This is a genomic window from Luteimonas sp. MC1782 (assembly GCF_014164605.1).
Lineage (GTDB): Bacteria > Pseudomonadota > Gammaproteobacteria > Xanthomonadales > Xanthomonadaceae > Luteimonas.
The window spans coordinates 57,034-111,626 of sequence record NZ_JACJFT010000001.1 but is presented as its reverse complement, the minus strand read 5'-3'; the positions used below and the strand labels follow the sequence as shown (position 1 = coordinate 111,626).

At 70.1% G+C, this 54,593-nt stretch carries 56 protein-coding genes, 9 tRNA genes and 1 other RNA gene (2 of these 66 only partly in view); 21 read left to right on the top strand and 45 right to left on the bottom strand.

The features are described 5' to 3' along the window. Positions 1-395: the 3' end of a 3-hydroxyacyl-CoA dehydrogenase NAD-binding domain-containing protein gene (locus tag H5368_RS00590; RefSeq protein WP_182820482.1), read on the top strand. It extends 1,660 nt beyond the left edge of the window; only the last 395 of its 2,055 coding nucleotides appear in the window; its start codon lies beyond the left edge, outside the window; its stop codon occupies positions 393-395. A 15-nt stretch (positions 396-410) separates the two neighbouring features. Here the strand turns inward: H5368_RS00590 and H5368_RS00585 are convergent, their stop codons facing one another. From H5368_RS00585 to H5368_RS00525, 13 genes are all read right to left on the bottom strand, one after another. Next, positions 411-2,111 carry a hypothetical protein gene (locus H5368_RS00585; protein WP_182820481.1) on the bottom strand — a complete coding sequence of 567 codons (1,701 nt, stop codon included), beginning with the start codon at positions 2,109-2,111 and terminating at the stop codon, positions 411-413. Positions 2,112-2,244: 133 nt separating this feature from the next. After that, on the bottom strand, positions 2,245-2,601 hold the full coding sequence (locus tag H5368_RS00580) for a PilZ domain-containing protein (protein WP_182820480.1): 357 nt from the start codon (positions 2,599-2,601) through the stop codon (positions 2,245-2,247). Then, positions 2,598-3,644, bottom strand: coding sequence for a DNA polymerase III subunit delta' (locus tag H5368_RS00575; RefSeq protein ID WP_182820479.1), 1,047 nt, complete (start codon positions 3,642-3,644; stop codon positions 2,598-2,600). The genes H5368_RS00580 and H5368_RS00575 overlap by 4 nt, the downstream gene beginning before the upstream one ends. Continuing rightward, positions 3,641-4,282, bottom strand: a complete 642-nt coding sequence (gene tmk / locus H5368_RS00570; RefSeq protein ID WP_255486264.1) for a dTMP kinase — start codon at positions 4,280-4,282, stop codon at positions 3,641-3,643. The genes H5368_RS00575 and tmk overlap by 4 nt, the downstream gene beginning before the upstream one ends. Beyond that, the gene (gene mltG / locus H5368_RS00565) at positions 4,279-5,334 is read right to left on the bottom strand and encodes an endolytic transglycosylase MltG (protein ID WP_182820478.1); all 1,056 of its coding nucleotides are present in this window, start codon (positions 5,332-5,334) and stop codon (positions 4,279-4,281) included. Before mltG ends, tmk begins: the two co-directional genes overlap by 4 nt. A 36-nt stretch (positions 5,335-5,370) precedes the next feature. Next, positions 5,371-6,747: an aminodeoxychorismate synthase component I gene (locus H5368_RS00560; protein ID WP_182820477.1), complete on the bottom strand. Its 1,377-nt coding sequence runs from the start codon at positions 6,745-6,747 to the stop codon at positions 5,371-5,373. Between the two features lie 40 nt (positions 6,748-6,787). Continuing rightward, positions 6,788-8,023: a beta-ketoacyl-ACP synthase II gene (gene fabF / locus H5368_RS00555; protein ID WP_182820476.1), complete on the bottom strand. Its 1,236-nt coding sequence runs from the start codon at positions 8,021-8,023 to the stop codon at positions 6,788-6,790. A gap of 110 nt (positions 8,024-8,133) precedes the next feature. Continuing rightward, positions 8,134-8,373, bottom strand: a complete 240-nt coding sequence (gene acpP / locus H5368_RS00550) for an acyl carrier protein (RefSeq protein WP_182820475.1) — start codon at positions 8,371-8,373, stop codon at positions 8,134-8,136. 70 nt (positions 8,374-8,443) lie between these two features. Then, the gene (gene fabG, locus H5368_RS00545; protein WP_182820474.1) at positions 8,444-9,187 is read right to left on the bottom strand and encodes a 3-oxoacyl-ACP reductase FabG; all 744 of its coding nucleotides are present in this window, start codon (positions 9,185-9,187) and stop codon (positions 8,444-8,446) included. A 137-nt stretch (positions 9,188-9,324) separates the two neighbouring features. Continuing rightward, complete coding sequence (gene fabD, locus H5368_RS00540) at positions 9,325-10,275, bottom strand: ACP S-malonyltransferase (RefSeq protein ID WP_182820473.1); 951 nt, start codon at positions 10,273-10,275, stop codon at positions 9,325-9,327. A gap of 221 nt (positions 10,276-10,496) precedes the next feature. Next, entirely contained in the window at positions 10,497-11,507 is a 1,011-nt protein-coding gene (locus H5368_RS00535) for a beta-ketoacyl-ACP synthase III (RefSeq protein WP_182820472.1), read from the bottom strand. A 107-nt stretch (positions 11,508-11,614) separates the two neighbouring features. After that, the gene (gene rpmF, locus H5368_RS00530; RefSeq protein ID WP_182820471.1) at positions 11,615-11,809 is read right to left on the bottom strand and encodes a 50S ribosomal protein L32; all 195 of its coding nucleotides are present in this window, start codon (positions 11,807-11,809) and stop codon (positions 11,615-11,617) included. Positions 11,810-11,836: 27 nt separating this feature from the next. Continuing rightward, positions 11,837-12,364: a YceD family protein gene (locus tag H5368_RS00525; RefSeq protein WP_182820470.1), complete on the bottom strand. Its 528-nt coding sequence runs from the start codon at positions 12,362-12,364 to the stop codon at positions 11,837-11,839. Between the two features lie 134 nt (positions 12,365-12,498). On the opposite strand from H5368_RS00525, the gene H5368_RS00520 reads away from it, so the two are divergent. Both H5368_RS00520 and H5368_RS00515 read left to right on the top strand, forming a co-directional pair. Beyond that, positions 12,499-12,861: a hypothetical protein gene (locus H5368_RS00520; protein ID WP_182820469.1), complete on the top strand. Its 363-nt coding sequence runs from the start codon at positions 12,499-12,501 to the stop codon at positions 12,859-12,861. Between the two features lies 1 nt (position 12,862). Beyond that, positions 12,863-13,441, top strand: coding sequence for a Maf family nucleotide pyrophosphatase (locus H5368_RS00515; RefSeq protein WP_182820468.1), 579 nt, complete (start codon positions 12,863-12,865; stop codon positions 13,439-13,441). A 39-nt stretch (positions 13,442-13,480) separates the two neighbouring features. Here H5368_RS00515 and H5368_RS00510 read toward each other — a convergent pair whose 3' ends face one another. Beyond that, entirely contained in the window at positions 13,481-15,337 is a 1,857-nt protein-coding gene (locus tag H5368_RS00510) for a glycosyltransferase family 39 protein (RefSeq protein WP_182820467.1), read from the bottom strand. Positions 15,338-15,410: 73 nt separating this feature from the next. Here H5368_RS00510 and H5368_RS00505 point away from each other — a divergent pair, with 73 nt between their 5' ends. The 4 genes from H5368_RS00505 to H5368_RS00490 are packed head-to-tail and all read left to right on the top strand — an operon-like array spanning position 15,411 to position 19,789. Then, positions 15,411-16,337 carry an AAA family ATPase gene (locus H5368_RS00505; RefSeq protein ID WP_182820466.1) on the top strand — a complete coding sequence of 309 codons (927 nt, stop codon included), beginning with the start codon at positions 15,411-15,413 and terminating at the stop codon, positions 16,335-16,337. Between the two features lie 2 nt (positions 16,338-16,339). Continuing rightward, complete coding sequence (locus H5368_RS00500) at positions 16,340-17,323, top strand: DUF58 domain-containing protein (protein ID WP_182820465.1); 984 nt, start codon at positions 16,340-16,342, stop codon at positions 17,321-17,323. Beyond that, positions 17,316-19,262 (top strand): DUF3488 and transglutaminase-like domain-containing protein, encoded by a 1,947-nt coding sequence (locus H5368_RS00495; RefSeq protein WP_255486262.1) that lies wholly within the window; start codon positions 17,316-17,318, stop codon positions 19,260-19,262. The genes H5368_RS00500 and H5368_RS00495 overlap by 8 nt, the downstream gene beginning before the upstream one ends. Before the next feature lie 38 nt (positions 19,263-19,300). Continuing rightward, positions 19,301-19,789 carry a Slp family lipoprotein gene (locus H5368_RS00490; protein WP_182820463.1) on the top strand — a complete coding sequence of 163 codons (489 nt, stop codon included), beginning with the start codon at positions 19,301-19,303 and terminating at the stop codon, positions 19,787-19,789. 27 nt (positions 19,790-19,816) lie between these two features. On the opposite strand, the gene H5368_RS00485 is transcribed toward H5368_RS00490, so the two are convergent. From H5368_RS00485 to dnaX, 4 genes are all read right to left on the bottom strand, one after another. Continuing rightward, positions 19,817-20,164, bottom strand: coding sequence for a histidine triad nucleotide-binding protein (locus H5368_RS00485; RefSeq protein WP_182820462.1), 348 nt, complete (start codon positions 20,162-20,164; stop codon positions 19,817-19,819). 63 nt (positions 20,165-20,227) lie between these two features. Further along, positions 20,228-20,824, bottom strand: coding sequence for a recombination mediator RecR (recR, locus tag H5368_RS00480; RefSeq protein ID WP_182820461.1), 597 nt, complete (start codon positions 20,822-20,824; stop codon positions 20,228-20,230). 34 nt (positions 20,825-20,858) lie between these two features. Beyond that, positions 20,859-21,179 (bottom strand): YbaB/EbfC family nucleoid-associated protein, encoded by a 321-nt coding sequence (locus tag H5368_RS00475; protein WP_182820460.1) that lies wholly within the window; start codon positions 21,177-21,179, stop codon positions 20,859-20,861. A gap of 1 nt (position 21,180) precedes the next feature. Beyond that, positions 21,181-22,977 carry a DNA polymerase III subunit gamma/tau gene (gene dnaX / locus H5368_RS00470; protein ID WP_182820459.1) on the bottom strand — a complete coding sequence of 599 codons (1,797 nt, stop codon included), beginning with the start codon at positions 22,975-22,977 and terminating at the stop codon, positions 21,181-21,183. A gap of 143 nt (positions 22,978-23,120) precedes the next feature. Here dnaX and H5368_RS00465 point away from each other — a divergent pair. Both H5368_RS00465 and ffs read left to right on the top strand, forming a co-directional pair. Next, a tRNA-Ser gene (locus tag H5368_RS00465) sits at positions 23,121-23,213 on the top strand. A 52-nt stretch (positions 23,214-23,265) separates the two neighbouring features. Continuing rightward, positions 23,266-23,362, top strand: an RNA gene (gene ffs, locus H5368_RS00460) — signal recognition particle sRNA small type. Between the two features lie 8 nt (positions 23,363-23,370). Here the strand turns inward: ffs and H5368_RS00455 are convergent. From H5368_RS00455 to H5368_RS00430, 6 genes are read right to left on the bottom strand one after another with little or no spacing between them, the layout of a single operon-like run. Beyond that, positions 23,371-23,799 (bottom strand): molybdenum cofactor biosynthesis protein MoaE, encoded by a 429-nt coding sequence (locus tag H5368_RS00455; RefSeq protein WP_182820458.1) that lies wholly within the window; start codon positions 23,797-23,799, stop codon positions 23,371-23,373. Next, positions 23,796-24,041, bottom strand: coding sequence for a MoaD/ThiS family protein (locus H5368_RS00450; protein WP_182823618.1), 246 nt, complete (start codon positions 24,039-24,041; stop codon positions 23,796-23,798). Before H5368_RS00450 ends, H5368_RS00455 begins: the two co-directional genes overlap by 4 nt. Next, on the bottom strand, positions 24,038-24,544 hold the full coding sequence (moaC, locus tag H5368_RS00445; protein ID WP_182820457.1) for a cyclic pyranopterin monophosphate synthase MoaC: 507 nt from the start codon (positions 24,542-24,544) through the stop codon (positions 24,038-24,040). The genes H5368_RS00450 and moaC overlap by 4 nt, the downstream gene beginning before the upstream one ends. Before the next feature lies 1 nt (position 24,545). Then, a complete protein-coding gene (gene moaA / locus H5368_RS00440) occupies positions 24,546-25,541 on the bottom strand; it encodes a GTP 3',8-cyclase MoaA (RefSeq protein ID WP_182823616.1) in 996 nt (331 codons plus the stop codon). Between the two features lie 35 nt (positions 25,542-25,576). Continuing rightward, positions 25,577-26,335: an MBL fold metallo-hydrolase gene (locus tag H5368_RS00435; RefSeq protein ID WP_182820456.1), complete on the bottom strand. Its 759-nt coding sequence runs from the start codon at positions 26,333-26,335 to the stop codon at positions 25,577-25,579. Next, complete coding sequence (locus H5368_RS00430) at positions 26,335-27,096, bottom strand: 3-deoxy-D-manno-octulosonic acid kinase (protein WP_182820455.1); 762 nt, start codon at positions 27,094-27,096, stop codon at positions 26,335-26,337. Before H5368_RS00430 ends, H5368_RS00435 begins: the two co-directional genes overlap by 1 nt. Before the next feature lie 18 nt (positions 27,097-27,114). Here H5368_RS00430 and H5368_RS00425 point away from each other — a divergent pair, with 18 nt between their 5' ends. Further along, positions 27,115-28,191 (top strand): glycosyltransferase family 9 protein, encoded by a 1,077-nt coding sequence (locus H5368_RS00425; protein WP_220486454.1) that lies wholly within the window; start codon positions 27,115-27,117, stop codon positions 28,189-28,191. On the opposite strand, the gene H5368_RS00420 is transcribed toward H5368_RS00425, so the two are convergent. Further along, positions 28,167-28,574 carry a DUF6165 family protein gene (locus H5368_RS00420; protein ID WP_182820454.1) on the bottom strand — a complete coding sequence of 136 codons (408 nt, stop codon included), beginning with the start codon at positions 28,572-28,574 and terminating at the stop codon, positions 28,167-28,169. The genes H5368_RS00425 and H5368_RS00420 overlap by 25 nt on opposite strands. 105 nt (positions 28,575-28,679) lie before the next feature. On the opposite strand from H5368_RS00420, the gene H5368_RS00415 reads away from it, so the two are divergent. Beyond that, positions 28,680-28,770: transfer RNA gene (locus tag H5368_RS00415), tRNA-Ser, on the top strand. 182 nt (positions 28,771-28,952) lie between these two features. Then, the gene (locus H5368_RS00410; protein WP_182820453.1) at positions 28,953-29,657 is read left to right on the top strand and encodes a protein phosphatase 2C domain-containing protein; all 705 of its coding nucleotides are present in this window, start codon (positions 28,953-28,955) and stop codon (positions 29,655-29,657) included. 15 nt (positions 29,658-29,672) lie between these two features. Here the strand turns inward: H5368_RS00410 and dnaQ are convergent, their stop codons facing one another. The 3 genes from dnaQ to H5368_RS00395 form a co-directional block, all read right to left on the bottom strand. Beyond that, positions 29,673-30,404: a DNA polymerase III subunit epsilon gene (dnaQ, locus tag H5368_RS00405; protein WP_182820452.1), complete on the bottom strand. Its 732-nt coding sequence runs from the start codon at positions 30,402-30,404 to the stop codon at positions 29,673-29,675. A gap of 90 nt (positions 30,405-30,494) precedes the next feature. Continuing rightward, complete coding sequence (gene rnhA / locus H5368_RS00400; RefSeq protein WP_182820451.1) at positions 30,495-30,953, bottom strand: ribonuclease HI; 459 nt, start codon at positions 30,951-30,953, stop codon at positions 30,495-30,497. Beyond that, positions 30,950-31,603 (bottom strand): hypothetical protein, encoded by a 654-nt coding sequence (locus H5368_RS00395; RefSeq protein ID WP_182820450.1) that lies wholly within the window; start codon positions 31,601-31,603, stop codon positions 30,950-30,952. The genes rnhA and H5368_RS00395 overlap by 4 nt, the downstream gene beginning before the upstream one ends. 43 nt (positions 31,604-31,646) lie before the next feature. Between H5368_RS00395 and gloB the strand changes: the two genes are divergently transcribed. From gloB to H5368_RS00380, 3 genes are read left to right on the top strand one after another with little or no spacing between them, the layout of a single operon-like run. Continuing rightward, positions 31,647-32,414: a hydroxyacylglutathione hydrolase gene (gene gloB, locus H5368_RS00390; protein WP_182823612.1), complete on the top strand. Its 768-nt coding sequence runs from the start codon at positions 31,647-31,649 to the stop codon at positions 32,412-32,414. Then, positions 32,411-33,373, top strand: a complete 963-nt coding sequence (locus tag H5368_RS00385) for a lytic transglycosylase domain-containing protein (RefSeq protein ID WP_182820449.1) — start codon at positions 32,411-32,413, stop codon at positions 33,371-33,373. The genes gloB and H5368_RS00385 overlap by 4 nt, the downstream gene beginning before the upstream one ends. A 33-nt stretch (positions 33,374-33,406) precedes the next feature. After that, a complete protein-coding gene (locus H5368_RS00380; protein WP_182820448.1) occupies positions 33,407-34,210 on the top strand; it encodes an enoyl-ACP reductase in 804 nt (267 codons plus the stop codon). Between the two features lie 78 nt (positions 34,211-34,288). On the opposite strand, the gene H5368_RS00375 is transcribed toward H5368_RS00380, so the two are convergent. The 13 genes from H5368_RS00375 to H5368_RS00315 all read right to left on the bottom strand — a co-directional run bounded on the left by H5368_RS00375 (position 34,289) and on the right by H5368_RS00315 (position 43,941). Next, positions 34,289-36,268: a peptidyl-prolyl cis-trans isomerase gene (locus tag H5368_RS00375; RefSeq protein WP_182820447.1), complete on the bottom strand. Its 1,980-nt coding sequence runs from the start codon at positions 36,266-36,268 to the stop codon at positions 34,289-34,291. 122 nt (positions 36,269-36,390) lie between these two features. Next, a tRNA-Asp gene (locus H5368_RS00370) sits at positions 36,391-36,467 on the bottom strand. A 32-nt stretch (positions 36,468-36,499) separates the two neighbouring features. After that, positions 36,500-36,574: transfer RNA gene (locus tag H5368_RS00365), tRNA-Val, on the bottom strand. An 11-nt stretch (positions 36,575-36,585) separates the two neighbouring features. Continuing rightward, positions 36,586-36,912, bottom strand: coding sequence for an HU family DNA-binding protein (locus H5368_RS00360; protein ID WP_182820446.1), 327 nt, complete (start codon positions 36,910-36,912; stop codon positions 36,586-36,588). 152 nt (positions 36,913-37,064) lie between these two features. Then, the gene (lon, locus tag H5368_RS00355) at positions 37,065-39,491 is read right to left on the bottom strand and encodes an endopeptidase La (protein WP_182820445.1); all 2,427 of its coding nucleotides are present in this window, start codon (positions 39,489-39,491) and stop codon (positions 37,065-37,067) included. Positions 39,492-39,736: 245 nt separating this feature from the next. Beyond that, a complete protein-coding gene (clpX, locus tag H5368_RS00350) occupies positions 39,737-41,026 on the bottom strand; it encodes an ATP-dependent Clp protease ATP-binding subunit ClpX (protein ID WP_182820444.1) in 1,290 nt (429 codons plus the stop codon). A gap of 124 nt (positions 41,027-41,150) precedes the next feature. After that, positions 41,151-41,777, bottom strand: a complete 627-nt coding sequence (clpP, locus tag H5368_RS00345; protein WP_182820443.1) for an ATP-dependent Clp endopeptidase proteolytic subunit ClpP — start codon at positions 41,775-41,777, stop codon at positions 41,151-41,153. A 25-nt stretch (positions 41,778-41,802) separates the two neighbouring features. Next, positions 41,803-43,098 carry a trigger factor gene (gene tig / locus H5368_RS00340; protein WP_182820442.1) on the bottom strand — a complete coding sequence of 432 codons (1,296 nt, stop codon included), beginning with the start codon at positions 43,096-43,098 and terminating at the stop codon, positions 41,803-41,805. 156 nt (positions 43,099-43,254) lie between these two features. Further along, positions 43,255-43,339, bottom strand: a tRNA-Leu gene (locus H5368_RS00335). 67 nt (positions 43,340-43,406) lie between these two features. Further along, a tRNA-Lys gene (locus H5368_RS00330) sits at positions 43,407-43,482 on the bottom strand. A 61-nt stretch (positions 43,483-43,543) separates the two neighbouring features. Continuing rightward, a tRNA-His gene (locus tag H5368_RS00325) sits at positions 43,544-43,620 on the bottom strand. A 121-nt stretch (positions 43,621-43,741) separates the two neighbouring features. Continuing rightward, positions 43,742-43,817: transfer RNA gene (locus H5368_RS00320), tRNA-Arg, on the bottom strand. Between the two features lie 47 nt (positions 43,818-43,864). Beyond that, positions 43,865-43,941 (bottom strand) — tRNA-Pro (locus H5368_RS00315). A 169-nt stretch (positions 43,942-44,110) separates the two neighbouring features. Here H5368_RS00315 and H5368_RS00310 point away from each other — a divergent pair. After that, positions 44,111-44,872 carry a Bax inhibitor-1/YccA family protein gene (locus H5368_RS00310; RefSeq protein ID WP_182820441.1) on the top strand — a complete coding sequence of 254 codons (762 nt, stop codon included), beginning with the start codon at positions 44,111-44,113 and terminating at the stop codon, positions 44,870-44,872. 56 nt (positions 44,873-44,928) lie between these two features. Here the strand turns inward: H5368_RS00310 and H5368_RS00305 are convergent, their stop codons facing one another. The 4 genes from H5368_RS00305 to grxC all read right to left on the bottom strand — a co-directional run bounded on the left by H5368_RS00305 (position 44,929) and on the right by grxC (position 48,210). Continuing rightward, positions 44,929-46,260 carry a Na+/H+ antiporter NhaC family protein gene (locus tag H5368_RS00305; protein WP_182820440.1) on the bottom strand — a complete coding sequence of 444 codons (1,332 nt, stop codon included), beginning with the start codon at positions 46,258-46,260 and terminating at the stop codon, positions 44,929-44,931. A gap of 136 nt (positions 46,261-46,396) precedes the next feature. After that, positions 46,397-47,407, bottom strand: coding sequence for an isocitrate dehydrogenase (locus H5368_RS00300; RefSeq protein WP_182820439.1), 1,011 nt, complete (start codon positions 47,405-47,407; stop codon positions 46,397-46,399). Between the two features lie 135 nt (positions 47,408-47,542). Beyond that, positions 47,543-47,935 (bottom strand): carboxymuconolactone decarboxylase family protein, encoded by a 393-nt coding sequence (locus H5368_RS00295; RefSeq protein WP_182820438.1) that lies wholly within the window; start codon positions 47,933-47,935, stop codon positions 47,543-47,545. Then, positions 47,932-48,210 (bottom strand): glutaredoxin 3, encoded by a 279-nt coding sequence (gene grxC / locus H5368_RS00290; protein WP_182820437.1) that lies wholly within the window; start codon positions 48,208-48,210, stop codon positions 47,932-47,934. The genes H5368_RS00295 and grxC overlap by 4 nt, the downstream gene beginning before the upstream one ends. 215 nt (positions 48,211-48,425) lie before the next feature. Here grxC and H5368_RS00285 point away from each other — a divergent pair, with 215 nt between their 5' ends. From H5368_RS00285 to H5368_RS00265, 5 genes are all read left to right on the top strand, one after another. After that, the gene (locus H5368_RS00285) at positions 48,426-50,009 is read left to right on the top strand and encodes a M48 family metalloprotease (protein WP_182820436.1); all 1,584 of its coding nucleotides are present in this window, start codon (positions 48,426-48,428) and stop codon (positions 50,007-50,009) included. Positions 50,010-50,099: 90 nt separating this feature from the next. Beyond that, complete coding sequence (gene phoB / locus H5368_RS00280; protein ID WP_182820435.1) at positions 50,100-50,789, top strand: phosphate regulon transcriptional regulator PhoB; 690 nt, start codon at positions 50,100-50,102, stop codon at positions 50,787-50,789. A gap of 9 nt (positions 50,790-50,798) precedes the next feature. Next, positions 50,799-52,151 (top strand): phosphate regulon sensor histidine kinase PhoR, encoded by a 1,353-nt coding sequence (phoR, locus tag H5368_RS00275; RefSeq protein WP_182820434.1) that lies wholly within the window; start codon positions 50,799-50,801, stop codon positions 52,149-52,151. Beyond that, entirely contained in the window at positions 52,135-54,306 is a 2,172-nt protein-coding gene (gene ppk1 / locus H5368_RS00270; protein WP_182820433.1) for a polyphosphate kinase 1, read from the top strand. Before phoR ends, ppk1 begins: the two co-directional genes overlap by 17 nt. Beyond that, a protein-coding gene (locus tag H5368_RS00265) for a Ppx/GppA phosphatase family protein (RefSeq protein ID WP_182820432.1) crosses the window boundary here: on the top strand, positions 54,306-54,593 show its start. 1,248 nt of this gene lie beyond the right edge of the window; the window shows 288 of its 1,536 coding nt (coding positions 1-288); its start codon is at positions 54,306-54,308; its stop codon lies beyond the right edge, outside the window. The genes ppk1 and H5368_RS00265 overlap by 1 nt, the downstream gene beginning before the upstream one ends.

Genomic DNA, 54,593 nt, shown 5'->3' with positions numbered 1-54,593 from the left:
TGCCGATCCCCGCCTCGCTGTCGACGCCACCCGAGGCCGGCAAGCGCGGCAAGAAGGACGGCCAGGGCCTGTACACCTGGGCCGAAGGCAAGGCGAAGAAGCCCGAGGTACCGAAGGACTACCAGGCCCCGACCGACCTCGAGGATCGCCTGATCCTGCCGCTCATCAACGAGGCGGTCGCCGCGCTGCACGACGGCGTGGTCGCCGACGCCGACCTGCTCGACGCCGGCGTGATCTTCGGGACCGGATTCGCGCCGTTCCGCGGCGGCCCGATCCAGTACGTGCGCGAGACCGGCGTCGCTGTGGTGCTCGCCCGGCTCAAGGCGCTGCAGGCGGTCCATGGCGATCGTTTCGCGCCGCGCCCGGGATGGGATGCTGCGGTGTTGCGGAGCTGAAGGACGCCTCAGCCCTTACATCCGCGACGCTGTCAGCTCGACATCCGCGTTCTGCCAGGCCGCCGCGAACCGGCGCCGGACATCGGCCGCCTCGCGCGTCTTGCGCTGCGCGTCCAGGCTCTTGGCCAGGCCGAACAGCGACCAGCCATTGCCCGGATTGCGGTGCAGTTCCTCGCGATACACCTTCTCGGCATCCGCCGCGCGCCCGGCATCGAGCAGCACCGCGCCCAGCGTGTGGCGCACCGGCGCATGCCAGCCCGGTGGTTCGTCGTAGGGAATGCCGTCCTCGATCTTCGCGCCCTCGCGCAGCGCCGCGATTGCGGTGCCATGGTCGCCACGCGACGCGGCGATCTCGGCGCTGAGCACGCGCTCGGCGATGCGGGCCGAATGCGCGAGCGGATAACGATCCCACACCATCAAGGTTTCCATCTCCGGGTCCGCGGCAAGCGGTCGCAGTGCGGCGAGATGGCGGTCGGCATCGGCTGGCCGTGACTGCCGCACCGCTGCCATGCCCTGCGCGTAGTGCCAGATCGCGGTGACGTAGGGCAGGTCCGGGGCCGGGTTGGGCGCGGCGGCGATCTCGTCCCAGCGGCCGAAGCGCACGCGCTCGAACCACGGCGTCATCCAGTAGTGCTGCAGGCCGGCGAAGCCCGGCTGGCGCATCAGCTCCGGCAGCTCGGTGCGTTCCGACGTATGGCGCGCGGCCTCGCCGGCCAGCTTGCTGCTGCCTTCCATGCTCGCGGCGAACCACAGGAAATGGTGGTTGTGCGGCACGTAGCCGAGCGGGTAGACACCCTTCACGTTGCCGCGGCAGATCGCGAGGTACGCGTCATCGGCTTCGATGGCGCGCTGGTTGGCGAGCACCGCGTCGTGCCAGCGGCCGACGCGCGCATAGATGTGCGCGGGCATGTGCACAAGGTGTCCCGAACCCGGGATAAGTTGGCGCAGGCGGTCGGCGGCCACGACGCCGCGCTGCGGATCGGCGGATGCCTCCACCGCATGCACGTACAGGTGCAGCGCGCCGGCGTGTTCGGGGTCGCGCGCGATCACCGATTCCAGCGTCTGCACCACCTCGGCGGTATGGCCCTTGGGCCGCAGTTCCTGGTCGTAGTAGTCCCATGGTTGCAGGTCCATGAGCGACTCGGCATGCAGCACCGCGGCATCGAGGTCATCCGGGCGCTGCTTCACCAGCGTGCCTGTGGCCTTGGCATAGGCCTCATCCAGCGGGCGGCGATTCTCGGGCGGCTGCGCGGCGTAGCGCGCCGCCAGCGCCTCGATGAATGCCTGCTCGCGCGCGGTCGCACTGGGCCCCAGTTCACGCGCGCGCTGCAGCCGGCTCCACGCGTCGGCATTGTCGGCCGGGTCCATGGCAGCGTTGACGTGCGGTCCGAGCACCAGCGAAGCGCCCCACCAGCACATCGCGCACGCCGGGTCGAGTTCGGTGGCCTTGAGGAAGGCGCGCTCCGCGGCGTCATGGTTGAAGCCGTATGTCAGCGCCAGGCCCTGGTCGAACCAGCGCTGCACCTCCGGATGCGTGCTGCTGACCGGGAAGCTGTAGTCGCCCAGTCCCTCCAACAGCACCGCGCCCACCATCGCCATTTCCGGGGGAGACGACCGCGGCGCATCCGCCGTGGAGGCGTGCTGGCCGCAGCCGGCACAGGCGAGGGCCAGCGCCGCTACGGCGCACGACAGGGAAACGGAGATTCGACGGTCCACGGGAGGCCTCCAGCAACGGACGACACTCACGGGACAACGCGGTGCGAAATAGCGGGCGGACAGGCCGCGCAAAGAAAAACTCGCTTTCTTCGCGCCTTCGCGCCTTCGCGAGAAAAAAGCTGTCGAAACCACCCTACATCGTGTGCGTAGGCTTTTCCGCATTCAGCGTACCGGCGAGCAGGGTCTCGATGCGACCCTTCACGTTCTCCCCCTCGGCGGTGTCGGCGAACTGCACCCCGATGCCGGCGGTGCGGTTGCCCTGCGCGCCCGGCGGCGTGACCCAGACCACCTTGCCGGCGGCCGGCAGGCGTTCGCTGGATTCAGGAAGCGTCAGCAGCACGAACACCTCGTCGCCGAGGAAGTAGCGCCGCGTGGTGGGCACGAAGATCCCGCCGTGCTTCAGGTAAGGCATGTAGGCCGCATACAGCTGCGCCTTGTCCTTGACCGCGAGGGACAGGATGCCCTGCCGCGCACCACCGGTTGCACTCATTTCGCCACTCCCCTTGCCGTGTCGCCACCCGCCGCACTGCGCCAGGACAGCAGCAGCTCGGCGACCGCGAGGTCCGCGCGCACCGTGGTGCGCAGCAGGTCCCTGGTGCGGTTGGCGGCATCGAACCAGGCCGCCAGCTTCCGGATTCGCAGCGGATCGGTCAAGCCGGCCGCTTCCGCGACCGCGATGTCCGCCGCATGCCGCAGGCGCTTGTCGGCATCGTCATCGCCGGTCCAGGCCTTGGCCACCTCGAGCGCCGACGCGTCATTGCGCGCGACCCGGCCGAGCTCGGCGGCCACCGCCCTGCGCAGCGCCATGCCACCGTCGCGCAGCCAGGCATCGGCAAGACCGGGATGGCCGCGTGCCGCTGCGAGCGCTTCGACCGCAGCGGCGGCGGGATGGCCCTGCGCCTGCAACCATGTCGCGGCCTCGTCAGCGGGCGGCAGGCGGAACTCGAGGCGCTGGCAGCGGCTGCGGATCGTCGCCGGCAGGCGCGCGGGATTGTCGGTGATGAGCCAGAGGTAGCGCCCTGGCACGGGCTCCTCAAGCGTCTTCAGCAGCGCGTTGGCGGCCGCCTCGTTCATGGCGTCGGCCGGTTCGATGATCGCGACCTTGGCGCTGCCGTACTGCGGTGTCGTCGACAGGCGCTCGGAGAGTTCACGCACCTGGTCGACCGAGATCTGCGTCAGCTGCCGTTGCGGCGACGGCGTGAAGCGCCACGCATAGCCGACGAACACCGCATCGGGATGCGCGGGATGGCCGAACGGATGCGCGAGCGCCTTGTCGGGACGCTCCTCAAGCGGATCCTTCTGGCTGCGCGACAGGTACAGCCGGCACGCGCGGCAGGCGCCACAGGGGCGCAGGCCGGTGTCGGGCGCCAGGCACAGCACGCGCTGCGCCAGCTGCTCGGCGACGCGCCGCTTGCCCAACCGCGCCGGGCCGCAGAACAGCAGCGCGTGCCCCATGCGCCCGGCATCGATCGCGCCCGCGGCGTGGTCGTGCACGCGCTGCTGCCAGGGCGCCATGGCGTCGGTCGGCATCATGCGCCGCCTCGCCATTCGCGCAGGCGCGCGACAGCATCTGCCGCCACGGTGCCTGCAGCGCGCGAAGCGTCGATGACGCGAAATCGCACCGGATCGCCCGCGGCGCGTGCCAGGAACGCGGCGCGCACGCGCTCGAAGAACTCGTCGCGCTCGCGCTCGATGCGGTCCGGCTGCGGGTCGCGGCCGCGGGTGCGGGCGCGCCCCTGGGCGACGTCCAGATCGAGCAGCAAGGTCAGGCCCGGACGCAGGCCGACTACGCCGCGCTCGAGCGTTTCGATGAGCGCGGGATCGAGCCCGCGGCCGCCGCCCTGGTAGGCGAAGCTGGAATCGGTGAAGCGGTCGCACAGCACCCAGGCGCCGCGTGCGAGCGCCGGGTTGATGACCTCGCGCACGTGCTGCGCGCGCGCCGCGAACATCAGCAGCAGCTCGGTCTCGGCCGCCGGTGGCTCGTGCCCGGGCGACAGCAGCAGATCGCGGATCATCTCGGCCAGCGGCGTGCCGCCGGGTTCGCGGGTCACCAGCACCTCGTCGCCGCGCGCGGCCAGTTCGGCCTGCAGCGCAGCCAGCACCGTGGTCTTGCCCGCGCCCTCCCCGCCCTCCAGCGAGACCAGCCGCGGATGCATCGGCACCGCGTTCATCGCGGCGCGTGCTGCTGGCGGTAGCGGCGCACGTACTCGCGCACCGCCGTGTTGTGCGCGTCCAGCGACGGCGAGAAGACATGCCGGCCGCTGCCATCGCCAACGGCGACGAAGTAGAGGTCATCGCCCTCGGCGGGCTGCGTGGCGGCGCGCAGCGCATCGCGCCCGGCCATCGCGATCGGCGTCGGCGGCAGGCCGTCGCGGGTATAGGTGTTGTACGGCGTATCGGCGAGCAGGTCGGCGCGGCGGATGTTGCCCGCATAGTTGCTGCCCATGCCGTAGATCACCGTGGGATCGGTCTGCAGTCGCATGCCGATGCGCAGGCGGCGGGTGAACACGCCGGCGATGCGCGCGCGCTCTTCGGCGATGCCGGTTTCCTTCTCCACGATCGACGCCAGCACCAGTGCTTCGTCCTTCGACGAGATCGGCAGGTCGGGGGCGCGTGCTTCCCAGGCGGCGTCAAGCGCGCTGTCGAGGTCGGCTGCCGCGCGCCTCAGCAGGTCGAGGTCGGTGTCGCCGGTGGTGTAGGCGTAGGTCTCGGGCAGGAAGCGGCCTTCCGGGTGCACGCCGTCGCGTCCCAGCGCCGCCATCAGCGCGGCATCGTCGAGCTCGTGCAGCGTCTGCACCAGCGGCGTGGCGCGCGCCAGCGCCGCGCGCAGCTCGCGGATGTTCCATCCTTCGACAATGGTCACGCGGTGGTGCACCACCTTGCCGTCGCGCATCCGCAGCAGCAGCTGCGAGGGCGTGATGCCCGGTTCCAGTGCGTACTCGCCGACCTGGATGCGGTCGCCGGCACCCAGCTGGCGGGCAAGCAGCCGCCACTCGATGTCGCTGCCCGCGGCCTTGCCCTGCCCGCGCAGGCGGGTGACCACCCGGCGCAGGGAATCGCCGCGCTCGACCACCAGGCTGTCGCCGTCCTCGACACCCGGCAACGGCGCCGACGCGAAGCTCGTGTAGTGGGTCCAGCCCCAGTACGCCGCGCCGCCGATCACCAGCGCGGACAGCAGGAACAGGGCCAGTGCGATGCGCTTCAGCGCCGACCAGGCACTCATGCGGCGGGACCCGCGGGGATGATGGCAAGCATGGCCTCAGGATACCTTGCCGACTGCATCGCCGGTCAGGCCAAGCGCCTGCAGCATGCCGCGCGCCTTGGCGCGGGTTTCGTCGAGTTCATGCGCCGGATCCGAATCGGCCACGATGCCGGCGCCGGTGCGGAAACGCAGCTGGGCGCCCGCGACTTCGGCGCTGCGGATCAGGATGTTGAGGTCGAGGTCGCCGTCGCGGTTCAACCAGCCCATCGCGCCGGTGTACGCACCGCGGCCGACACCCTCGAGTTCCGCGATCACCTGCATGCAGCGTACCTTGGGCGCCCCGGTGATCGTGCCGCCGGGGAACACCGCGCGCAGCACAGCGCCGGGCGTTGCATCCGCACGCAGCCGGCCACGCACGTTGCTGACGATGTGGTGCACGTGCGCATAGCTTTCCACCACCATCAGCTCGTCGACTTCGACGCTGCCCGCCTGGCAGACGCGGCCGAGGTCGTTGCGTTCGAGGTCCACCAGCATCACGTGCTCGGCGCGCTCCTTGGCGTGCCCGACCAGCTCGCGGATGCGTCCCGCGTCGTCGTCACCGGCCAGCCGCGGCCGGGTGCCGGCGATCGGGCGCGTCTCCACGACGTCACCGCGTACCGACACCAGGCGCTCGGGCGAGGCACTGACCACCGCACCGGCATCGCCCAGGTCGAACAGGCCGGCGAACGGCGCGGGATTGGCGAGGCGCAGGCGCTGGTACAGCGCCGCGGGCTCGAGCGGGGCGTCGAAGCGCACGTCCCAGCCGCGCGACAGGTTGACCTGGAACACGTCGCCGGCACGGATGTAGTCGAGCGCACGCGCGACGCCGTGGAGATAGGTTTCCCCCAGATCTTCTTCGCAGGCGATCACGCCCGGCCATCCGGGCGGCGGCGGCGCGGCGGCGGACATCGCGTCGGCGACAATCGCCTCGAGCAGCGCCTCGTACCCGCGCTCGGCCACCGCCACCACCTCGCCGCTGGCGCGGTCGCGCAGGACCGCGCCAGGACAGCGGCAGGCGACCGCAACCGGCAGCATGCCTTCCGCGGCGGGCAGCGACAGCACGGGTTCGACTTCCGCCGCCAGCTCGTAGCCCAGCAGCAGTGCCCAGCCGCCGCGGAACGGCCACAGCGGCTCTTCGCGCGGCAGGCGCAGCGCCTGCCAGTCGGCATCGAGTGCGGCAAGGAAATTCGCGCCCGCGACACTGCCGTCCTCGCGCACGCTGCGGCCGTCACGCCCCAGGCTGATGCGGGCGCCGTCGGAGGCGAGCAGCATGTCCCAGCGCCCCTGCGCAGTGCCGGAGGCGACCGACTCAAGCAACAGCGGGAAACGCGCGGGCGCGCGCCGCTGCAGCGCCAGCAGGTCGACGCCGGATGGCAGGGAGCGGATGGTCAGCATGCAGGCAGGCCGCTGCCGCCGCGGAGGCGGCGGCGATGCGTCAGATGCGGCGGAAGACCAGGCTGCCGTTGGTGCCGCCGAAGCCGAAGGAGTTGGACATGGCAATGTCCACCTGCTGCTGGCGCGCGGTATGCGGCACGTAGTCGAGGTCACAGCCCGGCGAGGGATTGTGGAGGTTGATGGTCGGCGGAATGACCCCCGTGTGCAGGGCCATCGCCGAGAACACCGCCTCCACGCCACCGGCCGCACCGAGCAGGTGCCCGGTCATCGACTTGGTGGAGCTCACCATGACCTTGCGTGCGTGCCCGCCGAGCACGCTCTTGATGCCCATGGTCTCCGCCAGGTCGCCGGCCGGGGTGGAGGTGCCGTGGGCGTTGATGTAGCCGAGCGCGGACGGATCGATGCCCGCGTCGCTGATCGCCGCACGCATGCAACGCGCGCCGCCGCTGCCGCTCTCGCTGGGCGCAGTCATGTGGTACGCGTCGCCGCTCATGCCGAAGCCGGCAAGTTCGGCATAGATCCGCGCGCCGCGGGCCTTGGCCCGTTCGTATTCCTCGATCACCAGGATGCCGGCGCCGTCGCCCATGACGAAGCCGTCGCGGCCCTCGTCCCAGGGGCGGGACGCCGCGGCGGGATCGTCGTTGCGGGTGGACAGCGCCTTCATCGCGCAGAAGCCGCCGAGCGACGTCGGCGTGGTGGCGTACTCGGCGCCGCCGGCGATCATCACGTCGGCATCGCCGTACTGGATCATGCGCATCGCCAGGCCGATGTTGTGCGTCGCCGTGGTGCAGGCGGTGACGGCGGCGATGTTGGGGCCCTGCGCGCCGGTCATGATCGAAACCTGGCCGGCGATCATGTTGATGATGGTGCTCGGCACGTAGAACGGCGAGATCTTGCGCGCGCCGCCCTCGGCGTACTTGAGCGTGGTTTCCTCGATGCCCTTGAGCCCGCCGATGCCGGCGCCGATGGCCACGCCGATGCGCTCGGGATCGGCCGCCACGTCGAGCCCCGCGTCGGCGATCGCCATCAGCGCCGCGGCCACGCCGTAGTGCACGAACGGGTCCATCTTCTTGACGTCCTTGGGCGCGATCCACTGCGTCGGGTCGAAGCCCCTGACCTCGCCGGCGATGCGCGTGGCGAAGCCCGACGCGTCGAAGTTGGTGATCGGGCCGATGCCCGAACGCCCGTCAACGATGCCCTGCCAGGACGAGGCCAGGTCATTGCCCAGCGGCGACAGGATGCCGAGGCCGGAGATGACGACGCGACGCTTGGACATGTGGACTCCTGGACGGTTGCGCGCGCCGCCAACCGGCGCGCCGAAAACGCCCGAGGCCGCATCAGCGGCCCCGGGTTGTCACGCTGCGGCCAAGGGCCGCACTGGACGCATCAGGCCTTGACGTGGGCCTTGATGTAATCGATGGCCTGCTGCACCGAAGTGATCTTCTCGGCTTCCTCGTCCGGGATCTCGCACTCGAACTCTTCTTCGAGGGCCATCACCAGCTCGACGGTGTCGAGGGAGTCGGCTCCAAGGTCGTCGACGAAGGAGGCGCTGGTGCTGACCTCGTCTTCCTTGACGCCCAGTTGTTCGACGACGATTTTCTTGACGCGTTCTTCGATGCTGCTCATGGGTATTCGGCTCCGGTGGAGGCAGTTGCGGTGGATAGTGTAAGGGAAACGGGTGGGACGTTGCGCGGTGTCACGGCATGTACATGCCGCCATTGACGTGCAGGGTTTCGCCGGTGATATAGCTTGCGCCCGGCCCGGCCAGGAATGCGACCGCACGGGCGATATCGGCCGCCTCGCCCAGGCGACCCAGTGCGATCTGGCCGACCAGGGCTTCCTTGGACGCTTCAGGCAGGTCGCGGGTCATGTCGGTGGCGATGAAGCCCGGCGCGACCACGTTCACGGTCACGCCGCGGCTGCCGATCTCCTTCGCCAGCGACTTGCTGAACGCGATCACCCCGGCCTTGGCGGCGGCGTAGTTGGCCTGCCCGGCGTTGCCGGTCACCCCGACCACCGAGGCGATGTTGATGATGCGGCCGCGGCGCGCCTTCATCATCGCGCGCATCACGGCTTTCGAGGCGCGGTAGACGCTGGTGAGGTTGGTGTCGAGGATGGCCTGCCAGTCCTCGTCCTTCATGCGCATCAGCAGGTTGTCGCGGGTGATGCCGGCATTGTTCACCAGGATCGAGATCGCGCCGACCTCCTTGGCGATCGAATCGACCAGCGCCTCGATGTCACCCGGAACCGACACGTCCAGCACGCGGCCTTGGCCGCCTTGCTCCGCCAAGCGCGCGGCGATCGCCTGCGCGCCCGCCTCGCTGGTCGCGGTGCCGACGACCGTGGCGCCCATGGCGGCCAGCTGGTCGGCGATCGCCGCGCCGATGCCGCGGCTCGCGCCGGTCACCAGCGCGACCTCGCCCTTCAATTCCTGTGTCATACGTCGTTGCCTGTATCAGTAAGAGCGTTTTTTGCCACGGATTGACGCGAATGAACGCGGATCAAGCATTCGCAGACAAGACACGGCTTCGTCTTTGCCCTATCCGCGTTCATCCGCGCAGATCCGTGGCAAAGGAATCAGCTTTTCTTCCATTCCGCCAAGGCGGCATCAAAGTCGTCCGGGGTACCGAGCGCGCGCGCGTCCAGTGACTTGTCGATGCGCCTGGCCAGTCCGGTGAGGACCTTGCCGGGGCCGCATTCGCCGACGCGGGTGACGCCGCGGCCGGCCAGCGCCTGGACGCAGGAGGTCCATTGCACCGGCAGGTACAGCTGGCGCACCAGCGCGTCGCGGATCGCCTGCACGCCGTCATGCACCTCGGCGTCGACGTTCTGCACCACGGGCAATGCCGGGGCGCTCCACGCCAGTCCGGACATGGCTTCGGACAGGCGGTTGGCGGCTTCGCGCATCAGCGGCGTATGCGACGGCACGCTGACGGCCAGCTTCACCACCTTGCGCACGCCCTTGGCCGCAAGCAGTTCCAGCGCGCGGTCCACCGCGGCCGCATGCCCGCCGATGACGATCTGCCCCGGCGAGTTGAAGTTGGCCGGCACCACCACGCCGGCCTCGCCTGAAGCCTCGACGCAGGTGTCCTGCACCAGCGCGTCGTCGGCACCGATCACGGCCGCCATCGCGCCGGTGCCGGCGGGTGCCGCGTCCTGCATCAACTGGCCACGCAGGCGCACGAGCTTCGCGCCGTCCGCCAGCGACAGCGCGCCCGCGGCGACCAGCGCGGCGTATTCGCCCAGGCTGTGGCCGGCAAGCAGCGTCGGCGCTTCGCCACCCTGCGCCTGCCACGCGCGCCACACGGCGATACCCGCCGCCAGCAGCGCGGGCTGGGTGAATTCCGTGTGGTTGAGCGAGCTGTCGTCGGCATCCTGCGCCAGCGCCCAGAGATCGACGCCGGCGCCGTCCGAAGCTTCGGCAAACGCGTCGCGCACCACGGTGCCGCGCGCGGCGAGGCCGGCGAGCATGCCGGGGGCCTGTGAGCCCTGTCCTGGAAACACGAAAGCAAGCTGGGATGCGGTCAAGCGTACGGTCCGATTCAAAAGCCGGGGGATGATAAGCGTGAACGCCCCGGTCCGTCTGTACCCGCCCGTACTGACCCGGCTGCGCGACCGCCATCCCTCACCTGCCTGGTCCGGATCCGCGTCATCCGCCTAATCCGTGGCACAAGAAGCTCTTTCCAGGCACGCAAGAACGGAAAGGGCCGCGAAGATCGCGGCCCTGGCCTCGCGGGATGTGGCGCGGCTCAGTAGCGCAGCAGCGCCGAGCCCCAGGTGAATCCGCCGCCAAAGGCTTCCAGCAGCACCAGTTGGCCGCGCTGCACCCTGCCGGAGCGCACCGCCTCGTCCAGTGCCAGCGGCACCGAGCCCGAGGACGTGTTGCCGTGTCTGTCGACGGTGACGATCACCCGCTCCATCGGCATGTCCAGCCGCTTGGCCGTGGCTTCGATGATGCGCAGGTTGGCCTGGTGCGGGATCAGCCAGTCGATGTCATGGCGGTCGACCCCATTGGCCTCGAGGGTTTCTTCGACGATCGCGTCCAGCGCCTTGACCGCGGCCTTGAACACCTCGCTGCCCGCCATGTTGATGCGCAAGCCGGCGTTCTTCTCGTTTTCCTTGAAGCCCACGGACACGCCCACCGGGTTCCAGAGCAGCTCCTTCTTGCCGCCGTCGGCGTGCAGGTGGGTACTGAGGATGCCGGTCTCGGCATCGGCCTTGAGCACCACCGCGCCGGCGCCGTCGCCGAACAGCACGCAGGTGGTGCGCTCGCTCCAGTCGACCATGCGGGTAAGGGTTTCGGCACCGATCACAAGCGCGGTCTTCGCGGCGCCGGAGGTGATGAACTTCTCGGCCACGCTCAGCGCATAGACGAACCCCGAGCAGGCCGCGTTGACGTCGAACGCCGGGCAGCCGTTGGCACCCAGGCGGTGCTGCACAAGGCAGGCGGTGGACGGGAAGATGATGTCCGGCGTGGTGGTGCCGAGGATGATCAGGTCGAGTTCGGAAGCGTCGACGCCGGCGGCTTCCATCGCACGCACGGCCGCGTGGTAGGCGAGGTCGCCGGTGGTCTCGCCCTCGGCGGCGATATGCCGCTGGCGGATGCCGGTGCGGCTGGCGATCCACTCATCACTGGTATCGACGAACTCGGCCAGGTCGGCGTTGGTCAGCACCTTGGCCGGCAGGTAGCTGCCGGTACCCGCGATGCGCGCGTAGATGCGCGGCGCGGGCGCCGTCGCGGGAATTGCGGACTCGCTCATCTGGTGGATCGACCTCGTTGGTTCCAGCGCCGGCAATGCCGGCGGATCGCGCGGCGCGGGGCGCACGCGCGATGGGCCTGCCCGACGCAGCGCGACGGGCGGAGAGGTCAATCCTCGTCGGCGATCTTGACCTTCGGCTGCACGACCTGGCGCCCGCGGTAGAAACCGTCCGGGGTGACATGGTGGCGCAGGTGGGTCTCGCCCGACGTCGGGTCGGTGGACAGCTGCTTGGCGCTCAGCGCGTCATGCGCACGGCGCATGCCACGGCGGGAGGGGGAAACGCGGGACTTCTGTACGGCCATGGGTGTGCTCCAAACGAAACCGGGTTGTCAATTCTTTTTCAGGTCAGCCAACGCCGCGAACGGGTTGGCACTTTGTTCTTCATCTTCCGAGACCGGCCAGTCGCGCTCGACGCTTTCCGAACCGGGTGCCATTGGCACCACCGGCACGGCCAGGATCAGCTCGTCCTCGACCAGCTCCGCGGGGCGCACGAGACCGTCGTCGGCCACCAGCAGGGCTTCGTACCCCTCCGGCAACGCGGCTTCGGCAGCCTCGCTCTCGCTCTCGTCATCGCTCGCACGCAGCAGGCCAAGCCGCTGCACCAGCGACACCGGGAACAGGAACCGCTGCAGGGTGCGCTGGCAAAGCAGCGGCAACTCCGCGTCGATCCTCAATTCCACGAAAGGCACCTGCAACTCGTCACGATCGAAGCCGAGGCTGAAGGAAACGTCCCCTTCGGCATCGACCAGCGTGTCGGCCAACCGCGCAAGCGCGGACAGCGGCAGGCGGCCAGCAAACTCGCGCCGGGCCGCGACCATGCGCCAAGCGTCCAATACCTCGGGCACGTCTGCAGACATAAGCCGGAGAATGTTAGGCCTCGGTCCCTGCCCTGTCAAACCGCGGATCGCGGCCAGATCCGCGCGTACGGGGGCGATTTGCCCGCGCCGGGCCGCAACGGGCAGACTGCGGGCCCACCACCGAGGGCTCCCGCGTGTCCCTGACGCCGCTGCTGATTGTACTCGCGTCACTGGCCGCGGGCCTGTGGCTGCTGCTGCGCCAGGCCGGCATCGGCCGGCGCCGCCGCGCCATGACCGGTGTCCTCGACGCCGCCGACGCCCTGGAATCGCGCCTGCGCACCGCGCGCGCCGAATTCGAGGCGGTCGCCGGCGACGCCGTCGATCCGGTGCGCGCCGCCATGCAGGAAATGCTGCGCCAGCGCCTGTGGCTGCAGCAACACGGCGCACGCGCCTCGCTGGCCGAGTTGGCCACCGTGCGCGACTCCATCGACACCGCGCGCAGCCGCATCGAGCGGGAGCTGTCGCGGATCGAGCGCGCGCGCGCGCCGCTGCACTGACATGCCCGCGCCTGCCGTCGTGCTCGCGTCCACTTCACCGTATCGCCGCGAACTGCTGGCGCGGCTGCGGCTGCCCTTCGAATCCGTCCGCCCCGAGGTCGACGAGACGCCACGCCCCGGCGAATCGCCCGCCCTCCTGGCCATGCGCCTGGCCTGCGCCAAGGCCGCGGCGGTCGCTGCGACGCATCCGGATGCGTGCGTGGTCGGCTCCGACCAGGTGGCCGAGCTTGACGGCCGGCCCATCGGCAAGGCCGGCGGGCGCGACGCCGCGATCGCCCAGCTGCTCGGGATGGCGTCGCGCGAAGTCGTCTTCCATACCGCCGTGGCCGTGGCGGCAGGCGGCGCCGTGCATGCCGAGAGCGATACCACGCGCGTGCGCCTGCGCGCGCTCGACATCGCCGCGATCACGCGCTATGTCGATGCCGAGCAGCCCTGGGACTGCGCCGGCAGCTTCAAGTGCGAGGGCTACGGCATCACGCTGTTCGAAGCCATCGACAGCACCGATCCGACGGCGCTGGTCGGCCTGCCGCTGATTGCGACCGCGCGCCTGTTGCGCGCGGCCGGCTGCATCCTGCCCTGAGCGTGGCGGCGGCCGCGGCGCGGTGGCGCGCGCGGCACCTCAGTCGCTGTTCCCCACCACGATGCGCTGTTCGGGCCAGTCCTCGACACTGCCGTCCTTGCCATGCAGGCGCAGGCCGAGCCAGTGTGCGCCCTGCAGGCCCGGCGGCAGCATCACATCGGCCTGGAAACCGACGGCCGGATGCGCGACATCGGTGGAGATCGACCAGTAGCCGGCGACATGCGGCCGCTCCAGCCCGTATTGCGCGGTCGCCACCACCGTGCCGTCGAGCGTGACCTCGACGCGGTCGATGCCCACGCCGTCCTTGAACGCCCATCCCGCCACCGCGACGTGGTCGTCGACGCGGGCATCGGATGCCGGGCTGTCGAGCCAGGCCATCGCCGGCAGCGTGCAGCCGCCTTCGGGCATGGCCTCGGCACGTGGGCCGAGCGCGAACAGCAGGAACCGCGTGCGCCCGTGGTCGACGTTGACCACGCGCGGCGGCGGCAGCGGCCCGAAGCGCCGGCACAGCGCGTGGTAGCGCAGCAGCAGGTGCTTGTATTCCACTTCGCTCGCGGCCACGACCAGCAGCACCGGATCCACGCCGCGATCGACCGCCCCGCTCGCCTCCAGGCCCCACAACCGCAGCTGGGGCGCGCGCCCGTGGTCGCGGTTGACCGGATGTTCCAGCACTTCGATGCGCGGATTGTCGAGCGCGAAGCCGAGTTCCGCGCCGACCTTGAAGTTGTCGGCGACCAGTCGCGTCCCCGCCGGCATGGCGGCGCGTTGCTCGCGCACCGCCACGGCCAGCTCGTTCCAGCCGGCGAAGTTCGACGGATACCACTTCAGCGTGGCGGTCTGCGCGCGCAGCGCCGGCATCGAGACCAGCACGTAATAGCCGAGCACCGCGACCAGGCCGCACGCGGCCACCACCCAGGTCGCCACGCGCAGCCATGGCCGCCAGCGCGCCAGGGCCGCCGGCAGCAGCGGCAGCAACGCGAGCAGCCCCGGCAGCGGCCAATGGAAGCTGACGCGCTCGGTATCGGCGAAGAATCCCAGCACGAAGAACCCGATCACCAGCAACAGCCCGCACAGGGCAAGGAAGCGCACCGGCTCGCTGTCGTCACGCGAGTAGCGCACGCCGGCGAGCAGCAGTGCGATGAACAGCAGCGGCGTGGCCAGCAGCGACTGGATCGCGATGAACCAGAGCCCGTCCGGGTGCCACGACCATGGATGCCGGTCGACCAGCTGGAAGCGCAGGCCCGCTTCGGCGTTCTCGAAGTTCCAGGCCAGCAGCGGCGTCCACGCCGCCGCGCCGAACGCGATCGCGATCCACACGCGCGGGTCGCGCAGCACCTGGCGGCCCTGCGGCAGCAGCATGAGCGCGACGAAGCCCACGCCCACCACCGCGGCGAAGCGGTAATGGCTGAGCGCACCGATCGCCAGGCCCAGCGCGAACTGCAGCACCACGCCATAGCCGACGCCGCGCAGCATGCGCGTGCCCGCGTCCAGGCACAGCAGCGTCGCCAGCGCCATCGCCGTGTCCGGCAGCGCCATGAGGCCGAGGCTGCCGGCCAGCGGCAACAGAAGAGCGGCGATGCCCGCGACCCAGGCGCGCGCTTCGCCGAACTCGCGCGCGGCGATGCGCACCACCAGCCACGGCAGCGCCGAGGCGACCAGCAGGAACGGCATGCGCAGCGCCAGCACGCCGTCGCCGAACACCATGCCGCCGATGCGGATCATCCATGCCGTAAGCCCCGGCAGGTCCGAGTACGCCCACGCCAGGTGGCGGCTCTCCTGCCAGTAGAAGGCCTCGTCGACGAACAGCGGCAGGCGCACGGCGATCGCCGCCTTGACCAGCAGCAGGGTGCACCACAGCGCGATGAAGACCACGCGCGCGTCGATCGGTTTCCGCATCCGCCAGCGACCTCGTTAGACTCGATCATCCGCCCGGCAACCGGGCATGACTGCACACCATGTGAGCCACGCCATGCTAACCGACGCCCTGCGCCAGGCCCTGAAAGATGCACAGGCGCAGGTGAATTCCCTGGTGCTGGGCAAGGAGCAGGCGGTGCGCCTTGCGTTCACCGCCCTGCTCGCCGACGGCCACCTGCTGATCGAGGACCTGCCAGGCCTGGGCAAGACCACGCTGGCGCACGCCATGGCGGCCACGCTGGGCCTCGGCTTCCAGCGCGTGCAGTTCACCTCCGACCTGCTGCCTTCCGACATCGTCGGCGTGTCGGTGTATGACGCCCAGGCGCGCAGTTTCAGCTTCCACCCGGGCCCGGTGTTCACCCAGGTGCTGCTGGCCGACGAGATCAACCGCGCGCCGCCACGCACGCAGAGCGCGCTGCTCGAGGCCATGGCCGAGCACCAGGTCACCGTGGACGGCACCACGCATGCCCTGCCGCAGCCGTTTTTCGTGATCGCCACCCAGAACCCGGTGGACCTCGCCGGCACCTACCCCCTGCCCGACTCGCAGCTCGACCGTTTCCTGCTGCGCCTGGACCTGGGCTATCCGGACGAAGCCGCCGAGCGCGCGCTGCTCGCCGGCGCCGACCGCCGCACGCTGATCGCGCAGGCCATGCCGATGCTCGGCGACGACGACGTGCTGCGGCTGCGCAAAGCCGCGGGCGCGGTGCACGCCAGCGACGCGCTGGTGCGCTACGTGCAGGCACTGCTGGCGCGCAGCCGCCACCATGCCGGCGTGCGCGTCGGCCTGTCGCCGCGTGCCGGCATCGCGCTGCTGCGCGCGGCGCGCGCGCACGCCCTGCTGCTTGGCCGCGGGCACGTGCTGCCCGACGACGTGCAACATCTGTTCGCCGCCGTGGCCGCGCACCGCCTGGTGGCCGATGTCGACGCCGGCGACGACACCACGCTGGCGCAGGCGATCCTGCACGCCGTCGCGGTCGATTGAGGATGGCGGAGCGGCGCCTGGCCGGGCTGCGCGCACGCCTCGAGGGGCTGGCGCGCCCGCGTCGCCCGGAAGTGCTCCCGGTCGCGTTCGACCGCCGTCGCATCTACGTGCTGCCCACCGCGTTCGGCGCCTTTTTCGGCGCGCTGGTGGTGGTGATGCTGCTCGGCGCGCTCAACTACAACAACAATCCGGCGCTGCTGCTGGCCCTGCTGCTGGCCGGCGCGGGCAACACCAGCCTGCTGGCGGCGCATCTGCAGCTGTCGGGCCTGCGCATCGTGGCGGTGGACGCCGAGCCTGTACCCGCGGGCGCGCCGTTGCTGCTGCGCGTGCACGCGCGCGCCGATCCGCAGCGCACGCGGCGCGGCCTGCGCGTCGATGCGGGTGACGCCTCCGCCGTGCTGTCCCTGCGCGACGGCGCCGGCGAGGTGCGGCTGGCGCTGGCCACGCAGCGGCGCGGATGGCTGCAACCGGGTCGCCTGCGGATCTCGACCACGCGTCCCTTGGGCCTTGCGCGCGCGTGGGCCTATGCGTGGCCCGCAGACGACCTGCTGGTCTATCCGCGTCCGGAAGCCGAAGGCCCGCCGCTGCCCCACGGCCGTGGCGACAATGCCCGGGCGCGCATGCAGCCGGCTGGCGACGACGTCCACCACCTGCGCGCCTACCGGCGTGGCGACGCGCGTCGCGCCATTGCCTGGAAGCCGTCGGCGCGCCGCGACACGCTGCTGGTGCGCGAATACGAACAGCCGCAGGGTGCCGACGTAGTGCTGGACTGGCTGGCGCTGGCACCGCTGGCCTACGAGGCGCGCATCGCGCGGCTGGCGCGCTGGGTGGACCAGGCCGAACGCGAAGGCCGTCGCTGGCGCCTGCAGCTCGCGCAGCAGCCAGCGATCGGCCCGGCACGCGGCGCCGCGCATCGGCATGCCTGCCTGCGCGCGCTGGCGCTGCTGCCGCCGGCCACCGGCTCGGAGCACGGCAGCCTTGGCTAGGCGCAAGCCGTCACGCAGCACGCCGCTCGACGCGCAGGCGCGCGGCTGGTCGCTCGCGGCCGCGGCCGCCTGCCTGCTGCCGCTGCTGCTGCAGCTGCCGGGCACGCTCGCGCTCGGGCTTGCACTGACCGGCATCGTCGCCACCGCCGCCTCCTGGCGTCGCCCGTTGCCGGCCGCGTTGCGCATGGTGCTGTCGCTGGCGGTGGTGGCGCTGGTGGTCGCCAACGCGCGCTTTGCGTTCGGCCGCGACACCGGCTGCGCGCTGCTGGCGGCGATGCTGGCGCTGAAACCCATGGAACTGGCCACGCTGCGCGATGCACGCAGCCTGCTCGGCTTCGCGCTGTTCGCCCCGTTCGCGACCTTCCTGCTCGACCAGGGACCGCTGTCGCTGCTGCTTGGCCTGGTGGCCGCGGTGCTGGTGCTGGCCGCGCTGCTGCGCCTGTCGGAAATGGAGAGCGGCGAACCCGAGGTGCTGGCGCCCGCGCCGCGCCTGGCACGGGTGCTGCGCCTGGTGGCCATCGGCCTGCCGCTGGCGCTCGCGGCATTCTGGCTGTTCCCGCGCATGGCCACGCCGCTGTGGGGCGTGCCGGAACGCGTCATCGCGCGACCGGGGCTGTCGGACACCATGGCGCCGGGCGGGTGGCTCGACCTCATGAACGACGACAGCGTGGCGCTGCGCGTCACCTTCGACGGCGCTGCCCCGCCGACGTCGGAGATGTACTGGCGCGGGCCGGTGCTGTGGAACTACGACGGCCGCGAATGGACCACCTCGCCCTGGTTCCGCGGCCTGCCGGCCGCAGCGGTCACCCATGGGCCGCGGCGTTACATCTACGACCTCGAGGTCGAACCGACCGACCGCCGGCAACTCGTCGCGCTCGAACTGCCCATGGCCGTGCCGGAAGGCGCCCAGGCGTCGATCGACCACATGTTGCGCACCGACCGGACGCTGTCGGCCACCACGCGCTGGCGGATGACCTCGGCCGCACCGGTGGCCTTCGAGCCCGACCTGCGCGGCACCCTGCGCGCCGCCGCGCTGCGGCTGCCGGATGGCTACAACCCGCGCACCATGGCACTGGCGCGGGAGTGGCGCACGCAGGCCGGCAGCGGCAACGACGCGGTGATCGTGGAGCGTGCCCTCGCCTGGATCCGCGCCGAGTTCGGCTACACGCTGACCACGCCGCTGCCGGGCCGGCACGCGGTCGATGAATTCCTGTTCGACCAGAAGCAGGGCTTCTGCGAACACTTCAGCTCGGCATTCGTGGTGCTGATGCGCGCCTCGGGAATCCCCGCGCGCGTGGTCACCGGCTACACCGGCGGCTACCGCAATCCCTTCGGCGGCTACTGGATCGTGCGCCGCTCCGACGCGCACGCCTGGGCCGAGGTCTGGCTGCCCGGGCGCGGCTGGGTGCGCGTGGATCCGACCGCCGCGGTCGCACCCGAACGCATCTACGACACCCTCGCCGACCGCGCGTCGGGAGGCGCGGGCGGGTTGCAGGCGCTGGCGCCGATGTACGACATGGGCGACTGGCTGCGCCGCGGCTGGAACGACCTGGTGCTCGGCTTCGACGCCGCACGCCAGCAGCGCATGCTGCGCTCGCTGGGTGGCGGCGACCTCGGCAGCAGCCAGCTGGTGGCGCTGTTCGCGCTGATCGGCGGTGCCGCGCTGGCGGCGATGCTGTGGCTGGTCGCGCGCGGCGAACGCGAGCGTGACCCGGTGTTGCGCGCATGGCACCGGCTGGGCGCGCGCTACGGGCGCCTCGGCCTCGGGCGCCGGCCGCACGAGACCGCCGACGCCTGGACCGCGCGGGTCCTGGCCCTGCGGCAGCAGTCCACCGCACTGGTCGCGCTCACCGCGCGTTTCGCGGAATGGCGCTACGCTCGCGATCGTGGCGGCGACGGCCGCACGCTGGTCCACGACCTGCGCGCGCATCGCCCCTGACACCCCACCTGCAACCCCAGGCAATGCCGGAGATCCGCATGAGCATCCGCCCCTTCATCGCCATCGCCGCCGCCCTGCTGCTTGCGGCCTGCGCATCATCGCAGCCTCGCCCGCTGCAGGGCGAGTTCAACCCGCTCTCCCCGCGCGACGCCGCCGCCCAGCAGGCCACCGGTGCCGTGGTGCGCTGGGGCGGACGCATCGTCCAGGTCGAACCCCGCCCCGACAGCACCTGCTTTGAAATGGTGTCGGCACGGCTCGACCACTATGGGCGGCCGTACTGGGGAGGCGACGATACCGGGGGCCGGTTCATCGCCTGCCGCCCCGGCTTCTACGACCCGGCGGTGTTCGAGCGCAACCGCGATGTCACCTTCACCGGTCGCATCAGCGGCTACGAGACCCGCAAGATCGGCGGCTACGACTACCGCTTCCCGCAGGTCGCAGCCGACGTGGTCTACCTGTGGCCCCGGCGCGACCACATCAACGTGATCACCCGCCCGGCGCCGTGGCCGTGGTGGGGCTACTGGTAAGCGCCCGGCGCGGGCGGGCAGGCGCGCTCAGAGCGTCGTGCCGAAGCGCCCGAGTGGCGCGCCGGCCAGCAGGTGCAGGTGCAGCTGGAACACCGTCTGGCCACCGTCGCCATTGCAGTTGACGACGATCCGGTAGCCGTCCTCGGCAAAGCCTTCGCGCCGCGCGTAGTCCGCCGCGGCGAGCGCCAGACGACCCACGAGTTCGGGTTGTCCGCGCGGCAGGTCGTTGAGCGTGGCCACGTCGACCTTGGGCACGAACAGCACGTGCACCGGCGCCTGCGGTGCGATGTCGCGGAACGCGAGCAGGTGTTCGTCTTCGTAGACGATGTCCGCGGGGATCTCGCGGTTGATGATCTTGTGGAAGATGGTGGACATGGCGCGGGCCCTGCATGCCGGATGGATGCGGGCATCGTAGCCCGAAGCCCGCAGGCGCTCCGCTCAGCCGGCTTCGCTGCGCGACCCGAACGCGTGCGACAGCGTGCCGCGGTCCACGTACTCCAGCTCGCCGCCCAGCGGCAGGCCGTGCGCAAGCCGGCTCGGGCGCACGCCGTGCTGGCGCGCCAGCTGCGCCAGGTAGTGCGCGGTGGCTTCGCCTTCCACCGTCGGGTTGGTGGCGATGATCAGTTCCTGCACCTCGCCTTCGGCGAGGCGCGCGCCCAGCTGCTCCAGGCCGAGCTCGCGCGGGCCGATGCCGTCGAGCGGACTCAACCGGCCCTGCAGCACGAAGTACAGGCCGCGGTAGCCGGTGGCCTGTTCGATCGCCAGCCGGTCGGCCGGTGATTCCACCGCGCACAGCAGCTGCACGTCGCGCGCGGCGCTGGCGCAGGTCGCGCAGAGCGGTTGTTCGCTGAAGTCGCGGCAGCGGCTGCAATGACCGATGCGCTCCACCGCCTCGGCGAGCACCGCGGCAAGCCGGCGTCCGCCGTCGCGGCCGCGTTCGAGCACGTGGTAGGCCATGCGCTGCGCGGTCTTTGGGCCGACGCCTGGCAGCACGCGGAATGCCTCGACCAGCTGTTCGAGCAACGGTGCGCTCATCGGCGGCAGGCGCGGGTCGGGACGTCGTGCGTGGTCAGAACGGCATCTTCATGCCGGGCGGCAGCGCCATGCCCGCGGTCGCCGCGCCCATGCGCGACTGCGACTCGGCGTCGACCTTGTTGCTGGCATCGTTGAACGCCGCGGCGATCAGGTCCTCGGCCATTTCCGGATCGGACAGCACGCTGGGGTCGATGCGTACCTTGCGGCACTCCTTGCGGCCGGTGAGGGTGACTTCCACCATGCCGCCACCGGCGCTGCCGGTGACTTCGACACTGGCGAGTTCTTCCTGGGCCTTCTGCAGGTTCTCCTGCATCTTCTGCGCCTGCTGCATCAGCTGGGCGATGTTTCCACGCATGTCAGTGCTCCTGGTCTTCTAGGGGGCGGATCGAATCGGGGACGAGCCGCGCGCCGTGTTGCGACATCAGCCGCTGCACGTCCGGATCGTTGAGGAAGGTGGCCTCGGCGACGCCCTGGCGCTCGTCGCGCACGCGCTCGTTGCGCGCATGCAGGGTTTCGCCGGCAGCGGCACCCGCGGCCGCCTCGAAGCGGATCTGCGGGGGGCTGCCCCAGCGCGCGCCAAGCGCGTCTGCAAGCTGCTGCACGAGGAACGGCGCGCGCAGGTGTTCATCTGCCGCGGGCAAAGACAGGCGCAGCACGTCCTGTTCGTGGCCCACGAAGGCCGAACTGGCCGCCAGTTCGCGCACCGGCCCGCGCAGACCCAGGCTGGCGACGAGATCCGGCCACTGGTCGTGGTCGATGGTGGGTGTCGGCGCGGGTCGTGCGGGGGCTGCTGCGCGTGCGGGTGCGGCTGCGCTCGCAGGTGCAGGTGCGGGAACAGCTGTGGCGACGGGCGCTACGGGCGCGACGCGGGCGGGTGGTGCCTCCGTGCCGCCACCCGCGACCGTCGGCGGCAGCTCCCGTGGGGACGCTGTCACCGGAGGCGATGCACCCTGCGCGGACGGCGCGGCCGCCCCGAGCGCGGCGCGTGCGGCTGCAGCGGCGGACACGCCGCTGGCACGCATGCCGGGGGCCTCGCTTCCCGATGCCGTCGTCCCGCCCTCGCCGGGCCGGAACGCCAGCATGCGCAGCAGGCTCATCTCGAAGCCCGCGCGGGTGCTGGGCGCCATGCCGATGTCGCGCCGGCCCGAAACCGCCATCTGGTACCAGAGCTGCACCAGCTCCGGGCGCAGCGCGGCCGCCAGCGCCTCGACGTCGACACCTTCGCCCTCGACCTCGCTGCCCGGCACCAGCTGGCGCACCTGGATGCGGTGCAGCGCCGCGGCCAGCGCCTCGAGCACGCCGGCCCAGTCCGGCGAATAGCCTGCCAGCACTTCGATCTCGGCCATCAGCGCGGCGCCGTCACCTGTGGCCAGCGCGGCCAGCAGCGTCGCCACGCGGGTGCGGTCGACCGTGCCGAGCATCGTCGCGACGGCGTCGTCGGTGAGGCTGCCGCGGCCTTCGCCGGCGCCGGTGTAGGCGATCGCCTGGTCGAGCAGCGACAGGCCGTCGCGCAGGCTGCCGTCGGCGGCGCGCGCCAGTTGGCGTACCGCGCCGGGCTCGGCGGCGATGCCTTCGGCGGCGAGGATCCTGTCGATCTGGCCGCCGATCTGGGCCTCGTCCAGCCGCTTGAGGTTGAACTGCAGGCAGCGCGACAGCACCGTCACCAGCAGCTTCTGCGGGTCGGTGGTGGCGAACAGGAACTTGACGTGCTCCGGCGGCTCCTCGAGCGTCTTCAGCAGGGCGTTGAACGCCTGCTTGGTGAGCATGTGCACCTCGTCGATCAGGTACACCTTGTAGCGCCCCCGCGACGGCATGTACTGCGCGTTCTCGATCAGGTCGCGGACGTTGTCGACGCCGGTGTTGGAGGCGGCGTCGATTTCCAGCAGGTCGATGTAGCGGCCGGCATCGATTGCCTGGCAGGTCTCGCACGTGCCGCAGGGATCACTGGACGCGCCGTGCTCGCAGTTCAGGCTCTTGGCGAAGATCCGCGCGATGGTGGTCTTGCCCACGCCGCGGGTGCCGGTGAACAGGAACGCGTGGTGGACACGGCCGGAATCGAGCGCGTTGGTGAGCGCACGGACCACGTGCTCCTGGCCGACGAGTTCGGCGAACCGCTTCGGGCGCCACTTGCGGGCGAGGACAAGGTAGGACATGCCGCCATTCTGCCATGCGCATCCGGCGCGGCCGCGGTGCCGGGCGCGCGAGCGGTTTTCCTTGTCCGCGCGCGGGCTGGCGGCTAGACTTGCCGCCCCCGAGCCCCCATTCCATGGACAGGCGTGAAGCACGGGCCAGGTGCGGAGAGGTGTCCGAGTGGTTGAAGGAGCACGCCTGGAAAGTGTGTAAGCGTCTAAACCGCGCTTCGGGGGTTCGAATCCCCCTCTCTCCGCCAGTTTCAGGCGCGTGCCAGGCATCGCACGCGTTCGCAGGTTTCCGTGGTGGCCCCGTCGGCCCCTCGCGACGCTAGGTCGAAAACCCCGCCAGGGCCGGAAGGCAGCAACGGTATCGATCGACGCGGGCGCCGAGGTCAGCCGGCGGGGTTGCCTCCTTCAGGACCCCGGATGCAGCCAGTCGGCAGCGCCGTCGGCGTAGCATTCGTGCTTCCAGATCGGCACCCGCGCCTTGACCTCGTCGATCACGTAACGACACGCGTCGAATGCCGCGTCGCGGTGCGCCGCCGCCACGCCCACCCACACCGCCAGCTCGCCTATCGCAAGGTCGCCGACGCGGTGCACGCAGCGCACGCCGGTGATGGCGAAGCGCGCTTCCGCTTCGTCAAGAATGCGCTTGCCTTCGGTTTCGGCCAGGGCGCGATAGCACTCGTAGCGCAGGCCGGCGACCGCGCGGTCGGCGTGGTGGTTGCGCACCCAGCCTTCGAAGCTTGCAAACGCCCCGGCACGGGCGTCGCGCAGCGCGTCGCGCAGCGGCGCGACCGCGAACGGCGCGTCGGCGATCGCGAACCGCGCGCCGGCGCTCATCCGCCCGACACCGGTGGGATGAACGCGACCTCGCTGCCGGCAAGCGGCGCTTCATTCCACCTCGCGAACTCGCCGTCCACGGCCACCCGCAGGCGATCGACTGGCAGGACAAAACCGTGCCGCGCCTGCGTCTCAACGTAAAGCGCGCGCAGGTCCACGGCCTGGCTGTCGACTTCTTCGCGGCCGACGCCCGCGGCATCGCGCAGGCTGGCGAAGTAGAGCAGCGTGACGCGGGCCATCAGCGCGCGCCCGGCGCCGTGCCACGGCCAACGTCGCGGCGCCCGCCGCGCTTGCCGAGCAGGCGCGCGGGGCCGATCACGATCGCGTGCGAGAGCGCCTTGCACATGTCGTAGACGGTCAGCGCCGCGATGGTGGCACCGGTCAGCGCCTCCATCTCCACGCCGGTGCGGTGCACCGTCTTCACCGCGCACTCGATCGCCAGCTCGCGTTCGCCGTGCCAGTCGATGGCGATGCGGATGCCGTCGATCGGCAAGGGGTGGCAGAACGGGATCAGCTCGTGGGTGCGCTTGACCGCCATCGTGCCGGCGATGATCGCGGTATCGACGATGCCGCCCTTCGCGCTGCGCAGGCCGTCGGCGCGCAGCTGCGCCGCCACCGCCGCCGGAAAGCGCACCCGGCAGCCGGCGATCGCCACGCGCGCGGTAACCGCCTTGGCGGAGACGTCCACCATGCCCGGGCGGCCTTCGGCGTCGATGTGGGTGAGGCCCTTGGCGCTGCGCATCATCTCAGCCACCGACGAGGAACATTTCGACGTGGCGCCGCGTCGCAGCCGGGCTGCCGCGCTGCTCGCTGTAGCGGGCCGCGCGCCGCACCCACAGGCCGCCGACATGTCCGGCAAGCGCGGCTTCGCCGCCGGCAAGCAGCGGGCGCAGCGCGTGCCCGTCCGCGGCGAACAGGCAGGTGTACAGATGGCCATCCGCCGACACCCGCGCGCGATGGCAGTCGCCGCAGAACGGCGCGCTGATGGCGCTGACGAAGCCGATCTCGCCGGCGCCGTCGGCCCAGGCATGGCGCACGGCGACTTCGCCGCGGTACTGCGCGTCCAGCGCGCGCAGCGGCCAGCGCGCGTGCAGCCGCGCGTGCAGTTCGGCTGACGGCACGACGCGCGCGGGCTGCCAGTCGTTGCAGGTGCCGACGTCCATGAACTCGATGAAGCGCAGCACGTGCGGCGTGCCGCGGAAACGCGCGGCCAGCGCCTCCACCTCGCCCTCGTTGACCCCGCGCTGCACGACGCAGTTGAGCTTGAGGCTGCCGAAGCCGGCGGCTTCCGCCGCGGCGATGCCTTCGAGCACGTCGGCCACCTCGCCGCGACCTCCGCTCAGCATGCGGAACAGCGCCGGGTCGAGCGCGTCCAGGCTGACCGTGATCCTCTGCAGCCCGGCGGCGCGCAGTGCGTGCGCATGCCGGGCGAGCAGCGAGCCATTGGTGGTCAGCGCCAGGTCGTCGATGCCCGGCACCTGCGCCAGGCGCGCCACCAGCGCCGGAAGGTCGCGGCGCAGCAGCGGCTCGCCACCGGTGATGCGCAGCTTGTGCACGCCCAGCCGCGCGAAGCCGCGCACCAGGGTCTCGATTTCATCGAACGACAGGCGCGATGCGCTGTCGAGCCCGTGGTCATCTGCGATGCGCTCGGCCGGCATGCAGTAGCCGCAGCGGAAGTTGCAGGCGTCGATCACCGACAGGCGCAGCTCGCGCAGCGGCCGCCCGAGGCGATCGGCGGGCATCGCCGGCAGCAGGGCCTGCGGCTGCAACAGGGCGTTCACGGCGACAGTGCCGGATGCGGCAGCGGATCAGCCAATGCCAGCACCTCGCCCGGGCCTGCGACGCGATGGCCGCGGGCGCGCATGGCGTCGCCATCGGCCGCGCTGGCGTAGTGGTAGAGCACGCAGCGCGCGAGCAGTTCGCGCGGATATTCGCGTTCGAGGTCGGCGATGCCGCTGTGAGAGGGGTTGCCGTGCAGGCCGCAGTCGTGGGCCACCAGTTCGCCCTCGCCGGCCATGGTGGCGAGCACCTCCGGGATCGGCCGCGTGTCGCCGCTCCACGCCAGGCTGCCGCGCAGGCGCAGCCCGTAGGCGCTGCGCGGCCAGTGGTGGCGGACCTCGAATGTCTCCAGCCGCACGCCGTCGTGCCAGAACGCATCGCCCACCGGCACCACGCGGAACGCATCCCAGAAGTTGGCGCCACCCTCGGCCAGCGCGTTGGGGTATTCGGCGATGCGCCGGTGCAGCAGCGGCAGCACGTCGACCGGGACATACACCGGCGTGCGCCCGCGCCGCGCGGGATCGAAATAGTTGGCCACGAACAGCCGTTCGAACCCCGCCACGTGGTCGAGGTGCACGTGGGTGACGAACAACGCGGGCGGCGGCGCGCCGTAATGCGCCAGGTATGCGGTGAGGCCTTCGGCGCCGCAGTCGATCGCAAGCCACGGTGCGCCGTCGCGCTCCAGCGTGGCCATAGGCGAACCCAGCGCCACCGCCGACGCGTTGCCGACACCCTGGAACCGCAGCGACCAGGCCATCAGATGCCCCGCGCCCAGCGCTTGTCATAGACGGCGCGCAGGCGGGCGAAGTCCGCGCGCACCGCCTCCTCGCTGCGTTCGCCGCGCAATTTGAGCAGCGACCGCTCCAGGCGCGCCAGGTTGCGCGAGCGCCAGGCGGTGGCCGGTATGGTCATGCGCGAGCGGTCGAGGTCGATCACCCAGCCCTGCCCTGTGTCGTTGAACAGGATGTTGTGCGCATTGAGATCGGCATGGTCGAGGCCTTCACGATGGAAGCGCGCAATCAGGTCGCCGGCCGCCTCCCAGGGCGCGTCGCCTTGCTGCTGCGCCGCCAGCGCCCCAAGCGACTGCACGTCCATCAGGCGCGTCATCAGGATCGATGCGCGATACCACATGCCTTCGCGCAGGTACGCGGCCGCGATCGGCTGCGGCACCGGCAGGCCGCGTCGCTTGAGCTCGCGCAGCAGCCGGAACTCGGCAAAGCTGCGCACGCGGTCGACGCCGCGCCACAGGTGGCGGTCACGGCTGACCGCCGCGGCCATCCCGCCACGCAGGTAGTGGCGCAATACGCAGGGACCGTGGCTGGCACCGTCGATGAACCAGGCGCCACCGCGACCGCTGCCCGACACCGGCGTGGCACGCGCACCCCAGGCTTCGGGGTCGAACCAGCGCGGGTCGGCTTGCCGCAGCTGCGTCTGGTCGAACAGAATCGACCCGACGCCACGTTCCCGGGGTCCGGCGCGGAACGGCGTCAGGCTCTCGGTGGCATCGAAAATGGCCATCAACCGAGTCTAACAAGCTTGCCAGCCCTCCCGCCTGCATCGCCCCGCTCGATCTGCCTGCTGCGCCTGTCTGCGCTGGGCGACGTGACCCACGTGCTGCCGCTGGTGCACTGTCTGCAGGCTGCCTGGCCCGGCGTGGAGCTGGCCTGGATCATCGGCAAGGGCGAGCAGCGCCTGCTCGAAGGCCTTCCCGGCGTGGAGTTCGTGGTCTACGACAAGAAGACCGGACTGCACGGAATGCGCGCGCTGCGTCGTGAACTCGCCGGGCGCCGGTTCGACGCGCTGCTGCTGATGCAGCTCGCGCTGCGCGCCAACCTCCTGTCGACAGGCGTGCACGCGCGGCGGCGCATCGGTTACGACCGCGCGCGATCGAAGGAACTGCATGGCCTGTTTGTCAATGAACGCATCCGCGGAGCCGCCGGCCCGCACGTGCTGGATGTGCTTGGCAGCTTCAGCGAGCCGCTGGGCGTGACCCGCGGCAAGGTTGAATGGCGGCTGCCGGTGCCCGATGAAGCGCACGCCTGGGCCCAGGCGCAATGGCCGCGCGACGCGGCGCCGACGCTGGTCATCTCGCCCTGCTCCAGCCATGCACGCCGCAACTGGCGCGCCGACCGTTACGCCGCCGTGGCCGACCATGCCGCGCAGCGCGGCTGGCGGGTCGTCCTCTGCGGCGGCCGCAGTACGCTGGAACGCGACACAGGCGACGCCATCCTGTCCGCGATGCGGGCGCCGGCACTGGACCTGATCGGCAGGGACACGCTGAAGCAGCTGCCCGCGCTGCTGGCCCGCGCCGACCTGGTCATGACCCCCGACTCGGGCCCCATGCACATCGCAAATGCCATGGGCGCCAAGGTGCTGGGCCTGCACGCCGCCACCGACCCGCGGCGCAGCGGTCCCTATTCCGACATCCGCTACTGCGCCGACCGCTACGACGACGCGGCGCGGAGATACCTCGGCAAGCCCGCCGCGGAGCTGGCCTGGGGTACCAAGATCGAGGCGGACGGCGTCATGGACCTGGTGACCGTCGACGACGCGATCAGCGCGTTCGAGCGTCGCCGCGCCGACCTGCGTCAGCCAGGCACGCCCGGGCTGTAATCCTCGTACGACTTTTCCTCGACGTAGCTCGAGCCGAGCGCGAGGTTGATGTCCTTCTTGATCCGCGCGCGCACGTCGTTCTGCACGTAGACGCTGCGCGCGAGGGCGATGAACTCCTCGTCGAAGGCCTGGGCCTTTTCCTTGAGGCGGATGTCGTCCTCGATCACCCACAGGCGCTCGTTCACCGCCTTGAGCTCGGCCCGCAGGCGCACGATGTCGCCACCGGCGGCCGGGTGCGCCATCCAGGTCTTTTCCAGCGCCGACAGCTCGTTGCGCACGTTGGCCAGCTTGGCCGGATCGGTCATGCGTTCGGACTTGATCTGCAGGATGGCGATCTTGTCGAGCAGCTCGCCGAACGAGACGGGCACGGAAATTTCGGACATGGGTCTCTGGCTACGGACGTCAGGGACGGCCAGTGTACGCGTTCGTCTTGTGGCCCCCGCCGGTGACCCGTATCATTGCGCCCCCGGCCCTCGCGGTCGGGAACCGGAGAGGTGGCAGAGCGGTTGAATGTACCTGACTCGAAATCAGGCAGGCGTTTATAGCGCCTCGGGGGTTCGAATCCCCCCCTCTCCGCCAGATACGCAAGAGCCCCCGCAAGGGGGTTTTTGCGTATCTGGCGGCGTTCGAAGTTCCACACATTGCCGTGTGCCATCATCCCTCCACCACCACGCCGCATCACACTGCATGCCCGCTGACCTGTTCCGCGCTTCCACGCCGTTCTTCCTGACAGCCACCCCCGGAGCCGAATCGGCCCGCGCATGATCGAATTCGGCCATCTCACCCATGTCGGCTTGCGGCGCGAGCTGAACGAAGACACGTACTACGGCGACAGCGAGCTCGGGCTCTGGCTGGTTGCCGACGGCATGGGTGGCCACGAGTACGGCGAGGTCGCCAGCGCGCTCGCCCGCGAGGCGATCGTGCGCGAGACCCGCCAGGGCACGCCCCTGCCGCAGGCGATCCGCATCGCCGACGAGGAAATCATCAGCGCGTCGCGCAAGCGCCAGGACGCCTTGCCCATGGGCACCACCGTGGTCGCGGCGCGGATCACCGGCAACCGCTTCGAAGTCGCCTGGGTCGGCGACAGCCGCGTCTACGTCTGGCACGAAGGCAAGCTGGCGCAGCTGTCGCAGGACCACAGCTATGTCCAGGAACTGATCAGCCAGGGCGCGATCAGCATCGACCAGGCGCGCAGCCATCCGCACCGCAACGTGGTGACCCAGGCGCTGGGCGTGACCGACCCGCAGGCGCTCAACGTCGAGACCATGTCGGGCGAACTCTCGCCGGGCATGCAGCTGCTGCTGTGCAGCGACGGCCTGACCGAGGAAGTCGACGACAACGGCATCGCCCGCGTGCTGGCGCACACCGAATGCAGCGCCCAGGAGTGCGTGGACGGCCTGGTGGCCGCGGCGCTCGACGGCGGCGGCTCGGACAACGTCACCGTGGTGCTGGTGCGCCGCCACTGACCCGGTGCGGCGGCGTCAGGCCGTCGCGTGCTCCGCCAACTCGTCTTCGACGTCCCAGACCGCCCGCCCGGCGCGCTTGCGGATCGTGGCCAGCCGCGCCTCGTGCGCAGCCATGTCCGTCATGCCCACCGCCACCCGCGGCCGCGGCGCATCGCTCGCCGCCGGCGGCATGCGCATCATCGCCACCTGCTGCGGGTCCGTGTCCGATCCGGCCAGGCCGAGTTCGGTCTGGCCCGCGGTCATCGCCAGGTAGGCTTCGGCCAGCAGTTGCGCATCGAGCAACGCGCCGTGCAGTTGGCGATGCGAATTGTCGACACCCAGGCGCCTGCACAGCGCATCGAGTGAATTGCGTTGGCCCGGGAACCGCTGGCGCGCCATTTCCAGCGAGTCCAGCACCGCCGCCCGATCGCGGATGCGGCCATAGCCGTCACCGAGCAGCGACAGCTCGTGGTCGAGGAAGCCGAGGTCGAACGCGGCGTTGTGGATCACCAGCTCGGCGCCGTCGATGAACGCCAGGAACTCGTCGACGATCGCCGCGAACTTCGGCTTGTCGGCCAGGAATTCCAGGGTCAGCCCGGTGACTTCCTGCGCCCCGGGCTCGAACTCGCGCCCGGGGTGGATGTACTGCTGCCAGGTGCGCCCGGTGGGCCGGCGCTCGACAAGTTCGACGCAGCCGATCTCGACCACGCGGTTGCCCTTGCGCCATTCCAGGCCTGTGGTTTCGGTATCGAGGACGATCTGGCGCATGGCTTCCCGGGCGGATTGGGGTGGGGGGTGGGGCGTGGGGCGTGGGGCGCGGGGCGTGGGGCGTGGGGCGTGGCGCTTAGCGTGTGCGGGTCAGCGCAGCGCGGCGGCGGCGGCGGCCTTGAACTTCACTGCTTCATCGCGTGCCAGCACATCGACGCGCTCGTTGTCGGGGTCGCCGGAGTGACCCTTCACCCAGCGCCAGTCGATGCTGTGGCGGCCGGTGGCGGCGTGCAGGCGCTCCCACAGGTCGCGGTTCTTCACCGGATCGCCGCCGGAGGTCTTCCAGCCGCGGCGCACCCAGTTCTTCATCCACTCGGTGATGCCCTGGCGCACGTACTGCGAGTCGGTGTGGAGGGTGACCTCGCAGGCCTCGGTCAGCGTCTCCAGCGCCACGATGGCCGCCATCAGCTCCATGCGGTTGTTGGTGGTCAGCGCTTCGCCGCCCGCGAGGACACGCTCGCGCGCACCGTAGCGCAGCAGGGCCGCCCAGCCTCCGGGGCCGGGATTGCCGAGGCAGGCCCCGTCGGTATGCACCTCGATCGACTTCATGCCGCGCTCGCTCCCTGCGGCATCGCCAGGACGCGTGCCTGGCGGACCGGGGTCAAGGGCATGGCGCGCTTCTCGGCGCGGACGAGGTACGCGGCGCGGAATCCGGCACCGCTTTGCTCGCGCAGGTCGCCCTCGGTCCGCCAGCGCGGACCGATGCCATCGGACACCGCATCCGGTTGCAGGCCTGCGGCGCGCAGTCGCCGCCGCCACACCAGGGGTTCGGATGCGCGCAGGCCGTGGCCGAGCCAGTGCCAGCGGTAGGGCGACAGCGGATTGAGCAGGAACATCACCAGCCGGCCCCCGGGCACCAGGATGCGCGCAGCCTCCTCGAGCAGCGCGCGGCCACCGTCGTCGAGCGTGGCGACATGCTGCACAACCACCGTGCCGAACGCCTCGCTGGGCAGCGGCAGCGGCAGGCTGCAGCTCACCTCGCCCCGCCAGCCATCACCACAGGGCGACAGCGCCAGCCCGCGCCGGCCGGCGGGCCGGAGCGGCGGCAGCGGCGCCAGCCACAGCCAAGGCTGCGCCGGGCGCTCCGCGAGCGCACGTTCGACGGCGGATTGTTCGCTCTGCAGCAGGGCGCGGCCCGGCGTGCTGGCGAACCACAGGATGGCGGGAGCGGGTTGACCGGTCCGGAGAGGCAGGGGCATGGTCGCCATTCTAGACGCCCCGCCCGACAAGGTCCCCGGTCCCATGCAGTCGCTTGCCCTGCCCGCCTTCGCCGACAACTACATCTGGATGCTGCCGGACCTCGCCGGCGCGGGCGCGCTGGTGGTCGACCCCGGCCAGGCGGGCCCGGTCCTTGCCGCGGCCGATGCCGGGCTGCGGCCAACGGCGGTCCTGCTGACCCATCACCACGATGACCACGTGGGCGGCGTGCCCGAGCTCCTGCAACGTTGGCCCGGCCTGGCGGTGTATGCGCCGGCGGACGAGCGCATCCCCTTTGCCTGCTCCCGGGTGGGCGGCGGCGACCGGGTCGAGGCCGGTGGGCACGGCTTCGATGTGATCGCCGTGCCTGGCCATACCGTGAGCCACATCGCATTCCACGGCCACGGCCACTTGTTTTGCGGGGACACACTCTTCAGTCTCGGCTGCGGCCGCCTGTTCGAGGGGTCACCCGGGCAGATGCTCGCTTCCCTCGATCGGCTGTCCGCACTGCCGGGCGAAAGCCTGGTGTGTTGCGGCCACGAGTACACGCAGTCGAATGCCGCCTTCGCGAAGGCCGTCGACCCGGACAATCCGGCGCTTGAGCGTCGCATCGATGAGGTGACCGCCATGCGCCAGGCCGGACAGCCCACCCTTCCCGTCACGCTCGCCAGCGAGCGCGCCTGCAACCCGTTCCTGCGCGTCGACGCGCCCGCCGTCCGCGCCGCCGTCGCGGCCCATGAAGGTCGCGGGGATCTCGATCGGGTCGCGACCTTCGCCGCACTGCGGCGCTGGAAGGACGGTTTCCGCGCATGACGCGCGCTTCAGGCTGCGCAGCCACGCTGCTGTTGGGCGTGCTGCTGTTGGCAGCGTTGCCCGCAGACGCCCAATCGCCAACCGCGGGCACGCAGGCGGCGCCGACCGTGCAGCTGGCGGTGCCGGCCAGCGGCAAGCCCGACGCGCATACCGGCGTCGACATCTACGAGGCGTTCGTCGGCGGCCTCGGCCAGCCAGCCTGCGAAGACGCGAGCCCGCGCTGGGAGTCGCACTTCGCGCACGTACCGGCGCAGCTGGCGGCCGTCGACAGCGAGGTGCTGCCGCTGTTCGGCTATGTCGTGGATGCGCTGCGCCAAGCGCACCTGCCCACCGAATACGCGCTCATCCCGTTCGTCGAAAGCGGCTACCGTCCCGGCGCGCGCAGTGCCAGCGGCCCCGCCGGCCTGTGGCAGTTCATCGCCCTCACCGCGCGCAACCACAGGATCCCGATGCGACCGGGCTTCGACGGCCGCCTGTCGCCGGTCGAGGCGACCCGCGCCGCGGTGCGTTACCTGAAGACCCTGCATGGCATGTTTGCCGGCGACTGGCGGCTTGCGGTGATGGCGTTCAACGCCGGCGAATACCGCGTGCTGGGTGCGCTCAAGCGCCACGACATGCGCGCCGCCAACGCCCGGCCGGAAGCACTCGAGAGCCTGTCCGGCATCACCCGCGCCTATGTGGTCAAGCTGCACGCGCTGTCGTGCCTGATGGTCGAGGCCGGGCGCCAGCGCGACTTCCGCGAAGCACTGGACCGTCCGGTGGCGCGCCTGGTCGCGATCGAACTGCCCGCCGACGCGGCCAGCCTGGACGCCTTCGCCGCCCGCCAGGGTCTCGACGCGGCGCGCCTGAAACGCCTGAATCCCGCCTTCGCTCCACAGGGCTCGAGCCGTGCGGGCGGCGTGCACGTACTGGTCCCGGCCGCGGCCGCGACCGCACCCCGGGGGGCCGTGGCAAACTAGGCGCTTCCGCACAACATCGGGTCCAACCACACCATGGGATTCCTGCAGGGCAAGCGCGCACTCATCACCGGCATCGCCAGCCAGCGCTCCATCGCCAACGGCATCGCCGAGGCCATGCACCGCGAGGGCGCCGAGCTCGCCTTCACCTACCAGAACGAAAAGCTCAAGTCGCGCGTCGAAGACGTCGCCGGCCGGCTGGGTGGCGGGCCCGTGTACCCGCTCGATGTCGCCGACGACGCCCAGATCGAGGCGCTGTTCACTGCCCTCGGCCAGCACTGGGACGGCCTGGACATCCTGGTGCACGCGATCGCGTTCGCGCCGCGCGAGGCGATCACCGGCCAGTTCCTCGACGGCCTGACCCGCGAGAATTTCGCGTCGGCCCATGACATCTCGGCGTATTCGCTGGCGGCGCTGGCCAAGGCCGCGCGCCCGATGATGCAGGGGCGCAAGGGCGCGGTGCTGACCCTGAGCTACCTGGGCGCGGTGCGCACCCTGCCGAGCTACAACGTGATGGGCGTGGCCAAGGCCAGCCTGGAAGCCACGGTGCGCTACCTGGCGCTCAACCTCGGGCCGGAGGGCACGCGCGTCAACGCGATCTCGGCCGGACCCATCAAGACCCTGGCGGCGGCGGGCATCGGCGGGTTCCGCAAGATCCTCGGCCATGTCGAGGCCTACACCCCGCTGCGCCGCAGCGTGACCATCGAGGACGTCGGCAACGTCGCCGCGTTCATGTGTTCGGACCTGGCGGCGGGCGTGACAGGCGAGGTGACGTATGTGGATGCCGGCTACAACATCGTCGGCATGACCGGGCTGGAAGACGCGCCTTCGGCCGACTGACCGCGACACTGCGCCAGCAACGAAAAAGCCCGGCCTGAGCCGGGCTTTTTCATGCAGCGCGGAGACGCCGGGCGCAGGCTACAGGCGCGCTTCGACGATGCTGATGTTCATGCGCCGGCGCAGGGCCCGCAGCATGGTTTCGGCATCTTCCTGGCCCGCCATCTGCGCGAACTGGCTGGCCAGCATGGCGCGCTCCTGCGGACTGGCGTCCTGCGGGTTGCCGGGCGTGACATTGTCGACGGTGAACAGCACGATGCTGCCATCGTCCTGCACGAGCTTTCCGACCGAGGGCTTGCCTTCGACGGGTCCGGCGGCGGCGAAATAGGCGTCATTGGCCTCCGCCGACGGGACAGGCATGCCGCGACGCGCGCCGGGCACGCTGGCGTACTGCCAACCCGCGGCGGCGGCGATGGCCGCGAGCGATTCGCCGCCCGCAATGCGCGCGACATCGGCATCAGCCCTGGCGATCGCCGCGGCGCGGCCACGATCGGCGCGGATCGCCGCCACGACCTGATCGCGCACATCGGCCAGCGGCAGCTCGCGCTCCGGCTGGTGCGCCGTCACCCGGATGAGCACGCTGTGCGAGGGACCGATCTCGATCGGATCGCTGACGGTGCCGTCCTGCACCAGTGCGTCCGAGAACGCGGCGCGCAGCACGGCGGGATGGGCGGCGATGCCCTGTGCGTCGCCACGCGTGAACGGGCCCAGCTTCTGCACCGGCAGCTTCGCTTCGCGCGCGGTCGGCGCAAGCGAACCGGGGTTGCGATAGACCTGGTCCACCAGGCGGCCGATCAGGTCGTTGAATGCGCGCTCGCCGTCGGTCGCCGACTGGGCGGCGGCCAGTTCGTCGCGCGCCGCTTCGAACGGCACCGACTTGCCGGCACTGACTTCGCGCAGCTGCAGCACGTGCCAGCCGAAGTCGGTCTGCACCGGCGCGCTCACCTGGCCGGGCTGCAGCGCGTACAGCGCGGTGTCGAACGCATCGCCCATGGTGTTGCGCTCGATCCACCCGAGGTCGCCACCCTGCGCCTTGGAGCCTTCGTCATCGGACTCGGCGCGCGCCACGGCCGCGAAATCCGCGCCTGCGGCCTGGACCTTCGCGGCGATCGCTTCGGCGCGTGCCTTGGCGGCGGCCTGCGCCGCGGCATCGGCGCCTTCGGGCACGCGGACCAGGATGTGCGACGCGAGCCGCTGCTCCGGCTCGACGAAGCGTGCCTTCTCCTGCTCGTAGCGCGCGCGCAGCGTGGCCTCGTCCGGCGCGGCCGGCGGCGGCAGCTTGCTGCCCTCGACCTCCACGTACTCGATGGACACCGACTCGGCTGCGCGGAAATCGCCGCGATGGCTCGCGTACCAGCCCTGGATGTCGGCCGCGCTGATGGCGCCGGTATCGGGCTGCGGCGCGGGCACCACGGCGAAGCTCACGTCGCGCTGTTCGCCGAGCAGCACCATGGTGCGGTCGAGCTGCGCCTTGGTGATGAACGCCGATCCCGCGACCTGGCGCGGCAGCATCAGCATCTGCAGGTCGGCGCGGATCTGGTCGTCGTACTCGCGCGGCGTGCGCGAAGGCACCCGCGACTGCAGCACCAGCTGGTAGCGCTGCGGATCGAAGCGACCGTCAACCTGGAAGTCCGGGATCGACTGGATCACCTCGGCCACCTGGGCGTTGCCGACCTCGATGCCGGCATTGCGCGCCGCGAGGCGCAGCACGGCCTGGTCGACGAGGCTGTCCAGCACGCGCAGCTTGTTGTCCATCGCCTCGAACTCGCGGCCGTCGAACGCTTCGCCCTGCTGCTCGCGCGCCTGCTGGCGGCTGCGCTCGAATTCGCTGCGGAAGGCCTCGGGCGAGACCTCCTCGGACGTCCAGAACAGCTTGCGGACGGGCCATGCGTCGGGTGCCGACGGCCACCATGCCGGTGGCGCCTGCACCTTGGCGGCGTAGTTCGCGGAATTCTGGAACAGGTACTGCTCCATTCCGAAGAACGCGAATGGCACCGCCAGCAGGATGACGATGGCGACGGCGATCCAGCCGGAGGTCTTGTCTCGAAGGGCTTGCAGCATGTGTCGGCACGCGGGAATGACGTAGCCGCGCAGTCTAGCGCATGGCTCGCCGAAGCGCTCCGCATCCGCGGCCACGGACCGCAAAAGAAGAAGGCGCCCTTTCGGGCGCCTTCGGGTGTAACTGGCGGAGTGGACGGGACTCGAACCCGCGACCTCCGGCGTGACAGGCCAGCATTCTAACCAACTGAACTACCACTCCGCTTTTTTGAACCTTGTACGAGCATCAGACCTTGGTGGGTGCTGAGGGGATCGAACCCCCGACCCTCTCCGTGTAAAGGAGACGCTCTACCGCTGAGCTAAGCACCCAAGCGGGTCGCTTAGTTTACGGCATCCTTCAGCGCCTTGCCAGCCTTGAAGACCGGATTCTTTGCGGCGGCGATGGCGATTTCCTCGCCGGTGCGCGGATTGCGACCGGTGCGGGCGGCGCGCTCGCGGACCTGGAAGGTACCGAAGCCGATCAGGGCAACGGTGTCGCCCTTCGACAGCGCCTTGCCCACCGACGACAGCACGGCGTCGACGGCACGCGCGGCATCGGCCTTGGACAGGTTGGCTTCGTCGGCGACAGCCTGGACCAGATCGTTCTTGTTCATGTGTTCGTTGCTCCCTGCGCGGCCCGCAAGCCGCTCGAATGAGATGGCGGGCATGTTGGCGGCGGGCCGCTCGCATGTCCGGTGTCGCGTGCGATGGAGGTCGCGATGCGCAGCGCGACTTTATACCAGCGCGATTTTGCCTGCGCAAGAAAAACCCGCTTCCATGCGTGCGTTCTGCTTCCCTGCGGACCGGTTCGCCGAGCCGATCAATGCTTGACGGCGACGCGCGGCGTGCTCTTGCGCGTGCGGCGCGGAGGCGCCGGCACCGCTTCGATCGCCGCCGCGGGTTGCGACAGCGGGCGTTCAAGCGCGAGGTCGAGTACTTCGTCGATCCACTTCACGGGAACGATGCGGATGGTATCGGTGACCGACTTCGGCATGTCGACGAGATCCTTGCGGTTCTCGTCGGGAATGATCACCGTCGTCACGCCACCACGCAACGCGGCGAGCAGCTTTTCCTTCAGCCCGCCGATCGCGGTGACCTTGCCGCGGAGCGTGATCTCGCCGGTCATCGCCACGTCGGCGCGCACGGGCACGCGGGTCAGGGTCGACACCAGCGACGTCGCCATCGCGATGCCTGCACTGGGACCGTCCTTGGGCGTCGCGCCGTCGGGCACGTGCACGTGGACGTCCTGCTTCTGCAGGAAATCGAGCGGGATGCCGAGCCCCTCGGCGCGCGCGCGCACGACCGACAACGCCGCCGACGCCGATTCCTTCATGACATCACCGAGCTGGCCGGTGAGGATCAGCTGGCCCTTGCCCGGCACCAGCGTGGATTCGATCTGCAGCAGGTCGCCACCGACCTCGGTCCAGGCGAGGCCCGTCACCAGGCCGATCTCGTTGTCCTGCTCGGCACGGCCGAAATCGAAGCGCTGCACACCCAGGTACTTGTCGAGGTTCTTCGCGTTGACCGTCAACACGCGCGCCTTCTTCTTCTGCGGACCGGCGAGCGCGATCTCCTTGACCACCTTGCGGGAGATCTTGGCGATCTCGCGCTCCAGGTTGCGCACACCGGACTCGCGCGTGTAGTAGCGCACGATGTCGCGCACTGCGTCCTCGGCGATCTTCAGTTCGCCTTCGCGCAAGCCGTTGGCCTTCATCTGCTTGGGCAACAGGTAGCGCATGGCGATGCTGACCTTCTCCTCCTCGGTGTAGCCGGGCAGGCGGATCACTTCCATGCGGTCGAGCAGAGGCCCCGGGATGTTGAGCGAGTTGGACGTCGCCACGAACATCACTTCGGAAAGGTCCAGGTCGACCTCCAGGTAATGGTCGTTGAATGAATTGTTCTGCTCCGGATCCAGCACTTCCAGCAGTGCCGAAGACGGGTCGCCACGGAAGTCCATCGACATCTTGTCGATCTCGTCGAGCATGAACAGTGGATTCTTCGTGCCGACCTTGTTGAGGTTCTGCACGATGCGGCCCGGCATGGAGCCGACGTAGGTGCGGCGGTGGCCGCGGATCTCGGCCTCGTCGCGCACGCCGCCGAGCGACATACGCACGAACTTGCGGTTGGTGGCCTTGGCGATCGACTGCCCGAGCGAGGTCTTGCCGACGCCCGGCGGGCCCACCAGGCACAGGATCGCGCCCTTCATCTGCTTCACCCGGGTCTGCACCGCGAGGTACTCGAGGATGCGTTCCTTGACCTTCTCCAGCCCGTAATGATCCGCATCGAGGACGTCCTGCGCGACCTTGAGGTCCTTGCGCACCTTGCTGCGCTTCTTCCACGGCACGCCGAGCAGCCAGTCGAGGTAGTTGCGCACCACGGCAGCCTCGGCCGACATCGGCGACATCTGCTTGAGCTTGCTGAACTCGTTGCGCGCCTTGGCTTCCACCGCCTTGGGCATGCCCGCCTCGGCGATCTTGCGGGCGATCTCCTCGATGTCGTTCGGCGCGTCGTCGATCTCGCCGAGTTCCTTCTGGATCGCCTTCATCTGCTCGTTGAGGTAGTACTCGCGCTGCGACTTCTCCATCTGCGACTTCACGCGGCCGCGGATGCGCTTCTCCATCTGCTGCACGTCGATCTCGCCGTCGACGAAGCCGACCAGCATCTCGAGCCGCGCGGCGACGCCGACGGCCTCCAGCAGGCGCTGCTTGTCCGCCAGGCGCACGCCGAGGTGTGCCGCGATGGTGTCGGCCAGGCGCGACGGCTCGTCGATGCCGGCAAGCGTCTGCAGCAGCTCGGGCGGCAGCTTGCGGTTGGTCTTCACGTACTGCTCGAACAGCGACATCAGCGAGCGGGCGATGGCCTCGACCTCGCGCGGCTCGCGGTCGGCGGCGGTGTCGACCACCGTGCCGCTGCCACTGAGCGTGCCGTCGGTTTCGCGGACGTTGGACACCGTCACCCGCGAGACGCCCTCCACCAGCACCTTGATGGTGCCGTCCGGCAGCTTCAGGAGCTGCAGGACCTGCGCCAGGGTGCCGACCGCGTACAGGTCGTCCACCCCCGGATCGTCGGTCTCGGCGGATTTCTGCGCCACCAGCAGGATCTGCTTGTCGCCTTCCATCGCCAGGTCGAGTGCGCGGATCGACTTGTCGCGGCCCACGAACAGCGGGATGACCATGTGCGGGAACACCACGACATCGCGCAGCGGCAGGACCGGCAGGTCGAGGGTGGGCTGATCGGGGGGGCTCATCGCTACTCCTGGAGGACGCGCGGCCTGGTGGCCGCATGGCCCTGTTTATGGGGTTCGGCGGGAACGGATGCAAGCACCGTGGACGCGCGTGGCGCCAGTGTGCTCAGGGGGCTCAGCGCGGCCCTGGGGTCGCGGGACCGAGGCGGGACGCCCGGCCAACGGCCATGCCCGGGCGCGTGGCCCGGGTCATTCCACCTGAACGGACAGGCAGGCGCAGCGCCTGCCTGATGCCGCGACCGCCTGTTTCAGTCGCCCGAGGCGGCCTTCGGCGCGGGGACGGCCGGGGTTTCGTAGATCAGGTACGGCTCGGACTTGTGCTCGATCACCGACTCGTCCACCACCACCTTGCTGACGTTTTCCAGCGACGGCAGGTCGTACATGGTGTCGAGCAGCACCGATTCGACGATCGTGCGCAGGCCGCGCGCGCCGGTCTTGCGCTTGAGCGCCTTGCGGGCGATGGCGGCCAGTGCGTCGGGGCGGAACTCGAGCTCCACGCCTTCCATCTCGAACAGCTTGCGGAACTGCTTGGTGATCGCGTTCTTGGGCTCGGAGAGGATCTTGACCAGCGCCGCCTCGTCCAGCTCCTCGAGCGTCGCGACCACCGGCAGGCGGCCGACGAACTCGGGGATCAGGCCGAACTTGATCAGGTCTTCCGGCTCGACGTCGGCCAGCACCTTGCCGATCTCGGTCTTGCGCTCGGAGCTCTTGAGCTTGGCGCCGAAACCGATGCCGCTGGAGTCCGTGCTGCGCTGCTGGATGATCTTGTCCAGGCCGGCGAACGCGCCACCGACGATGAAGAGGATATTGCGGGTGTCGACCTGCAGGAACTCCTGCTGCGGGTGCTTGCGGCCACCCTGCGGCGGGACGCTGGCGACGGTGCCCTCGATGAGCTTCAGCAGCGCCTGCTGCACGCCCTCGCCCGACACGTCACGGGTGATCGACGGGTTTTCGCTCTTGCGCGAGATCTTGTCGATCTCGTCGATGTAGACGATGCCCTGCTGCGCCTTCTCGACGTCGTAGTCGCATTTCTGCAGGAGCTTCTGGATGATGTTCTCGACGTCCTCGCCGACATAGCCGGCTTCGGTCAGGGTCGTTGCATCGGCCATGGTGAACGGCACGTTCAACAGGCGCGCCAAGGTCTCGGCGAGCAGCGTCTTGCCGGAGCCGGTGGGACCGACCAGCAGGATGTTGGACTTGGCGAGCTCGACCTCGTCGTTCTTGGAGCGGCTCTCGATGCGCTTGTAGTGGTTGTACACGGCCACGGCGAGCGTGCGCTTGGCGCGCAGCTGCCCGATCACGTACTGGTCCAGGACCTCGAGGATTTCCTTCGGCTTGGGCAGCGAGCTGCGCGCGGACTGCGCCTTCTCCTCGAGCTCCTCGCGGATGATGTCGTTGCACAGCTCGACGCATTCATCACAGATGAACACGCTCGGGCCCGCGATCAGCTTGCGGACCTCGTGCTGGCTCTTCCCGCAGAACGAGCAGTAGAGGATCTTGCTGCTGTCGCCGGAACGGCCCTGTCGGTCTTCGGTCATGCTCTCGTCAATCTGTGCTGCGATGGTCGGTTTCGAGAATAGCACCCGCGCCCGGGGCCGCAAACGCACCGGACGGCGGGTCCGCGGCTGGTTGGCCGCGGGCTGGCAGGGGCTTGAGCCCCGATCAGGCAGGCTGGATGGAGTCTTCCGGGCGGCGCTCGAGGACTTCATCGACCAGCCCGTAGTCACGGGCGGCCGCGGCGCTCTTGAAGTTGTCGCGCTCGGTGTCGTGGGCGACGGTTTCCAGCGACTGGCCGGTGTGGCGGGCCAGGATCTCGTTCAGGCGCTGCTTCATCGACAGGATCTCACGGGCGTGGATCTCGATGTCCGTGGCCTGGCCCTGGAACCCACCGAGCGGCTGGTGGATCATCACCCGCGAATTCGGCAGCGCGTAGCGCTTGCCGGCGGCGCCCGACGCCAGCAGCAGCGCGCCCATGCTGGCTGCCTGGCCGACGCAGATGGTGCTCACGTCGGGCTTGATGAACTGCATGGTGTCGTAGATCGCCATGCCCGCCGTGACGATGCCGCCCGGCGAGTTGATGTACAGGTTGATGTCCTTCTCGGGGTTCTCCGCCTCGAGGAACAGCATCTGCGCCACGATCACGTTGGCCACGTGGTCGTCGATGCCGCCGACCAGGAAGATCACCCGCTCCTTCAGCAGGCGCGAGTAGATGTCGTACGCGCGCTCGCCGCGGCTGGTCTGTTCGACCACCATCGGAACGAGGTTGAGGGCCTTGGTCTGCATGCTCATGGGGATTCCTGTGCGACGGTCGCGGTCACGCCTGCGGCGCGATCGCTTCCTGGAAGGTCAGCTGCTGGTCGGTGTGCCTGGCGCGCTCGGCGATCCAGTCGATCACCTGCTCCTCCATCACCCGGTTCTGCAGTCCACCCATAAGCTGGGGATCGTTGCGGTACAAGTCAATGACCTGCTGGGGCTCCTCGTAGGTCGAGGCGATCAGGCGCAGGCTCTCGTCGAGGCGCTTGCGGTCGAGGATGAGCTGGTGGGTGCGCGCCACCTCGCCGACCAGCAGGCCGACCAGCACGCGCTTGCGCGCCGGCTCCATGAGCTCGAGGTGCGCATCGGCGGGGATGGTGACTTCGCGGCCCTGGCGGCGTGCCTGCTCCGCGACCTGCGCAGCCAGCGCGCGCGCCTCCTGCTCGACCAGCTTCGGCGGCAGCTCCACGTGGGCGTATGCGGCGACCAGCTGCTCGCCGACGGCGCGGCGCAGCCGGTTCATCAACGCGTTCTTCAGTTCACGGTCGAGGTTGGTGCGGATGTCGGAGCGGAACTGCTCCATCTCGCCGCTCTTCACGCCAAAGCTCTTGATGAACGCCGCATCCACTTCCGGCATCACCGGCTCGGACACCTGCTCGGCACGCAGGTGCACCTGGGCGGTCTTGCCGGCCAGCTGTGGGACGCGCCAGTCGGCCGGGAAGTTGACGTCGACCGTCTTCTCGTCGCCCTTGGCCATGCCCAGCAGCGCATTCTCGATGTCGGCGAGCATCGCGCCCGACCCGATCACCGCCACGCCGCGCTCGACGCCTTCGGCGGGGAGGCGCTCGTCGCCGATCTGCGACCAGGTTTCGATGTCCACCGCGTCGCCCGCCTGCGCACCACGGGTCACCGCGGACCAGCTGCGGCGCTGCTGGCGCAGGTTCTCGATCATGCGGTCGATGTCGGACTCGGTGACCTCGGCCACGTGGCGCACAACGTCGAGCCTGGCCACGTCGATCTCGCCGAAGTCGGGTACGACCTCGAACGTCGCGACGTACGCCAGGCCTTCCTCGCCACGCTCGATGCGCGGCTGGCCGGCGATGCGCAGCGCGTTGTCGCGCACGGCGGCATCGAAACCTTCGCGCAGCATGCCGTCGAGGACCTCGTTGCGGACCTGCGCGCCGAAGCGCTGCTCGATCACCTTCGCCGGCACCTTGCCGGGACGGAAGCCCTTGATGCGCGCGGTGCGCCCGATCTCGCGCAGGCGGCCGCCCACCTGGTCCTCAAGCCGGTCAGCCGGCAGGCTGAAGGTCATCTTGCGCTCGAGGTTGCCCACCGACTCGACTGAAACTTGCATACCCACTCCTGCCACCGCGGACGCCGCCACGGATTGTGTTGATGGTGTAGCCGGCGGGCGGGCACAAGGCCTGGTCCGGGCGGCGGAACGGAACATTTTGGCGGATTCCGGCCGCTGCCGCCAGCACCGCCGGCGGCTGGCCCGCCGGGGCCCGGGTGGTGCGAAAGGCGGGACTCGAACCCGCACGCCGTGAGGCACTGGTACCTAAAACCAGGGCGTCTACCAATTCCGCCACTTTCGCCTGCTGCCCGCCGCCGTTTCCGCGGCGGGCAAAAAAAAACGCCCGGCAGTGCCGGGCGCCTTCGGATTGGTGGGCCGTCAAGGATTCGAACCTTGGACCTATTGATTAAGAGTCAACTGCTCTACCAACTGAGCTAACGGCCCGAACGCGAAACTTTACCGCAAGGCCCGGCCGCCTGACAACCACGACCGCATGCCGGAATACTGGGGTGGAAGACGGGATTTGAACCCGCGACCCCCGGAATCACAATCCGGTGCTCTAACCAACTGAGCTACATCCACCATTGAAACCGATGCCGCCTGCCTGCCTGGCGATCACGCCGGGCCGGCAGCGCCAGCGGGCGCGCATTGTAGCGCGCTCGACGGGCGATGTGTCACGCCCGCCGCAAACGCCAGGTCGAGTTGGCGCGCCCGGCAGGACTCGAACCTGCAACCACCGGCTTAGAAGGCCGGTGCTCTATCCGTTGAGCTACGGGCGCAGGTGCGTGGCGTGCGGAGCGGCGCGCCAAGGAACGGCGCCTGCCGGTGGTCGGGGTAGAGGGATTCGAACCCCCGACATCCTGCTCCCAAAGCAGGCGCGCTACCAGACTGCGCTATACCCCGCCGAGTGCGGACCCGCCGGCGTACCGGACGGGAGTCCATTGTCGGGAGCGCCCCGCGGAGTGTCAACGCAGGCCTTGCCGCGCCTTCAGCCGGCCCCACATGGCTTGTGACCGCGTGACGGCGTGTATCCTCGCGGCAGCCAACTCCATCTGATCCGGGGGATCATCACATGCGCAGCGGAAATCCCGTCCTCTCCGACTCCACGTTCCTCGACCTGGGCAGCGGCACCGTCGTCACCCGGGACGCCGGCGCGATGACCCTCAACGGCACGATCAACAAGACCGCCTTCCTGCTGCTGCTGACGGTGCTCACCGCGGCCTTCGCCTGGAGCCAGGCGTTCAGCGCGACGGGCGAGCTCGCCCCCGGCTTCTCGGTCTACGTGTGGGGCGGCGCCATCGGCGGCTTCGTGATCGCCATGGTCACCGTGTTCAAGAAGGAATGGTCGCCGGTCACCGCGCCCCTGTACGCGCTGGTCGAGGGCTTCTTCCTCGGCGCGATCTCGGCGATGTTCAACCACATGTACGAAGGCATCGTGATGCAGGCGGTGCTGCTGACATTCGGCACGCTGTTCGCGCTGCTGTTCGCCTACCGCTCGGGGCTGATCAAGGCCACCGAGAACTTCAAGCTGGGCGTGGTCGCGGCCACCGGCGGCATCGCGCTGGTGTACCTGGCCAGCATCGTGCTGCGCATGTTCGGCATCAACATGCCGTTCATCCACGACAGCGGGCTGATCGGCATCGGATTCAGCCTGTTCGTGATCGTGATCGCGGCGCTCAACCTGGTGCTGGACTTCGATTTCATCGAGACCGGTGTCGAAAAGGGCGCACCCAGGTACATGGAGTGGTACGGCGCGTTCGGCCTGATGGTGACGCTGGTGTGGCTGTACATCGAGTTCCTGCGCCTGCTGTCGAAGCTGCAGTCGCGCAACTGACGCCTGCCGCACGGCGTCACCGTAAAGGGCGCCTCCGGGCGCCCTTTCCCATGGCGTCAGGTGCCATCGCCCGGTGCGGCGCGGGGTGGCGTGGGCACGCGCCTGGGCCACGCCATGAACCCGATGGCCACTACCGCCAGGATCCAGCAGTAGTAGACCGCGCCGCTCAGCGCAACCGGCGACACCGACGCAAGCGAGGCCGCGAGCAGGATCTGCGCGCCATACGGCAGCAGGCCCTGGGGTACGCAGGCGAAGATGTCGAGCACACTGGCCGCGCGTGGCGGGCTGATGCCGTGGCGTGAAGCGATGTCCTTGGCCACGCCGCCGCTCACCAGGATCGCCACGGTGTTGTTGGCGGTGAACACGTCCGCGGTGGCGGACAGCGCGGCGATGCTGAACTCGCCGGTGCGACGCCCGCGATGGCCCCGCGCGAAGCGCGCGATCACCTGCGCCAGCCACTCCAGCCCACCGCTGGCCTTCATCAGCGCACCCAGGCCGCCGATCAGCAACGACAGCAGCAGGATCTCGACCATGCCTTCAAACCCGATCCAGACGTCGCCGGCAAACTGCACCACGTCGTAGTCGTTGCCGAGCGCCAGCCCGAACCCGGCCGACAGCGCCAGGCCGATCGCAAGCACGACCAGCACGTCCAGGCCCAGCAGTGCCAGCACCAGCACCAGCGCGTAGGGCAGCGCCAGCCAGGGCGACGCGGAGACATCGGCAGTGACCGGTGCCGAATCGCCCAGGAACGCGAGCAGCACCATGGTGGCCAGCGCCGCCGGGAGCGCGATCCTGAAGTTCTCGCGGAACTTGTCGCGCATCTCCGCGCCCTGGCTGCGCGTCGCGGCAATGGTGGTGTCGGAGATGATCGACAGGTTGTCGCCGAACATCGCCCCGCCGAGGACCGCGCCCAGTACCACCACGCGATCAAGACCCGAGGCATCCGCCACGCCGAGCGCAATCGGCACCACGGCCGCGATCGTGCCCATGGACGTGCCGATAGCCAGCGAGATCAGCGCCGCCAGCACGAACAGGCCCGGCAGGATCAGCCCGGGCGGGAGCGCACCGATGCCCAGCGCCACCACGGCGTCCACCGCGCCGATCGCCTTGGACACATACGCGAACGCGCCCGCCAGCAGGAAGATCAGGCACATCATCATGATGTTGGGATCACCCATGCCGCGCAGCAGGATCTCGCCGGCCGGCAGGCCCCGTCGGTGGGCCAGCCACGCACCCAGCCCCAGCGCCGGCAGGATCGCCACCGGAGCGCGTAACTGGTAGAAGCCCATCGCCTCGCCCTGGGCCGTGAAGTACAGGCCCGCGCCGAAGAACAGCGCCAGGAACAGCAGCAACGGGGTCAGCGCGAGCGCGCTGGGACGGACTTCCATCGCTCTATCCGGATAAAGGGATCGGCGATTGTGGGGCGTGGCAGCGTCCCTGTCGACGCGCGCCACAGGATGACGTCGTTCCAGAAACGGAACGGGCGCCGAAGCGCCCGTCCAATTGCAATGCTGGTGCCGTGGATCAGGCCACGCGGCTGGCGATCGCCTTGGCGAACGTCATGGTGGTGCCCTCGCCTCCCAGGTCCGGGGTCAGCGAATCGCGGGCCTCGAGCGTGGCCACGATGGCCGCGCGCAGGCGTGTCGCCTTCTCCGGCATGCCGAGATGGTCGAGCATCTGCGCGGCGCCGAGCAGCAGGGCGCAGGGGTTGGCGATGCCCTTGCCGGCGATGTCCGGGGCCGAGCCGTGCACCGCCTCGAAGATCGCGGCATCGGCGCCGATGTTCGCACCGGGAGCCAGGCCGAGGCCACCGACCAGGCCGGCGCACAGGTCGGAAATGATGTCGCCGAACAGGTTGGTGGTCACGATGACGTCGAACTGCTCCGGGCGCATCACCAGCTGCATGCAGGTGTTGTCCACGATCATCTCGTTGCATTCGATGTCGGGGTACAGCGCGGCCACTTCGCGGGCAACGTTCAGGAACAGGCCCGAGGTGGACTTCAGGATGTTCGCCTTGTGCACAACGGTGACCTTCTTGCGACCGGTGCGGCGCGCCAGCTCGAACGCGTAGCGCACGATGCGCTCCGACCCCTTGCGCGTGGTGCGCGTGATCGAGATGGCGCTGGAGCCGTCGGCCGCAGTCTCCTGGCCTTCGGCGCTGTACGCACCCTCGGTGTTCTCGCGCACCGTGACCACGTCGACGCCTTCGCTGAAGCGCGAACGGGTGTTGGGGAAGGACGTTGCCGGGCGCACGTTGGCGTACAGGTCGAACCGCCGGCGCAGCTCGACGTTGATCGACGAGAAGCCGCCGCCCACCGGGGTGGTCAGCGGGCTCTTCAGCGCCACGCGGTTCCTGCCGATGGAGTCGAGCGTGGCCTGCGGCAGCAGCTCGCCGTGCTTTTCCAGCGCGACCAGGCCGGCGTCGGCTTCTTCGTAGACAAGGTCGAGGTCCATCGCCTCGAGCACGAGCAGGGTGGCGTCCATGATCTCCGGGCCGATACCGTCGCCGCGGATGACCGTGATGGTGTGGGTCATTGTGTTGGGGTCCATGCAGGAAGACGCCGGGCGGGGGGCACGTGGCGTCGAGAGGCTTGAATCAGCAAGCAATTATGCCGCAAGCCGCGCTCGGCCGTGCGCTCCGAGGGCCGGACACCGCAGTCCGGCCACGCCTCAGTCGTGCACGTGCGGCCCGGCGACGGCCTCGCCGGCCTCCAGCCGGTCGAGGAAATCGACCGCGCGGCGCATGTGCGGGATCACGATGCTGCCGCCCACCACCAGCCCGACCGAGAACGCCTCGAACATCTCGTCGCGTCCCACCCCCGCCTCGCGGCACTGCGCCACGTGGTAGCTGATGCAGTCGTCGCAGCGCAGCACCAGTGACGCCACCAGGCCGAGCAGTTCCTTGGTCTTCACGTCCAGCGCGCCAGCCTGGTAGGTCTGGGTGTCGAGTGCGAAGAAGCGCCGCACCACCTGGTTGGGCTCGGCCAGAATCCGCTCGTTCATGCGCTGGCGGAAGGCGGTGAACTCGCGCAGGCGCGCGTCTTCGGCGGAATCCGTACTCATGCGCCCTTCCCCGCCAGCAGCGGCTCCAGGCCGCCGGCGCGGTGCAGCGCCATCAGGTCGTCATAGCCGCCCACGTGCACGTCGCCGACGAAGATCTGCGGCACCGAGGTGCGGCGCGCCAGGGCGACCATCTTCTCGCGTTCGGCGGGATCGGTGTCGATGCGCACCTCTTTCCACTCCAGGCCCCGACTGCGCAGGAAGTTCTTGGCGGCCACGCAGTAGCCGCAGATGGCGCTGGTGTACAGGGTGATCTCGGGGGCGATGGACTCGTTCAATGTGCTCTCCGGAAACTTGCGCGACGTGGTGCGGTCGATTGTGGGGGCAAGCGCCGCGATTTCCAGCACCCGCAGGGGTGGCGCGTGCCATCCGGCGCAGCCGGCCGGGATGGATTAACGTCGGATTCACGCCCTGGGTGCCCCAGCCCACCATGCTGTCCGTCGCCGCTGCACGTTTCCAAAGCCGCCCTCCGCCCGACCGAGCCCCACGACCGATGCGCCTGCTGCCCGCCACCACCGCCGTACTGGTCCTCGCATTCGCGGCCGGCCACGCCCCCGCACAGGAGCAGCGCCTGCCCGACATCGGCTCGTCCGCCGCCACCCTGCTCGGCCCCGCGCAACAGGAGGAATACGGCAGCATGCTTCTGGCGCAACTGCGCCACTACGGCTACGTGCTCGACGATCCGCTGGTCGACAGCTGGCTGCGCGGGCTCGGCAACCGGCTGTCGGCATCCAGCGACAGGCCGACGCAGGACTTCACCTTCTTCATGATGAAGGACCGGTCGGTCAACGCCTTCGCCACGCTCGGCGGCTACATCGGCACCAATGCCGGCCTGGTCCTGACCGCCGGCAGCGAGGACGAGGTCGCGGGGGTGCTCGCGCACGAGGTCGCCCATGTCACCCAGTCGCACGTGCTGCGCGGGGTGGAGCGTGCACAGCGCGACAGCGTGCCGATGCTGCTGGCGATGCTCGGCGCGATCGCGGTCGCCAGCCAGTCCGACAGCAGTTCCTCCGGCGAGGCCGCCATGGCCGCGGTCGCCAGTGCCCAGGGCTTGGCCTTGCAGCGGCAGATCGATTACACGCGCTCCAACGAATCGGAGGCCGACCGGCTCGGCATGCGCACCCTGGCGCGCAGCGGCTACGACACGGCGGCGATGGCCCGGATGTTCGAGCGCATGCAGGCCCTGTCGCGCACCAACCAGGGGGGTGAACGCGAGCGCCTGCCCGACTACCTGCGCACCCACCCGGTCACGACCACCCGCATCAGCGAGGCGCGCCAGCTGGCCGAACAGCACGCAGCCGCGCCGGGCAACCCGGCGCTGGCCACCCGCGGGCTGGCCGGTGACAACCCGCTGCTGCCGCATGCGCTGCGCATCGGCACCCCGTCGGCCTCCACAGGCGACGGCCGTTTCGCGTGGGCCCGCGAGCGGCTGCGCGTGCTGAGCGCGGACACCCCGGCCGCGGCGATCGCGGAATACCAGCGCCTCGCGCGTGCGGCTGCCCTGGATGACGCGCAACGCTACGGGTTCGGCCTGGCGCAGCTGCTTGCCGGCAATGGCGCCGCGGCCGCAGGGGAGTTCGAGGCCCTCCTGCCAGCGCATGGCGACGACACCTGGCTCGCCATCGGACTCGCCCAGGCCGACGCGCGCCGCGGGCGCCACGCCGCGGCGGACGCGCGTTTCGAGGCCCTGGTCCAGCGCATGCCGCGCAATCGCGCTGTGGTGCTTGCCTATGCCGAGATGCTTGGCGAACGGAACAATGCCGACGCCGGCCGCCGTGCCCAGGACATCCTGCGGCCGCTGCTCGGCAGCTCGAGCGAAGACCCGGTGTTCCAGCGCACCTTTGCGCGTGCCAGCGAGATCGCCGGCGACCCGGTCCGCGCCGGCGAGGCCTGGGCGGAATCGTCATTCCTCAACGGCCGCGCCGAAGCGGCCCTGATGCAGCTCAACACGCTGCGCCGCCGCGAGGACCTCGACTATTACGCACGCGCCCGCATCGACGCGCGCATCGCCGCCATCACCCCGATCGTGCTCGAGCTGCAGCGCCAGGGAATCCGCGACCCCGATCTGCGCCGCTGAGGAAGGCCCGGCCGCCCCGGCGCCGTGTCACCAAACCGTCACCAAACCGTCGTCTAATGCTTGCGTCCCCCCTCCGCGAGCCGTGAACGCGTGCAAAAGCGCATCCTCATCGTCGACGACGAGCCGGCCATCCGCGACATGGTTGCCTTCGCGCTCCGCAAGGGCGATTACGACCCGGTCCACGCCGGCGATGCCCGACAGGCCCAGGAAGCGATCGTGGACCGCGTGCCAGACCTGATCCTGCTCGACTGGATGCTGCCCGGCACCAGCGGCATCGAGCTGGCACGGCGCTGGCGGCGCGAGCCGCTGACGCGCGACGTGCCGATCATCATGCTGACCGCGCGCGGCGAGGAGAATGACCGCGTCGGCGGCCTGGAAGCCGGCGTCGACGACTACGTGGTCAAGCCGTTCTCCTCGCGTGAACTGCTCGCCCGGATCCGCGCGGTGATGCGCCGCTCGCGCGAGGACGACGAGGACGGCAGCGTCCACGTCGGCGGACTGCGCATCGACGGCGCCGCCCATCGCGTGTTCGCCGGCGCCGAACCGGTCGCGATCGGGCCCACCGAATACCGCCTGCTGCATTTCTTCATGACCCATCCCGACCGGGTGTACTCGCGCTCGCAGCTGCTCGACCATGTCTGGGGCGGCAGCGTCTATGTCGAGGAGCGTACGGTCGACGTGCATATCCGCCGCCTGCGCAAGACGCTGGAACCGGTCAGCCTCGATGCCATGGTGCAGACGGTGCGTGGCGCGGGTTACCGATTCTCCGCCTCCGTCTAGACTGGCGGCATGCCGCCCACCGCAGAATCCGCCTGGCTGCGCACCCTGGCCACCCTGGCCACGGTGCTCGCGGGCGCGCTTGCCCTCGGGTTCGCGGTCGGCAAGCCCTGGCCGGCGCTCGCGCTGGCGGCGCTGGCGCTGCTGGCCGGCCATGTGCTGCGCTTGCGCCGCCTGCTGACGCGCGTGGACACCCGCCAGCGCATGCCACCGCCGGGCCACGGCCGCGGCACCTGGAGCGAGGTGGAACGCCTGCTGCACCGTCGACGCCAGGATGCCCGCACGCGTGACCGGCGGCTGGTCGAAATGCTGCGGGCCTACCGTACCGTGGCCGCGGTGCTGCCGGACGCGCTGGTGATCGTGGACCGCAACAGCCAGCGGCTGCTCTGGTCGAACAGCGCCGCGACCACCCTGCTCGGCCTCGATTACCCGCGCGACCAGGGGGCGAGCATCAGCGAACGGCTGCAGCCGCTGCCGATGGCGCGCTGGCTCAGCGCCGGCCGCCATGCGGAGCCGATGTTCGACGTCGCCTCGCCCGTCGATGCCGGCGTGCGCCTCAGCTTGCGCCTGATCCCCTATTCCGACTCGCTGTGGCTGCTGGTCGCGCGCGACGTGGGCAAGATGGTGCGCCTCGAGCAGATGCGTCGCGACTTCGTCGCCAATGTCTCGCACGAACTGCGCACCCCGCTGACCGTGGTGCACGGTTACCTGGACATGTTCGACCCGGAGGACAACCCGGAATGGGCTCCGATGCTGGAGGAAATGCGCAGGCAGTCGCAGCGCATGACCCAGCTGGTCGAGGACCTGCTGACCCTGTCGCGGCTGGAAGCCCAGGAGGCGCTGCCGGACGAGCCCGTGTCGATGGCATCGATGCTGGCCACGCTGCGGCGCGAGGCCGAGGCGCTCAGCAAGGGCCGCCACGTGATCACGGTCGAGGACCATGCCGGTGTCGACCTGGCGGGCTCCACCCGGGAACTGCACAGCGCGTTCTCGAACCTCGTGGCCAACGCCGTGCGCTATACGCCCAGCGGTGGCGCGATCTCGATCGGGTTCATGCGCAACGCGGAGGGTGGCGCGGATCTCGCAGTGCGCGACAGCGGCTACGGCATCCCGGCCGACCACCTTCCGCGACTGACCGAACGCTTCTACCGCGTCTCCACCAGCCGCACGCGCGAGACCGGCGGCACCGGCCTGGGGCTCGCGATCGCCAAGCACGTGCTGCAGCTGCACCAGGCCCGCCTCGGCATCGAGAGCGAGGTCGGGCGCGGCAGCACGTTCACCTGCCACTTCGTCGCCGCGCGCATCGTCGAGCGCGACGACGACGACCACCACGGAGAACAGCGCGCCCATGAGCACGCCCGGTAAGACGCCCAGGCGGCGCGCAAGCGCGCCCCGGTCCAACAAGCTGGCGACCTCGACGCAGGCCCCGGCGCCCGTTGACACGCAGGGCACCCAGGAGCAGTCCGACGCCGACCCGCTGCGCGATCCGGCCCTGTACCTCAACCGCGAGCTGTCGCAGCTGGACTTCAACTTCCGGGTCCTCGCCCAGGCGCAGGACGCGTCCATGCCGTTGCTGGAACGGCTGCGCTTCCTGTGCATCTCGTGCACCAACCTCGACGAGTTCTTCGAGATCCGCGCCGCCACCGTGCGCCATGCGCAGGACTTCGACATGCCGCTTCCGGTCGATGGGCTGGCACCGGCCACCGTGCTCAGGCGCATCCACGAACGCACCGCGGACCTCGTGGACGCGCAATACCAGTGCTGGAACGACGTGCTGCGCCCGGCGCTGGCCGACGCCGGCGTGCGCGTGCTGTCGCGCGACACCTGGAACACGCGCCAGAAGCGCTGGCTGCGCGCGTATTTCCGCGAGGAGATCCTGCCGGTGCTGTCGCCGCTCGGACTCGACCCGTCGCATCCGTTTCCGAAGATCCTCAACAAGTCGCTGAACCTGGTGGTGGTGCTGAAGGGCAAGGATGCATTCGGGCGCAGCGGGCACCTGGCGATCGTGCGCGCACCGCGCTCGCTGCCGCGAATCATCCGCCTGCCCGAACGCGTATCCGGCGGCGAGCACGACTTCGTGTTCCTGTCGGCGATGCTGTCGGAGTTCGTCGACGACCTGTTCCCGGGCATGACGGTGAAAGGGGCGTACCAGTTCCGGGTCACCCGCAACTCGGAGTTGATCGTCGACGAGGACGAGATCGAGAACCTCGCGCTGGCGCTGCGCGACGAGCTGGTCGGCCGCGGCTACCTGCGCGCGATGCGCCTGGAGATCGCCTCCGATTGCCCCAAGCCGATCGTCGAGGGCCTGCTGCGCAACTTCGACCTGCCCGAAAACGCGGTGTACCGCATCAACGGGCCGGTCAACCTCAACCGCGTGATCCAGGTGTACAACGAGGTCGACCGCCCGGAACTGAAATTCCCCGCGTTCCAGCCGCGGCAGCTGTCGGGCGGTGACGCGATGTTCGAGCGCATCGCCGCGGGCGACGTGCTCCTGCACCACCCCTTCGACGCGTTCACGCCGGTACTGGAACTGCTCAAGCAGGCATCCACCGACCCGGGCGTGCTGGCGATCAAGCAGACGCTGTACCGCACCGGCAAGGACTCGGCGATCGTCGAGCACCTGGTGCAGGCGGCGCGCAACGGCAAGGACGTCACGGTGGTGGTCGAGCTGCGGGCGCGCTTCGACGAGGAGGCCAACCTCGGCCTGGCCGACCGCCTGCAGGACGCCGGGGTGCAGGTGGTGTACGGGGTGGTCGGCTACAAGACCCACGCCAAGATGCTGCTGGTGGTACGCCGCGAGGGCAAGCGCATGCGTCGCTACGTGCACATGGGCACGGGCAATTACCACAGCGGCACCGCGCGCGCGTACACCGACATCGGGCTGCTCACCGCCGACCCCGGGATCGGCAGCGACGTGCACCAGATCTTCCAGCAGATTTCCGGGTTGGCGCCGGCGATCCGGCTCAAGCGCCTGCTGCAATCGCCGTTCACCCTGCACGCGGGCGTGATGGCGCGCATCGAGCGCGAAGCCGGCTTCGCGCAGGACGGGCGCGCGGGCCGCATCATCGCCAAGATGAACGCCTTGAACGAGCCGCAGGTGGTGCGTGCGCTGTATGCCGCTTCGCAGGCCGGCGTGCAGATCGACCTGATCGTGCGCGGTGCATGCACGCTGCGCCCGGGAATCCCGGGCGTTTCCGACAACATCCGCGTGCGCTCCATCGTCGGCCGCTTCCTCGAGCACAGCCGCGTGTACTGGTTCGGCAACGACGGCGCGCCGGAAACCTTCTGTGCCAGCGCCGACTGGCTGGAGCGCAACCTGCTGCGCCGCGTTGAAACCTGCTTCCCCATCATCGACCCGGTGATCGCCGAACGCGTGCGCCGGGAAACGCTCGAGAACTACCTTGCCGACAACACCACTGCCTGGGAGCTGCAGTACGATGGCAGCTACCGCCAGCTCGCGCCCGCGGAGGGCGAGCCGCCACATTCCGCGCAGGCGGCACTGATGGCGGGGACCGGATGATGAACGACACGCGCGCATCGGCCACCGCCTCGCAATCGCAGCCGCTGGAGGACGGCGACATGCTGGCGGCCATCGACCTCGGCTCGAACAGCTACCACATGGTCGTTGCGCGCTACACGCTGGGCCAGCTGCGCGTCGTCGACCGCCTGCGCGAGACCGTGCGCATGGCCGAAGGACTCGATGCCAAGGGCGGGCTGGTCACCGAGGTGCGCCAGCGCGCCCTGCAATGCCTGGCGCGTTTCGGCCAGCGCATCCGCGATATCCCCCCGCACCGCGTGCGCGCCATC

Coding starts and splice junctions, on each gene's coding strand:
- H5368_RS00580 (WP_182820480.1), bottom strand. CDS start 2,601: ATGAGTGCAACCGGTGGTGCGCGGCAGGGCATCCTGTCCCTCGCGGTC.
- H5368_RS00575 (WP_182820479.1), bottom strand. CDS start 3,644: ATGATGCCGACCGACGCCATGGCGCCCTGGCAGCAGCGCGTGCACGAC.
- tmk (WP_255486264.1), bottom strand. CDS start 4,282: ATGAACGCGGTGCCGATGCATCCGCGGCTGGTCTCGCTGGAGGGCGGG.
- mltG (WP_182820478.1), bottom strand. CDS start 5,334: ATGAGTGCCTGGTCGGCGCTGAAGCGCATCGCACTGGCCCTGTTCCTG.
- H5368_RS00560 (WP_182820477.1), bottom strand. CDS start 6,747: ATGCTGACCATCCGCTCCCTGCCATCCGGCGTCGACCTGCTGGCGCTG.
- fabF (WP_182820476.1), bottom strand. CDS start 8,023: ATGTCCAAGCGTCGCGTCGTCATCTCCGGCCTCGGCATCCTGTCGCCG.
- acpP (WP_182820475.1), bottom strand. CDS start 8,373: ATGAGCAGCATCGAAGAACGCGTCAAGAAAATCGTCGTCGAACAACTG.
- fabG (WP_182820474.1), bottom strand. CDS start 9,187: ATGACACAGGAATTGAAGGGCGAGGTCGCGCTGGTGACCGGCGCGAGC.
- H5368_RS00535 (WP_182820472.1), bottom strand. CDS start 11,507: ATGAGCGAGTCCGCAATTCCCGCGACGGCGCCCGCGCCGCGCATCTAC.
- rpmF (WP_182820471.1), bottom strand. CDS start 11,809: ATGGCCGTACAGAAGTCCCGCGTTTCCCCCTCCCGCCGTGGCATGCGC.
- H5368_RS00525 (WP_182820470.1), bottom strand. CDS start 12,364: ATGTCTGCAGACGTGCCCGAGGTATTGGACGCTTGGCGCATGGTCGCG.
- H5368_RS00515 (WP_182820468.1), top strand. CDS start 12,863: ATGCCCGCGCCTGCCGTCGTGCTCGCGTCCACTTCACCGTATCGCCGC.
- H5368_RS00510 (WP_182820467.1), bottom strand. CDS start 15,337: ATGCGGAAACCGATCGACGCGCGCGTGGTCTTCATCGCGCTGTGGTGC.
- H5368_RS00505 (WP_182820466.1), top strand. CDS start 15,411: ATGCTAACCGACGCCCTGCGCCAGGCCCTGAAAGATGCACAGGCGCAG.
- H5368_RS00500 (WP_182820465.1), top strand. CDS start 16,340: ATGGCGGAGCGGCGCCTGGCCGGGCTGCGCGCACGCCTCGAGGGGCTG.
- H5368_RS00490 (WP_182820463.1), top strand. CDS start 19,301: ATGAGCATCCGCCCCTTCATCGCCATCGCCGCCGCCCTGCTGCTTGCG.
- H5368_RS00485 (WP_182820462.1), bottom strand. CDS start 20,164: ATGTCCACCATCTTCCACAAGATCATCAACCGCGAGATCCCCGCGGAC.
- recR (WP_182820461.1), bottom strand. CDS start 20,824: ATGAGCGCACCGTTGCTCGAACAGCTGGTCGAGGCATTCCGCGTGCTG.
- H5368_RS00475 (WP_182820460.1), bottom strand. CDS start 21,179: ATGCGTGGAAACATCGCCCAGCTGATGCAGCAGGCGCAGAAGATGCAG.
- dnaX (WP_182820459.1), bottom strand. CDS start 22,977: ATGTCCTACCTTGTCCTCGCCCGCAAGTGGCGCCCGAAGCGGTTCGCC.
- H5368_RS00455 (WP_182820458.1), bottom strand. CDS start 23,799: ATGAGCGCCGGCGCGCGGTTCGCGATCGCCGACGCGCCGTTCGCGGTC.
- moaC (WP_182820457.1), bottom strand. CDS start 24,544: ATGATGCGCAGCGCCAAGGGCCTCACCCACATCGACGCCGAAGGCCGC.
- moaA (WP_182823616.1), bottom strand. CDS start 25,541: ATGCCCGCCGATCGCCTCGGGCGGCCGCTGCGCGAGCTGCGCCTGTCG.
- H5368_RS00435 (WP_182820456.1), bottom strand. CDS start 26,335: ATGGCCTGGTCGCTGCGGTTCCAGGGTGTCGGCAACGCGTCGGCGGTG.
- H5368_RS00430 (WP_182820455.1), bottom strand. CDS start 27,096: ATGGCCATTTTCGATGCCACCGAGAGCCTGACGCCGTTCCGCGCCGGA.
- H5368_RS00420 (WP_182820454.1), bottom strand. CDS start 28,574: ATGTCCGAAATTTCCGTGCCCGTCTCGTTCGGCGAGCTGCTCGACAAG.
- H5368_RS00410 (WP_182820453.1), top strand. CDS start 28,953: ATGATCGAATTCGGCCATCTCACCCATGTCGGCTTGCGGCGCGAGCTG.
- dnaQ (WP_182820452.1), bottom strand. CDS start 30,404: ATGCGCCAGATCGTCCTCGATACCGAAACCACAGGCCTGGAATGGCGC.
- rnhA (WP_182820451.1), bottom strand. CDS start 30,953: ATGAAGTCGATCGAGGTGCATACCGACGGGGCCTGCCTCGGCAATCCC.
- H5368_RS00395 (WP_182820450.1), bottom strand. CDS start 31,603: ATGCCCCTGCCTCTCCGGACCGGTCAACCCGCTCCCGCCATCCTGTGG.
- gloB (WP_182823612.1), top strand. CDS start 31,647: ATGCAGTCGCTTGCCCTGCCCGCCTTCGCCGACAACTACATCTGGATG.
- H5368_RS00385 (WP_182820449.1), top strand. CDS start 32,411: ATGACGCGCGCTTCAGGCTGCGCAGCCACGCTGCTGTTGGGCGTGCTG.
- H5368_RS00380 (WP_182820448.1), top strand. CDS start 33,407: ATGGGATTCCTGCAGGGCAAGCGCGCACTCATCACCGGCATCGCCAGC.
- H5368_RS00375 (WP_182820447.1), bottom strand. CDS start 36,268: ATGCTGCAAGCCCTTCGAGACAAGACCTCCGGCTGGATCGCCGTCGCC.
- H5368_RS00360 (WP_182820446.1), bottom strand. CDS start 36,912: ATGCCCGCCATCTCATTCGAGCGGCTTGCGGGCCGCGCAGGGAGCAAC.
- lon (WP_182820445.1), bottom strand. CDS start 39,491: ATGAGCCCCCCCGATCAGCCCACCCTCGACCTGCCGGTCCTGCCGCTG.
- clpX (WP_182820444.1), bottom strand. CDS start 41,026: ATGACCGAAGACCGACAGGGCCGTTCCGGCGACAGCAGCAAGATCCTC.
- clpP (WP_182820443.1), bottom strand. CDS start 41,777: ATGAGCATGCAGACCAAGGCCCTCAACCTCGTTCCGATGGTGGTCGAA.
- tig (WP_182820442.1), bottom strand. CDS start 43,098: ATGCAAGTTTCAGTCGAGTCGGTGGGCAACCTCGAGCGCAAGATGACC.
- H5368_RS00310 (WP_182820441.1), top strand. CDS start 44,111: ATGCGCAGCGGAAATCCCGTCCTCTCCGACTCCACGTTCCTCGACCTG.
- H5368_RS00305 (WP_182820440.1), bottom strand. CDS start 46,260: ATGGAAGTCCGTCCCAGCGCGCTCGCGCTGACCCCGTTGCTGCTGTTC.
- H5368_RS00300 (WP_182820439.1), bottom strand. CDS start 47,407: ATGACCCACACCATCACGGTCATCCGCGGCGACGGTATCGGCCCGGAG.
- H5368_RS00295 (WP_182820438.1), bottom strand. CDS start 47,935: ATGAGTACGGATTCCGCCGAAGACGCGCGCCTGCGCGAGTTCACCGCC.
- H5368_RS00285 (WP_182820436.1), top strand. CDS start 48,426: ATGCGCCTGCTGCCCGCCACCACCGCCGTACTGGTCCTCGCATTCGCG.
- phoR (WP_182820434.1), top strand. CDS start 50,799: ATGCCGCCCACCGCAGAATCCGCCTGGCTGCGCACCCTGGCCACCCTG.
- ppk1 (WP_182820433.1), top strand. CDS start 52,135: ATGAGCACGCCCGGTAAGACGCCCAGGCGGCGCGCAAGCGCGCCCCGG.